Raw genomic sequence first — 56,144 nt, 5'->3', positions numbered from 1 at the left:
CGTCCGCCCCTGGCGCGCGGAGGGTCGCCCGACGCTCCTGTCCGTTCCGGCCCCACCCGCACCCTTATGCGGGTTTTTTTCGGATCTGGGTCCCAAGCGAAGAAGGTTCTCATACGGTCTTCTTCAGTAGCTACAACCGATTTGTAGTGAAGGCCGCCTCGCCGAGGCGAAGCGGCCTTGTCAGGTACAAGGAGAGGGCAGAGAGCTCTGATGTCCAACTACCTTCGCAACAACAATGACGCCGCCCGCCGGTCCATCTCCCCGCTGCGGCGTCGCCGGCTCTGGCTCGCCACCGGCGTTCTGGGCCTGACCGGAGCGGTCAGCCTCGCCGGGGTCGCCTACGCCACCACCGGGGTCACCGGCCCGCACCGGCTCGCCGACGTGAAGTGGTCGACGACGCAGCAGCTCGGTGACGAGGACCGGGCCGACAAGGGCGCCGGTGACGAGCACGACAAGAGCGGCGAGTGGGCCCCCGGCAAGGACGGCAAGGACCGTGGCCAGGAGGGCCGTGACCGCGGCGAGTGGGGGCCGGACAAGGGCGAGTGGGGTCCGGAGCGGGGCCCCGACGGCAAGGACGGCCACGGCAAGGCCCACGAGGTGGCCTGCGACGACGATGCCCTGGTCGACGCCCTCGAACTGGCCAACCGTGACCACGGCGGCGTCCTGAAGCTGGCGGAGAACTGCACCTACGAACTCGGCGTCAAGGACCGCAGGTTCGGTGCCGCCCTTCCCGTGATCAAGCAGGACGTCACGGTCAAGGGCAACGGCTCCACCATCAAGCGCGACGCCGAGGACACCTTCCGCATCTTCCGGGTCGCCGACGGCGGCGACCTCACCCTCAAGGACCTCACCGTCTCCGGGGGCAACGCCAACGAGTTCAAGTACCCCGGCGGCGGCAACCCGCCGGCAGCCGCACCGGCTGCCGCGGCGCCGGCCGCCGCCACCGCGGCAGCGACCGCCACGACGGTCGCCGGCGGCATGAACGGCGGCAGCGGGGCCGACAAGCGGGCCGAGGGCGACGGCGGAGCGCTGCTGGTCGAGCGCGGCGGCAGCGCCTACCTGTCGAACGTGAAGCTCACCGACAACAACGCCGAGGGCGACGGCGGGGCGCTGGCCAACTACGGCCGGACCTGGCTCGATGACAGCAAGGTCGTCCACAACCACGCCCAGGGCGACGGCGGCGGCGTCTACAACGAGGGCATCCTCAAGGTCGAGGAGACCCACGTCGACGACAACACCGCCGGTGGCAGCGGTGGCGGGATCGCCAACGGCAGCGGCTTCTCCGGCGCCCACGGCGCCGGGGCCGCCACCGCCCCGGGAGGTCACGACCCGAAGGCCCGGCACGACGACGCCGGCACGGTCGACATCATCGGATCCGACCACGGCAAGGACGGCGGCAGGTCCAGCCTGGCGGACAACCGCGCCGGCAAGAACGGTGGCGGCCTGTTCAGCAGCGGCGGCACCGTCACCGTCTCCTTCACCGCCATCGTCGGCAACACCGCCTGCGAGAACGGTGGCGGCAGCTACGTCGAGAACACCGACCTCGACGTCGACAAGCTCCACGTCGCGAAGAACCACGCCGACGGCGACGGCGGCGGGCTCGTGGTCACCGGCGGCAAGCACTGGGGCTACCCGGACGCCAACGATCACGCCAGCGCCACCATCTCCGACAGCCTGATCGTCGACAACACCGCCAACCGCTTCGGCGGCGGCATCTTCAGCGGCGAATGGCTCGTCAAGATCCAGGACGGCTTCGCCCCCCGCGACCGCGAGCAGGACGACAACGCCACGCTCACCATCCGCGACACCGCCGTCAAGGCGAACACGGCCCTCAACGGCGGCGGCATCTTCAACAACAAGGCGAAGATCACCCTGACCAAGACCCACGTCACCAAGAACACCGCCACCGACTCCAGCAAGCTGCACCGGGTCGCCGGTGGCGTCCTGAACAACGAGGGCCGCGTCAAGCTCGACGACGAATCCCTGATCAGCGACAACGACCCGACCAACTGCGCCAACACCGTCGAGGACTGCTTCAACTGACCTCACGGCCACCCGCGCCGCGTCGACCGGTCCCCTGCCGCACGGGCAGGGGGCCGGTCGACGCGTCGGCCTCAGCTCTGTACGAACACCGCCACGCTGCGCGCCGGCACGGTGAACGTGCCGGCCGCCCGGTCGAACGAGGCGGTCCGCAACGTCGGGTCGGCCGAGTCGCGCAGCACCGGGTGCAGCGCCACGTTCGCGCCCCGCAGACCCGTGACCGTCTGCGTCGCCTTCCCCGGCGTGGCGTTGAAGACGACGGTCACCGACTTCCACGTACCGTCCAGCCCGCGCGCGTCGAGGGTCATGGTGAGCACGCCCGGGGTCTCCTCCACCCCGGACAGCGGGAAGGACACCCGCTGCTGCACCTGCGCGGCCGTGTCCAGGCCGAACACCGGCGAGGAGCGGCGGATCCGCAGCAACTCCGCGTACCGGGCGTCGGCCAGCTCGATAGCCGCGCAGTCCGGCACCAGCTTCACGTCGGCCAGCAACGGCTTGGCGTACGGCCACTTGTCCCGGTTGTCCGCCTCCGGCGGCAGCCCGGCCCCGAACCCGTTGCCCTGCGCGCAGTCCCAGCGGATCTGGTTGAACCAGTCACCTGAGTCGTACGAGTTGCGGTCCAGCGACTTCGACCGCAGCCGCTCCGATCCGGTGGTCACGAAACCGGCGCCCTGCCCCAGCGCGGTGGTCGCCAGCGCGAGCACCTGCATCCGGGCCCGGTCCGCCGCCGAGGTGCCCTGCGGCAGCTTGTACGCCAGCGCGTCGTACAGGATCTCGTTGTCGTGCGCGTCGACGTAGGTGACCGCCTCGCCCGGCGCGGCGGTGTACCCGGCCCGCGCGCCGTTGTAGTCGACCTGGGCCCCGGTGACCCGCCGGCCGGCGGAGTCGGTGAACGTGTAGTCGCGCAGGTTGCCGGTCAGCCCCACCTTGATCAGGTCGTGCTGGTGCAGCAGCCGCGCGCGCTGCTCGGCCGCCGAGCCGTTGACCTCGTCGCCGTTCGGGTCGGTGAACAGCCCGGAGGCGAAGCCCTGCACCCGGGGGTTGGCGTCGAACGGGCCGCCGCCGCGTACCGCGTCGCGGAGCCGGTCGTTGAACGTGCCGATCCCGGTGCCGGCCATGTTGGCCTGGGTGGCCTGCACGAACCGGGCGTCGTCGGCGACCTCGCCGAAGTTCCAGCCCTCGCCGTAGAGCAGGATCTTCCGGCCGTCCACCCCGTCGCGGGCGAGCGTGAGCCTGTCCAGCGCGGCCCGCACCGCCAGGATGTTCGCCTTCGGGTGGTGGCCCATCAGGTCGAACCGGAAACCGTCCACCTTGTACGCCCTGGCCCAGGTGACCACCGAGTCGACCACGAGCTTGCCCATCATGGCGTGCTCGGGCGCGGTGTTGGCGCAGCAGGTCGAGTCGGCGACGCTGCCGTCGGCCAGCAGCCTGTGGTAGTAGCCGGGCACCACCTGGTCGAGCACCGACTTCGGGTCGGTGCCGGCGGCCGCGGTGTGGTTGTAGACCACGTCCATGACCACCCGCAGGCCGGCCCGGTTCACCCCGGCGACCATCTGCCGGAACTCGGTGGTGCGCTTCGCGCCGGTCGGGTCGACGGCGTACCCGCCCTCCGGCACGGTGTAGTGCAGCGGGTCGTACCCCCAGTTGTAGCCGTCGGTGGCGGCGACCGCCGCGACGCACTTCTGCTGCTGGTCGGAGTCCGGCGGCAGCTTCGCCAGGTCGCAGGCGGGACGGCGCTGGTCGGCGCGCTTTTCGGGGATGGTGGCGAAGTCGAACGCCGGCAGCAGGTGCAGGTGGTTGACGCCGGCCGCGCCGAGGGCCCGCAGGTGCTTCATGCCTGCGGTGTCGGGGTCGGTGAACGCCAGGTAGGTGCCGCGCCGTTCGGCCGGCACGGTGGTGTCGGCGATGGAGAAGTCCCGCACCGACAGCTCGGAGATCTGCGCCTTCGACGGCGGCGGGGCCGCCGGCTTGCGCAGGTTCGCCCAGCCGGGCGGGGCGAGCGCCGGATCACCCAGGTCGAGGATCTGGCTGTGCGTGGAGTCGGGCGCGAGCGCCACCGAGTACGGGTCGGTCACCACGGCGGTGACCACCTTCTGCGCCGCCGGCTGCCACGCCTGCACCCGGTACCGGTAGTACTTCCCGGTCCACGCCTTCGTGCCGCGCACCGACCAGACGCCGGTGCGGTCGTCGCGGCGCATCGCCACGGTGGTGGGCCGCGCGGTCGGCGAGTCGGACAGTTGCAGCGACACGGTGCGCGCGGTCGGCGCCCACACGGCCAGGGTAGGCACCCGCCCGGCGAACGTCGGCCCCAGCTTCGCGCCGGTCGCGGCCGCGTACACGTCGTCGAGCACGCCGGGGATCTGCACGCCGGTGGCGGCGAGCAGAGCGCCCCCGGCGTCCCGTTCGGTCACCACGAGCTGTCCGCGCAGCGCCGCCGGCACCTTGGCCAGGTCGGCACGCGCGAGCGAGAACGCGTGCTGGGCCCACAGATGGGGGTACGCCTGCCGCTGCGCCTCGGTCAGCCCGTTGCGCTGCGCGCGCAACGGCAGCGTGGTGTACGTGCCGGTCAGCTCGCCGTCGGCGATGCCGATCCCACCGGCCGGGGCGGTGACGAGCGCGTACCGCCGGCCGTCGGTCGGTTCGGTCTCCCAGGCGATCGTGGACCTGTCGATCCACTGTGCCTTCCGCCTGCCGAGGTCGAGGTCGAGGGCCGGGCCGGAGGTGGTGGCCGGCAGCAGCCGGCCCTTGACTCCGGCCAGCAGCCACACCTGGTGCCCGGCGGTGGTGAGGTCGAGGCGCTGGTCGTCCGGCTGGTCCTTCTGGTCACCGGCGTGGACGATGTAGCTCAGCCCGGTCGCCCCGGCCGCGAGCGGCACCCGGAACACCGCGCCGTACGCGTCGATCCGCTCCGGCTTCAACGGGGTGGCCCAGTCGGTCGGGTCGGCCGCGCCGTCCCACACGTGCAGGCCCCAGCCGGCGTAGTTCCCGTCGGCCTTGCGCCAGTGGATCAGTGCCGTGTCCCGGTCCACCGGCGGGTCGGGCTCGCCGGTGGCGGCCTGCCGCGTCGGGTACAGCTGCGGATCACCCTGCTTCACCCAGACCTCGCCGGTCCGGGTCACGTCGATGGTGCGGTCGTTCGCGACGTCCTTGTTCCCGTCGGCGTCGATCACGAGGAAGCCCACCGACTTCGCGCCCGGCTTGAGCTTCACCCAGGCGAACCGGCCGTAGGAGTCCTCACCGGCGAACGGCTGCCCGGCGGGCCATTCGGTGACGTACGCCGGGTCGATGTCGCCCCAGGCGTAGAGCCGCCAGTCGTCGTACCCGCCGGCCGGGCGCTGGTAGTGCACGATCGCCCAGTCCCGTGACTCGTCGGCGGCCGGGGTGCCGACGGTGCCGGTGGCGCGGGCGGTGGCGGTCCGGCCCCTGCCGTCGCGGACCACCGCCCGGTACTCCACGCGGGTGCCGCCGGGCAGGCCGGTCAGGTCGTGGTGCACGGTGTAGGGGGCGCGGTGTGCGCTGCCCAGCAGCGTCCACCTGCCGCCGGCGACCCGGGCGGCGAACGTGACGGTGGCGAGCGGGTCGCCGGTGGCCTGGGCGGTGACGGCGGTCCGGGTGGCGACCGGAGCGTCCGAGGGCTGGGTGAGTGTGATCCGGGGAGCCGTGCCGGGCCGCGGGATCGCCCGGTCGGCGGTCAGCGCGACGGCGGACATCGCCGGCACGGTGAGGGTCAGTTTCCCGTCCGCGCCGGCGGTCGCGGCGGCGGCGTCGCCGTACACGGGGGTGAATCGGGCGCCGGCCGACCAGGTGTCCACGGTGACAGTCTGCGCGGTGGCGGCGTTGTTCACCGCCGCGAGGTACTCGACCCGGTCGGTGGGCAGCGCCCGGGAGAAGGCGAAGACGCCGGGCCCGTCGGACGCGTGCCTGGTGACCTGGACGCCGTCGCGCAGCGTCGGGTGCGCCGCCCGCAGCCGGCCCAGCTCGGCGATGGTCCGGTAGAGCGGGTGGCGGGTGTCGTACTGGTCGACGGCGTGGGTGCGGGTGGTGCCGATCAGGTCGTCGTCCAGGTAGTCCGGGGTCCGGGAGGCGAACATGTCCTGCCTGGCGTCCTTGTCCCCGCCGGGGCCGGTGAAGCCCTGCTCGTCGCCGGAGTAGACGACCGGCTGGCCGCGGGTGAGGAACATCAGCTGGTGGGCGAGCCGGGCACGGCGCAGCTGTTCGGCGTCGTCGCCGCCGGCCGCGGCGACGAACGAGCCGATCCGGCCCATGTCGTGGTTGCCGAGGAAGGTGGGCAGCCGGTTGGCGTCGGTGTTCCGCGCGGCGTACAGGTCGTCCTTGGCGTAGACGTCAGCGAGCGACCGGGCCGAACCGCCGGCGGTGGCGTAGCCGCGCGCGGCCTCCTGGAAGGAGAAGTCGAGTGTGGCCGGCAGGCCGCCCTGCCGCACGTAGGTCGACTGGATCTCCTGTTCGGCACTGTAGACCTCACCGAACATGAAGAAGTCCTTCTTGCCGGCGCGGGCCGCGGCGGTCTCGACGCCCCGGGCGAAGCGGGGCCAGAAGTCGAGGTTCGTGTGCTTGACGGTGTCCAGGCGGAAGCCGTCGACGCCGGCCCGGCCGATCCACTCGGCGTAGATGTCGGTCATGCCGCGTACCACCTCGGGCCGCTCGGTCCACAGGTCGTCGAGGCCGAAGAAGTCGCCGTACTCGCTGTTCTCACCGGCGAAGGTGGAGTCACCGCGGTTGTGGTACATCGTCGGGTCGTTGAGCCACGCCGGGACCTTGACCTTCGCGTCGGCCGGGGTGGCGAACGTCGGGGTGTACGGGAACGACTTCTCGTCGACCCGGGGGAACGCGCGGGTGCCGTCGGCGTAGTTGCGGTCCTCGAAGGCGCGCCCCTGCGCGTCCCGGTAGGGCGCGGTCTTCTTGTCGACGTAGCCGTAGCGGTCCTCGGCGTACCGGATGACGTCGGCGGTGTGGTTGACGATGATGTCGAGGTAGACCTTGATGCCACGCCGGTGCGCGAGGTCGACCAGCCGCTTCAGCTCCGCGTTGGTGCCGAAGTGCGGGTCCACCTGGGTGAAGTCGGTGATCCAGTAGCCGTGGTAGCCGGCCGAGACGTCCGCGCCGGTGCCCTGCACCGGGCGGTTCTTGAAGATCGGCGCGAGCCAGATGGCGGTGGTGCCGAGTCCTTGGATGTAGTCCATCCGGTCGATGACGCCCTTGAGGTCGCCGCCGTGGTAGAAGCCCTTGTCCTTCGGGTCGAGGCCGGTGGCGAGCCGGTCACCGGTCAGGCCGCCGGTGTCGTTGCGCCGGTCGCCGTTGGCGAACCGGTCCGGCAGGACGAAGTAGAACTGCTCGGCCCGGGCCGGCTTCGTACCGGCCGCGAGCAGCGCCTCGGCGGAGGGTTCCCGGTCCCACTGGGCGGCGTTGCCGGCCGCGTACGCGTCGGGCGTGGCGGCGCGGGCGGCACCGGCGGTGTCGACCTGGTGGACGATCACCGGCACGCCGACGAGCGTGAGCACGAGTGAGGTGACCAGGGCGAGCAGCGCCTTGGGAGATGTCGGCGGCGAATTCATCGACGGGCCTTTCTCTGGTCCTGATTCGCCCGCACGCTAGCCCTCGCCGAAACATTCTGCAATACCTTGCAAACCGTGTCGCAACATGGCAGTAATCTTGCGAAACACGGGTGCAGGACGACAGCACTCGCGGCTCACAAGCCGGCGCAGGCGAACCCGCCGACGGTGCAACTCGCCCGACGGGGACCGACCCGTTCGATGTGGAACCGCACCGGCACCGACGCGCCGCCGGCCACGTCCACCCCACTGCGGTACGTGACGACCCTCCGACGAGGGTGAACGTCCCCTGCTCCGCACCCTCCACCCAGGCGGTCACCAGCCGGCCGCCCGGGAATGCCACGCGCACCGTCCAGCCCCGCGCCGCCCGGCCGGTGTTGACCAGCAGAACCTCACCGATGAAGCCACCGTCGAACGTGCTCACCACGCCGTACCGGCCGGTCACCGCCGACGGGGACGGCGGGGGCGTGGAAGCGGGCCGGTCCGCGCCCCGCGGGCCGGAGGTCCGCGCCGCCGGGGTGGGCCGCGCCGGCAGGACCGTCGACCGGGGTGACAACCCCGGCGCCACCGGGCCCGTGGCGGCGATCGGCGAACGGCCGGTCGGGGCGGGCGTGGCGGGCGTGGTCGCCGGCACACCCGACAGGGGCGCCGCCGGATCCGGCGGCGCGCCCGCCGGGAACGTCCGCCGCAGGCCGGATCGGCCCTGTCACCCGGTGTGTGCACCTGATACGTTGCACGCCGATCAACGACCACAATGGCTCGTGCAGCCGGTAGGACGGATGGCCAGTGACTGAGTGGCAGGGCAACATCCGGCGGGCGTCCTCCGTGGACGCCGCCGTCGTGACCGGAATATTCGCCGAGGCGTTCATGCGCGACCCGGTGAGCAGCTGGATCTTCCCCGACGACGACCACCGCGCGAAGGTCCACCCGGGTTTCTTCGGACCGTTCGTCGCCCTCACCATGCGGACCGGCGAGGTGCGGATGGCCGGTGACGGGCTGGGCGCCACGCTGTGGCTGCCCACCGGCGACGGTCACGAGGCCGACGACGGCGAGGAACTCGCCGCCCTGGAGGCCACGATCGGCGCCGAGTCGATGAAGCGGTTCGCCGTCCTGGACGAGATGATGGCCGCAAACCACCCGAGCGAACCGCACTGGTACCTGCCGTTCATCGGGGTCCGCCCGGACCAGCACGGCCACGGCATCGGGGCGGCGCTGCTGCGCGACAAGCTTGCCGAGCTGGACCGGTCCGGCTCCGCGGCCTACCTGGAGGCAAGCTCGCTGCGCAACGCGGCGCTCTACGAGCGGCTGGGGTTCCGGCGACGTCCGGTCACGCTGGACCTGCCCGGCGGTCCCAGCCTCTACCCGATGTGGCGCGACCCGGCCTGACCCGGGCGATCCCGTCCCGTCTCGTTCCGTCCCGCCTCGCGTGCGAGGCGGGACGCGGCGTCACCGCCGTACGGTCGTGGTGCTGACGTCGAGCGCACCGACGACCGCGGTGAGAAGCCCGTCGAGCTGCGCCGGGAGGAACCGGCGGCAGTCCCGCATCCGGTTGACGACCTGCGGGTCGAAGATGTTCGCCGCCAGCCCGACCGCCTCGCCGAGGCTCGCCAGCAGCAGCGTCCCCGGGTCCAGCTCGGCCGGCGACGAGTGCATCAGCATCGCCGTCAACCGCACCCGCGGCGACGCCGCCTGGTTCGGGTCGACAGCCGGCCAGCGCACCGCCCGGCCGATCAGCTTGCCCTGCTCGCGTCGCAGGACCCGGGCGGTCACCAGCCGGGTGCCGACCCGCTCGTTGATGTTCAGGTGGGTGCGCAGGTAGCGGATCCACAGCCGGGCCGGATGCGCGCCCTCCCGCCGCAGGATCTCGGTGATCAGCAGGTCGGTCAGCGGCTCCTGCCACAGGCGCGGGTCGACCGCGGCGATGCCGCCGCCGTCGAGGGCGATCCGGCCCTCGAACATCAGCTCGGCCAGCGCCGCGCCGGCCAGTCCGCACTCCAGTCTGTCGACAGCGACGTGTGGCTTACCGCTGAACTCGTCGTGTCCGATAAGGAACAGCGCATCCGCAAGCCGATAGGTGGCCTGCGCTCCGGGGTAGGTCATGGTCCATCCTCGAACGGTGGCCGTGATCGTCGCCACGTGACGGTACGGCACGAACACGCACAGCTCAATTCCGGCGAGGCAGGCGCTGCCCAATCGATACCGAAGTGGGCTTGTGACGATGGGTGGTCGCCAATACCCTGCTTCACGTTGTTCCGAAGTAGACATCTCAACCCCCATCCCCTCCCCCTGGAGTTCCCTTGTCCTCCGACCCCTTCTTTTCCGACGGCGGGCTGCGTCGCGGTCGCCTCGGCACCGCCCACCTAGTCTTCTTCACCGTCGCCGCGTCGGCCCCGCTGACCGTTCTGGGCGGTGGCGTCACCACCATGTACGCGGTGAGCGGCAACATCGGCGCCGCGCTCGGCTACGTGCTGCTGGCGGCCGTGCTGGGCATCTTCGCCACCGGCTACGCCGCGATGAGCCGGTACGTCGCCAACGCGGGCGCGTTCTACGCGTACATCGCCAACGGCCTCGGTCGAGCCGGCGGGGTGGCCGGCTCGGCGGTGGCTCTGGCCGCGTACAACGCCATCCAGATCGGCCTGTACGGCCTGCTCGGCTCGATCGTCGCCGACTTCATGTCGGTCAAGGCCGGGATCACCCTGGACTGGTGGGTCTGGGCGCTGCTGGCCTGGATCTTCGTCGGCCTGCTCGGTGTCCTGCGCATCGACCTGAACGCCACCGTGCTGGCCGTGCTGCTGATCCTCGAGTGCGTGGCGGTGCTGATCTTCGACCTGATCGCCTTCGCCAACCCGGCCGACGGCGTGGTCACCACCGCCGGCATCAGCCCCGGTCACCTGTTCGGGGCAGGCTTCGGCGCCGTGCTGGCGTTCACCATCGCCTCCTTCACCGGCTTCGAGAGCGGCGCCATCTACAGCGAGGAGGTCAAGGACCCGCGGCGCACCGTGGCCCGGGCCACCTACATCGCGGTCGCGTTCACCGGCCTGTTCTACGCCTTCTCCGCCTGGGCGCTGACGGTGCTGACCGGCCCGGAGAACGCGCCGCAGGCCAGCGGCGAGGCCGGGCCGGGTGTCATCTTCGGCGCGCTCGACCAGTACGCCGGCACCGTGATCGCGGACATCGCCAACGTCCTGTTCATCACGAGCGTGCTCGCGGCCCTGCTGTCGTTCCACAACGGCGTGGCCCGTTACCTGTTCGCGCTGGGTCGGGAGCAGGTCCTGCCGCGCATGCTCGGGGCGACCTCCAGCCGCACCGGCGCCCCGATCGCGGGCTCCCTGGTGCAGAGCGTCCTGGCCGTGGTCGTCTTCCTGGCGTTCGCGACGACCGGCCGGGACCCGGTCATCGACCTGTTCACCTGGCTGTCCGGCGCGGCCGCGGTGGGTGTCGTGCTGCTGATGACGCTCACCTCCGCGTCCGTGGTCGGCTTCTTCCGCAACCGTCCCGGCCCGGAGAGCGCCTGGCAGCGACTGATCGCCCCGATGCTCGGCACTATCCTGCTCGCCGTCGTGCTGCTGGTGCTCCTGTTCAACTTCGACGCGTTGCTCGCGCCAGACACCGCCGGCTACCTCAAGTGGCTGCTCCCGGCGATCCCGGTGGTCGCCGGCGTGCTCGGCCTGATCTGGGGCCTGGTGCTGCGGTCCAGCCGGCCGGACACCTACCGCCGGATCGGTCAGGTCACGGAGGAGGGCCTGCACGAGCCGGGCCTGCACCCGGCCCCCGAGGCCGACCGCTGGGCTGGCGCCCAGCACCGCTGAGGCACTGTGCGGTACGGCGGTGGGGCCGCGGGGGGGCGCCGCCCGGGCCCGCCGCGGCGCGCGGGGGGGGGCCGCCCCGACCCGCTGCGCCACGGGGCGCTCCGGGGGGGGGCCGGGGGGGGCCCCCCGCCGTACCGCACCGGTCAGGCGGTGCGGATGACGGTGCAGATCACCGGGCCGTCCTCAGTGGTGCGCAGCAGGTAGCGGTAACGCTCCCCCGGCACGGCGCCGCCCTGGCTGTCGAGGAACTCCCAACGCACCGCCACCTCGGTGAGCAGTGCGGAGATCTGGTGCACGTCCTCGATCTGCGCGTTCGCGGCGACGAGTTTCCGCTCCTGGTAGTCGGGGGCGGCGCCGACGAAGCTGAGCGCGACCGCCGTCGGCGAGGTGAACGAGAAGCTGTAGGTGTCGGCGACCACGAGTCCGGGCAGCGCGTAGCACCCCGCGATGGCCGGCACGTCGGCGGTGGTCAGCGCCACGCCGTACCTGTCGAAGAAGTCGGTGAGTGTGTCGAGGTCGGTGGAGGCCGTCACGACGCTCCTGATTACCGGCGCGCAGGGACGGCAAACCTGTTCAGCGGGGCGGGACGTACACCTCGATCTCCGCGCCGAGCGTGCCCCCGCTGAGGGCGAGGTCGTCGCCGCTCCAGAACCGCCCCGGGTCGTACCAGTTGGGTCGCCGGCCGGCCGGCAGCAGGCCCATCGCCTCGTAGGTCACCGCCACCACCTCCGCGCAGTACGCGGTCTCCAACGCCCGATCCCGCGCCGACGCGCCATGGTCCTCGGTGCGCCCGTCGCCGGGAAGGGCGGTGCTGGCGTCGCCGTCGGGGCGGGCGGCGGCCCGTCGGCGCACGTGCGGCAGCCGGCCCCGGGCCCACCGCCAGGCGAGTTGGGTGGTGGACGGGAACGGGGTGCCGTCGAGGCGGGCCACGGTGCGCAGCACCGCCTCCTCCATCGCGGCGTCGGCCGGCGGTTCGAGCTGGCGCAGCCAGCCCCGCTGGCCGTACCGGTTGGCCCAGACGCACACCGCGTTCCGCAGATCGTGCAGTTGCACGCCACGCTGGTGGGTGCCGGTCCACATGTCGGGCAACGAACGGCCCAGCTCGGCGTGCCACATCAACGGCGGCATGTCGTCGAGCACGACCGCCATGCCCACGTGGTTGACCGGGCTGTTGGTGGTGAGCTGGATGGCCCGGTCGGGCATGCTGCGGCCGCGGAACACCCACAGGTCGCCGGTGCGGGTCAGCTCCACGGCCTCGTCCAGGCTGATGCTCATAGGGGTCTACCCTAAGCCGATGCGGCAACGGATGCGGTGGTGGAAGGTGCTCGGTCTCGCGGGTCTCGCCGGGGTCGCGGCGACCGGGGTGGTGGTGGCGCGGGCGGAACGGCGACGCCGCGCGTACACGCCGGAGGAGATCCGGGACCGCCTGCGCGAGCGGCACGCCAAGGCGTCGTCGTCCTGATCGGACGGCGCCTCGCGTGCCACGGTCCGCCCGGGTCGGTCAGCAGTCGACTGCCGTCAGCGGCTCGGCCTCGTCGGGCGCCTGCGGCGGGTTCAACCGCTTGGCGCGGCGGCGCAGCCACGCGGTGCTGGCCACCCCGGCCAGCACGGCGAGCACGAGCCCGACCCAGGAGATGTCCTTGAGCCAGTGTTCGGCGGCCTGCCCGAGGTAGAACAGCAGGTAGGTGGTGCCGAACGCCCAGACCAGCCCGCCTGCGGCGTTGGCGATCAGGAACCGGCGGTATGGCACGTGCAGGGCTCCGGCCAGCGGGCCGGCGAGGATGCGCAGCAGCGCGACGAACCGCCCGAAGAACACCGCCCAGACGCCGTGCCGGGCGAAGCTCAGCTCGGCGCGGGCCAGGTGCGCCGGGCCGAGGTGTTTCGGGAAGCGGCGACCGAGCCGCTCCAACAGGGGACGGCCACCACGGCGGCCCACGGCGTAGCCGACCGAGTCGCCGAGGATCGCGCCGGTCGCCGCGGCGGCGGCCACCCACTCGGGCCCGACCGCGCCGGTGGCGGCGAGCAGCGCGGCGCTGACCAGCACGATCTCGCCGGGCAGCGGGACGCCCATGCTCTCCACGCCGATCACCGCGCCGACGATCAGGCAGATCAGGCCCGGCGGGAGGGCGGCGAGCCACTGCTGTACGTCAATCACCCGCCGACCCTACCCGTGGCCGGTCACCCAGCGGGGGCGAGGAACTCCAACCGGTTGCCGTGCGGATCGTGGGTGTGGAACCGCCGCATGCCGGGAATCTCCTCGTCGCCCCAGGTCACCGCGTGGCCGGCGGCGTCCAGGCGGGCGGCCAGCTCGTCGAGGTCGGGGCGAACGAGCGCCGGGTGCGCCTTGCGGGCGGGCCGGAAGTCGTCCTCGACGCCCAGGTGCAGTTCGGCGCCGTACCCGATGAACCAGCAACCACCGCGGGCGGCGAGGGCCGGCGGTTTCGGCTTCTCGGTGAGGCCGAGCAGGCCGGCGTAGAAGGAGCGGGAGACATCCTCGGAGCCACGGGGACAGGCCAACAGGACGTGATGGATCATGGTGGCACCTCCTCGTCCCGGAGCGTGGCACGAGGTTGCGTGAATAGCAAGACGGACGTACGGTTTTGTACAGACGGTGCGGGTAAGTGTTGCCTAAGCGCGGCAGCGACCCGCCCGGTGCGACAAACTGCTCAGGACTACTCATGGTCGCTGGTGTGAAGGAGTACGACGTGGCGAGCCTCGACACCTTCGGTGCGAAGACCCAGCTACGCGTCGGAGACGCGAGCTACGAGATTTTCAGGATCGACAAGGTGGAGGGCCACGAGCGGCTGCCCTACAGCTTGAAGATCCTGCTGGAGAACCTGCTGCGGACCGAGGACGGCGCGAACATCACCGCCGACCACATCCAGCAGCTCGGCGCGTGGGACCCCACCGCCGACCCGAGCGTGGAGATCCAGTTCACCCCGGCGCGGGTGCTGATGCAGGACTTCACCGGCGTGCCCTGCGTGGTCGACCTGGCCACCATGCGCGAGGCCGTCCGCGACCTCGGCGGCGACGCCACCAAGGTCAACCCGCTGGCCCCGGCCGAGCTGGTCATCGACCACTCCGTCATCGCCGACCTGTTCGGCCGCGAGGACGCCTTCGAGCGCAACGTCGAGCTGGAGTACCAGCGCAACAAGGAGCGCTACCAGTTCCTGCGCTGGGGCCAGACCGCATTCAACGAGTTCAAGGTCGTCCCGCCGGGCACCGGCATCGTGCACCAGGTCAACATCGAGTACCTGGCCCGCACCATCATGGAGCGCGGCGGCCAGGCGTACCCGGACACCGTCGTCGGCACCGACTCGCACACCACCATGGTCAACGGCCTGGGCGTGCTGGGCTGGGGCGTCGGCGGCATCGAGGCCGAGGCCGCGATGCTCGGCCAGCCGGTCAGCATGCTCATCCCCCGCGTGGTCGGCTTCAAGCTGCACGGCGAGATGCCGGCCGGGACCACCGCCACCGACCTGGTGCTGACCATCACCGAGATGCTGCGCAAGCACGGCGTGGTCGGCAAGTTCGTCGAGTTCTACGGCCCCGGCGTGAGCGCGGTGCCACTCGCCAACCGCGCCACCATCGGCAACATGTCCCCGGAGTACGGCTCCACCGTGGCGATCTTCCCGATCGACGCCGAGACGATCCGCTACCTGGAGCTGACCGGCCGCGACGCGTCCCAGGTGGCGCTTGTCGAGGCGTACGCCAAGGAGCAGGGCCTCTGGCACGACCCGTCGCACGAGCCGGAGTACTCCGAGCGCCTGGAGCTGGACCTCGGCACCATCGAACCGTCGCTGGCCGGCCCGAAGCGCCCGCAGGACCGGGTGCCGCTGGGCAGCGCCAAGACGCTGTTCCGGGCCGCGCTCGGCGACTACGTGGCCGCCGACGAGACCGGTGGTGACCCGGGCCGCAAGCCGGGCGTGCCGCAGCAGGAAAAGCCATTCGGTGCCGACGGGCCGGCCGACGAGGCGTCCGCCGAGTCCTTCCCGGCCAGCGACTCCCCCGCCAACGGCGTCAACGACCCGGCGGACGCGCCGCGTGACCTGGAGACCGCCGCGGTCGGTGCCGGCGGCCGGGCCAGCAACCCGGTACGGGTGACCGGCGCCGACGGCGCCGAGTACGAGCTGGACCACGGCGCCGTGGTGATCGCCGCGATCACCTCCTGCACCAACACCTCGAACCCGCAGGTGATGATCGGGGCGGCGCTGCTGGCCCGCAACGCGGTGGAGAAGGGCCTGGCCCGCAAGCCGTGGGTGAAGACCACCCTGGCGCCGGGCTCGAAGGTCGTCATGGACTACTACGACCGCGCCGGCCTCACGCCCTACCTGGAGAAGCTCGGCTTCAACCTGGTCGGCTACGGCTGCACCACCTGCATCGGCAACTCCGGCCCGCTGCCGGAGGAGGTCTCCGCCGCCGTCAACGACGGCGACCTGGCCGTGGTGTCGGTGCTGTCCGGCAACCGCAACTTCGAGGGCCGGATCAACCCGGACGTCAAGATGAACTACCTGGCGTCCCCGCCGCTGGTGGTCGCGTACGCGCTCGCCGGCACCATGGACATCGACCTGGCCAACGAGCCGATCGGTGAGGACGCCCAGGGCAACCCGGTGTTCCTCCGGGAGATCTGGCCGAACAGCGCCGAGATCCAGGACGTCATCGCCTCCGCGATCGGCGCGACCGGCTTCAGCGCCGCGTACGCCGACGTGTTCGCCGGTGACGAGCGCTGGCAGTCGCTGCCGACCCCGACCGGTGACACGTTCTCCTGGGACGGCGAGTCGACCTACGTGCGCAAGCCCCCGTACTTCGAGGGCATGGCGAAGGACCCGCAGCCGGTGCAGGACATCGCCGACGCGCGGGTGCTGGCAAAGCTGGGCGACTCGGTGACCACCGACCACATCTCCCCGGCCGGCTCGATCAAGGCGGACTCCCCCGCCGGCAAGTACCTGGCCGAGCACGGCGTGGCCCGGCACGAGTTCAACTCGTACGGCTCCCGCCGGGGCAACCACGAGGTGATGATCCGGGGCACGTTCGCCAACATCCGGCTGCGCAACCAGCTCGTCCCGGGTGTCGAGGGCGGCTTCACGGTCAACCACCTGACCGGCGAGCAGACCTCGATCTACGACGCCTCGATGGCGTACCAGGAGGCGGGCATCCCGCTCGTCATCCTGGCCGGCAAGGAGTACGGCTCGGGTTCGTCGCGTGACTGGGCGGCCAAGGGCACCATGCTGCTCGGGGTGAAGGCGGTCATCGCCGAGTCGTACGAGCGGATCCACCGCTCGAACCTGATCGGCATGGGCGTGCTGCCGTTGCAGTTCCCGGGCGGCGAGACCGCCGAGTCGCTGGGCCTGACCGGCACGGAGACGTTCTCGTTCAGCGGGGTCACCGCGCTTAACGACGGCGACACCCCGCGCACGGTGAAGGTCACCACCGACACCGGCGTGGAGTTCGACGCCGTGGTCCGCATCGACACCCCGGGTGAGGCGGACTACTACCGCCACGGCGGCATCCTCCAGTACGTGCTGCGCCGGATGATCGCCAACTAAGGCCCGCATGTAAGGAAGGGCCCCTTCTTAACAGACGTCTGTTAAGAAGGGGCCCTTCCTTACATCTCAGCGGAGGCGGAGGGCGACGGCCCGCGCCTCGGCGTCGGTGAGCGGCAGGAACCACAGGAAGCGCCGCACGATCGCGATCGGGTCCGGGCCGTCGGGTTGGCCGCGCAGGTCGCGGATGGCCTGCCGGGTGATCCGGGAGAACTCCGGGATCATCGTGGCGCGGCGCGCCGCGTCGGTGGGCGCGGCCCGCAGCGTCGGGCACGGCCAGGGCTCGCCGCAGCGGTCGCAGCGCCAGGCCGGACCGCACGCCCGGTGGCCGGTCAGCGGCAGCACCACCCGGGGGTACGCCGATGTCGGTGTCGGTTCGGTCATGCCCCCACCCTGCCGAGGGTGCCCGCACAATCACACAGCGTTGTGAAATCTCCTTCGGACGGTTCTTTTGCTCCGGGGAGGAACGGGCATGAACCATGCCTTCGTGACCGCGCTGGCCGGCTCCGGCCTCACCGTCGACAGCCTGGCGGAACGGCTCAGCCTGCACCCGAAGACGGTGGCCCGCTGGGCCAATCCCGGCCACATTCCGCAGAGCCGGCACCGCGCGACAGTCGCGAACCTGCTGGGCCAGCCGGTCGAGGCGCTCTGGCCGGACGTGACCCGCCGCCGCGAGCCGGTGTGGTTCCGTCCCTGGGTCGACATCGAGCGCGAGGCGGTCGCGCTGCGGACGTTCGAGCTGGCCTGGGTGCCGGGGCTGTTGCAGACCGAGGCGTACGCCCGCGCCACGTTCATCGGTCAGCCGCTGACCGGCGACGAGGTCACCGACCTGGTCACCGCCCGGCTGGACCGGCAGGGCGTCCTCACCCGGCCCCGCGGGCCGCTGTACGTCGTGGTGCTCGACGAGCAGGTGCTGCGCCGCGCCGCAGCCGGCGACCGGGCGCTGATGGCCGCGCAGCTGACCCACCTGCTCGCCTGCGCGGCACTGCCGAACGTGCAGCTCCACGTGGTGCCGCTGGACACGCCCACCTATCCCGGGCTGGACGGGCCGTTCGTCATCGCCGAACTGCGCGACGGCACCCGGGTGGCACATGTGGACAGCCAGGCCCGCGCGCAGATCATCGAGCAACCCTCGGAGATTGCTACCCTGGAGCGTCGGTGGGAACGCATCCGGGGCGAGGCACTGCCCCGCACGCGGACCCTGGAACTGCTGAGGGAAGTGGCGACGGCATGGACCTGAGCGGCGCCCGGTGGCGCAAGAGCACCCGCAGCGGTGGCAACGGCGGCAACTGCGTCGAGGTCGCCGGCAACCTGCCCGGCGTGGTCGGCGTCCGGGACTCGAAGGACCCGACCGGGCCGGTGCTCACCTTCGGCCCGGCCCCGTGGGCCCGGTTCCTGACGTCGACACGCCGCTGAGCCCGGCGGTGGTCACCCCGGTGCACGGGACAGACGTTCGTCTCGAACCCTGGTCAGAATCCGCGCTCGACCTCCTGTGCCGGATCAACACCCCACAGATGCGTCGACACGTCGGCGGTCCCGAACCGGAGGAGCAACTGCTCGCCCGGCACCGCCGATACCTGGCTATGCCGGCAACCGGCCAGGGTTGCATGTTCGCCGTGCTGCTCGGTGACGAGATGGTCGGCAGCATCGCCTACCACCAGCGCGACTGGCAGGGCGAGCAGATCTACGAGACCGGCTGGAACGTCCTACCGCCCCACCAGGGCCGGGGCATTGCCACCGCAGCCGGCACGGCTCTGATCAGCACCGTCCGCGAGGCCGCCCGGCGCCCCGGCGCACCCCGCCGCCTGCACGCCTTCCCCTCGGTCGGCAACGCTCCGTCCAACGCGCTGTGCCAGCGCCTCGGTTTCACCCTCGTCGGCCCGTGCGATTTCGAGTACCCACCGGGCAGCGGCCGCGTGATGCGCAGCAACGACTGGCGCATCGACCTCGCAGAGCCCGACCCACCGGCCGCCACACACCTGTGACTCGACCAGTTCCCGGCCGGGCGTGTTCCGTAGGTGCTCGTGGAGTCGACCGGCGCCGCACAGGAACGGGGAAGCGGCTCACTGTTTCTTCATGTGCCACACCGCCAGCACAATCAGGAAAGCCCAAAAGAGTACGAGAGCGACAAGAAGCACGCTCGCGCGGGCCGAAGAGGAGAGCGACCGGGTCAGCAGGGACCAAATGGCCATAGCGACCAATCCCGATGCTATTGAGATGAAGTACCCTCTAGCCTTCACAGATCACTGACCTCCAGCGAGTCGATCACCAACTAGGCAGTCAGGCGTCGGTCGACTCCAGCACGGTCCGGAGCCGGGCCAGGTCGGCCTCCACCAGCGCGGTGTCCCGATCGAAGTCCGCGTCGCTCATCCCCGGCATCCGCCGCAGGCTGAACACCACCTCGGTGGCGTCGCCGTCGACGATGGCGCGCAACGGCACGTACACCGTCTCACCGGACGGGGTCCGCACCTCGTGGTCGAGCACGCCGAAGTCGTTTGCCGGCGCGAACGTCAGCCGCGCCCGCCCCTGCGGCGTGTCGACGAACCAGTGGCCGTCTTCCCGGACCACCGGGCCGCCCAGGCCCGGCGCCCAGCGGGGCAGGTTCGCCGGGTCGGCGACGAAGGCGTAGACCTCCACGACCGGGCGGTCGATGTGGACGCTGAGGTGCCGGGACTCGGTAGCCACCCGCCGATGATGGCACGGTTGTCCGACGCTCACGCCACGGTGGTGGATGCGCCGACACGCCGGCGGCCCCGGGGGTAGTTCAGCCGCGCTCCCGCCGGCGGGCGACGGATGGGCACGCAACCGCGCCCGGCGCCTGTCGGGACGCCGGGCGCGGTCGGTCGATCAGGTCCGGCGAAGTTTGAGGATCGCCACGCGGGCCTCGTGGATGTCGATGCCCAGCGGGATTTCGGACGTTGTGACCCGCTCGATCTCGACGCCGCTACTGCCCTCGATCCAGCGAATCTGGTCGAGGCCGTTGGCGAAGGCCCGCTCTTCGTCGTCGTGCAGCTTCTCCATGTTCGGATTGTTGGTGTCGCCAGTCCAGATCACCGGGTAGCCCTGCTCCAACCGGCGGTTGATCCGACTCCGAAGCGTCCTGAAGTGCTCGCGCCATAGGCGTAGACGATCATCCTCGAAAGAATCGACTTCGCCGTTAAAGGCTTTGGCGATGAAGTGGGTGTTGAGGAAGGCGAACTTGAGCTCCGGGTCATTCTTGGCGGACAGGATGACCTCGGAGATGTAGCGGGGCGGCGTAATCCAATCGGCGCGGGGCCCCTCCGGGAACGCACCATGGACTTTTACGATTTTTCTACGATCCACGTTGTAGGCCGTCGGCACGGAGATCGGGACCCGAAATGCCTCGTCGAACATATGGACGTTGCGATAGCCCTCGTCGAATTGAGAAGCGATGGCCTTCCTTTCGGCTTTGTCCCCGTCGCCCTCACCGATCTCCTGCCAGCCGACGAGCGGTCGCCGGTCGAGCGCGTGCCGGACGCGCCGGATCGCCCTCGTGCGGACGTCGCGAGGCACGTCACGGCCGATGTTGGCGGTGATGACGGGGAGTCTGCGCCAGTCGCCCGCCGCGCTGGCTGCCGCGGGGAGGGTGAGAGCGCCGGCGGCACCGGCGAGGGCGACGCCGCCGGCAAGGCCGAGGGCCTGCCGTCTGCTAATCGAATTCATCGGATCCTCTCTGGTCGGTAGGTGTGGCTGCCCGCTCGGTCACAGCCCGAGCGGGTGGGGTCGGCGGCTACGAAACGACGAAGCCACCGGTAGGGCGGGTCAGCACGCCGGTCATGGGGAACCGCTGGGTTCCGCCGTCCCACCAGTGCCAGACCACGCGAGGGCTGCCGTCCGCGGCGCGGAAGACGTCCATCCCGCCGGGGCCCTGGTGGTCGCCGGGCAGGCCCCGGAAGGGGTTGAGCCCGGTGTCCCCGGTGAAGCCGAAGTAGGGGCGGGCGACGCCCTTACGAATGGGGTTGCAGCGGGAACTGGGCAACGGGGTGGTGCCGCAGACCGCGATACCTGTCGCGTACCGAGGGCTGTTCCAGTTGTTGCCCGAGTACATCAGGTACCACTTGCCGTTGGACTTCCACATCGACGGGTTTTCGATCACGTGGGTACCACCACTGATCTTCTTGGTGTCCCAGGTGATGTCGGTGCTCTTGAGCATGGTCCGCCGGGTGCCCCAGATCGCACGGCCCTCGCCATCGGTCCGGACCGTGGAGATGCCGGTTTCCAGGCCCGACGTGATGCTGTCGTCCCGGTAGGTCACGTACAGTTTCCCGCCCGCGACGAAGGGATTGGCGTCGATCACCCAGCCCCTGGCCGGGCAGGCCCAAATGCCCTGGTTGCGGAACGGGCCCGTGGCGCGGCGGGAGGTGGCCCGCCCGATGCACTTCTGGCCGGTGCCCTTCCGGGAGGCCGTGTAGAACATGAAGAACCGCTTGCCGAAGCGCGCGACCCCCGGCGCCCAGACCGGGTCGTCGGGGTCGGCCCAGCTGCCCGGACCGGACGGAAGTGCGTCGTGGGAGGCGCAGTTCGCCATGCCCACGTCGTTGCCGGAGCCGTGGACGAGGACGGGCACGTGCAGCTTTCCGGTCGCGCCGCAGCGATCACCCTTCCCGTCGGGGACGGTGGTGCCATACGTGACGTACGAGCCGTTCCTCGCCCGGAGGGTGTCCGGGTCGCCCAGCGGGAAGCTGGAGGAACTCGCCTGGGCGGAGAGGTCGCCGGCGGGCGCCGCCGCGGCAGGTGCCACTATCAGCGTGGTCGCGGCCAGAGCGGTGGCTGCGACGGTGACGAGCGTCCCGCGCATGCGGAAGGATCTCATCGAATTCCTTTCATCTACATGGGGTTCGGTGCGGTCCGCGGAGGGCTGTGGTCAGCACCAGCCGTTGATGGGCCCGTTGACGCCGGTGGAGGGGTAGGTGCCGGGCGTGGTGAACACGACCTTCTCGTTTCCGCTCACCAGTGGTGAGGCGGCGGCAGGTCATCGAACGACGCCGCACCGTCGAAGGCGACGTCAGCCCGTGGCTCCGGGGCGGGCGAGGAACGCCGAGCCGGTGGGATGCGCGTCCGCAGTCCGGCCGGCCAGCAGTTGAAGGAGTTTCGCGGTCAGTGCGGTGCGGTGCGGTGTGCGGCCGGTGCCGGCGTGAGGGCCGTGGCACCGATCGCCGCCAGTGCGCAGCTAAGCATGAGCTGGTGCCGGGTGTGCCGCATGAAGCCTCCCCGATAGGCAACCATCATTGCCGGAGATTATCGAAGGGCATGAAATTTGTCTACAGTAGATGATCGTGGCGTGAAATTTTCCGACCAGTTTCCCGAGCCGTCGGATTCTGGCCGAGGAGTCGCTCGTCCCGTGCGGCCTGTCCGCGTTGGCAGTTCGCCGCCGGCCTTCTACCGTGAGGGTGAAACGGGAGGTGCGCGTGGTCGACGCGGGTGAGGTGTCGCGCTGGCTCCAGCTCAACGCACCCCGGGGCGGGCCGGACGAGCTGTCCCTGCTCGTGATGCGTGCAGCGCCGTCGGTCGGCGCCTCCGAGATGGTGATCTACCTGGCCGACTACACACAGTCCTGCCTGGTGCCACTGCTCGGCGCGGGCCTCGCCCGCGACCAGCAGACTATCGAGACGACGCTGGCCGGGCGGGCGTTCACCAGCCTCGACGTGCAGCGCGCCGCCGACAACCCGGACCGTCTCTGGGTGCCCCTGCTGCTGGGATGTGAACGGCTGGGGGTGCTGGAGATCGTGTCGCCGGCCGCCGGTGACGCCGCGATCGACGCGCCCGCCTGGGAGCTGGCGGTCACCATCGCCCAGCTCCTGGTCAACCGCCGGCTCTACGGCGACGTCGTGGAGCGGATGCGGCGGCGGCTGCCGATGCAGGTCGCCGCCGAGATCGTCTGGGGTCTGCTGCCGCCGCTGACCTTCGCGACCGACGAACTGGTGGTCACCGCCATCCTCGAACCGTGCTACGACGTCGGCGGGGACGTCTTCGACTACGCCCTGAACGGTGACGTGCTCAGCGTCGGGCTCTTCGACACCTGCGGGCACGGCATCAAGGCCAGCGCCCTGGCCTCGCTGGCGGTCAGCGCGTACCGCAACGCGCGCCGGTCCGGCCTCGATCTGACCGACACGGCGAAGAGCATCGACAAGTGGTTACGCTCCGAGCACCCCGGCTACTTCGCGACGGCACTGCTCGCCGAGCTGGACCGGCGCACCGGCCGGCTCAAGACGATCAATGCCGGGCACCCGAGGGCCCTGCTGCTGCGCGACGGCAAGGCCATCCGGGAGCTGCCGGGTCCGACCGCCCTGCCGCTCGGCCTGGGCAACCTGAGGAGCGCCGGCCCCACCGTGCACGAGGAGGAGTTGCATCCGGGTGACCGCATCCTGGCCTACACCGACGGCATCACCGATGCGCGTGGGGGCGACGGGGAGCGGTTCGGGGTGGACCGGCTCGTCGACTTCGTCGGCCGTGCCCTCAACGACGCCCTGCCCAGCCCGGAGACGATGCGTCGCCTGGTGCGCGCCGTGCTGACGTACCAGGACGAGCAGCTCGACGACGACGCCACGGCCATGTTCCTGGAGTGGCGACCGCCGCACCTGCCGCTCGCGCACCTGCGCGACCTCGCCGGGGGTCGAAACGGTGCGTACACCGTCTCGCCGGACGGGGTCCGCACCTCGTGGTCGAACCCGCTGTAGTCGTTCGACCGGCGCGAACGTCAGCCGCGCTGCCACCCGCGGTGATCACGTCGGTCTCAACCGGCGAGACCGCCACGCCCGGCCTACTCGTGCGGATGTCCAGGAAGCGGGCTGATCAACAGCAGGAGCAGACCCGTCAGACCGAGCCCCACGAGTGCCCAAAGGAGCGGATCGGCTGCACGAACTGCTATGCCGACCATCACGGATGCGCCAAGAAGGACCCCCAGCGTTCGAACCACTCCGCGCTTCTTCATGCCGCTCTCACTAACAGTTGTCGTGGGTGCGCCGACAGATCGCATAGACGTTTATCGACCCGCACGCTACCGCCGCGTGCACAGACCCAGCAGCCACGCCATGCCGTGCTGGTCGTCTGACCGGAACGCCGGGCCGCCGAGGCCCGGCGCCCAGCGGGCAGGTTCGCCGGGTCGGCGACGAAGGCGTCGACACCGGCCACCGGGCATTCTGTGTGGACGGCCCGATGCCGGGACTCCCTCGTCATCGGTCGATGATGGCTGCCTGTCGCACGACCACGCTACGCTTCCGCCGATTCAGGCACACACTCTGAGGAGCGACAACGTGGGCATGATCTTCTCGGGGCGCCGGCTGTCCGGCGAGGAACTGGCGGCGGTGCAGGCCGACCCGGACACGGTCATCGCGGTGCTCGACACCGAACCGACGGGGCCCGAGCCCGCCGGCAGCGTCGACCTCGACAAGGCGTGGCACGGGTTGCACTACCTGCTGACCGGCAGCGCCCACGAGATCCCCGAGGGCCCCGGAGAGGCGATCCTCGGGGGTGACCCGATCGGCCCCGACCTCGGGATGGGCCCGGCCCGCCTGCTCGAACCGAAGCTCGTCGCGCGGGTGGCCGCCGCGCTCGACTCGATGGACGAGACGACGCTGCGTGCCCGCTACGACCCGGCCGCCCTGGGGGAGGCCGAGGTCTACCCGCATGTCTGGGAGGACGGTGACGTCGAGTTCGACGACTACCTCCTGCCGCACTACCACGAGCTGCGCACCTTCTACCGCAACGCGGCGGCGCGTGGCGAGGCGGTGCTGCTGACCGTCAACTGAGCCGCCGAAAACCGCTGCGCGCCGCCGGCCGGGCGCCGGTAGCGTGCCGGCGTGGGCCTCGACGCGTTCGTGTACTGCCGGTGCTGGCAGGACCGCCTCGCCACGCCGTGCCCGGTCGGCCCGGTCGGCTACGACGAGGACGGCTGGCTCGCGTTGTTGCAGCCCTGGGAGGGCAACCGGGCGGCACACAAGGCCTTCGACGTCTGGCTCGCCCGGTCCTGCCCGCACGAACGCATGGAACAGGTGAGCGAGCACGTGTCCAACTGGGCCGGCGTACGGCTGTTCCAGCAGGCACTGCGCACGGCCGGCGCGGAGCGGTTCCCGACGCTCGCCGCCGCGCTGCCGAACGTCAACGGCGGGTGGCTGACGGCCGAGCGGGCGGCCGTCGCACTCGCCGAGCTGGACAGGTTCCGGCACACCAGCCGGATCGCGGACGAGGTGGAGCTGATCGACGAGGCGACCGGCCGGGTGCTGATGCAATACGTCGAGGTCTATGACGGGGTGTTCATCTTCGGCCCCGACGTGCAGGCCGGTGTCGACCCGGACGGCTTCTTCGTCCTCGACCGCGCCGACCCGCCGGTCACGCTGTTCCGGGCCGTCCGGTTCACCCAACGGCCGCTGCCCGATCACCGGGTGGAGTTCACCACCGGCGGGACGCGGACGGTGCTGGCGATGCGGCCGGTGGGCGAGCACGGCGAGCCGCCGCCCGAACGGCTCGCCGTGCGGACCCGCAGCCGGTCGGGCGACGACTTCGCCTACGTCGTGGAGCCGCTGCGCCGGCTGTGCGAGGCCGCGGTGTCCACCGGAAACCCGATCATCTGGTGCTGACGAGCCGCCTCACCAGGGGATGACGCCCGCGTCCTCGAAGTAGCCGCCGGTCGGCCCGCCATCCGGCAGCGTGGCCAGTCGGATCGCGATCGCCGCGCCCTGCTGCGGGGTCCGCACGCCCCGGAAACCGTTCAGGTCGGTCGCGGTGAAGCCCGGGCAGGCGGCGTTGATCAGGATGTTCGTGTCGGCGAGCGCGCGGGCGTACTGGATGGTCACCGCGTTGAGCATCGTCTTGGACGGCGAGTACGCCACGGCCAGCGGCCCGGTCTCGTGCTCGCCGGCCGAGGCGCTCTGCCGGGCGAGCGAGCCGACACCGCTTGACATGTTGACGATCCGCGGCGACGCCGAGCGGCGCAGCAACGGCAGCATCGCCTCGGTGACCCGCACGACGCCGATCACGTTGACCTCCACGGCCGTCCGCACGGTCGCCAGATCGACGTCACCGGGGCGCTGTTGTCCGCCGCCGGTCACGCCCGCGTTGTTCACCAGCACGTCCAGGCCGCCGGCCTCCGCCTCCAGCAGCCGGGCGGCGGCGCTCACGCTCGCGTCGTCGGTCACGTCAAGCGGTACGCCGAACGCGTCCACGCCGCCCGTACGCAGCTTCGCCACCGCCTCCTCACGGCGCCGCCCGTCCCGCGCGCCCACCCCCACCCGCCAGCCCAGCGCACCCAGGCCGGCCGCGATCTCGTACCCGATTCCCTTGTTCGCGCCGGTCACCAGCGCGACGGTTCGTTCGCTCATGCCCCGATCCTGTCCGCGCGGCGTACCGGCCTCCAACACCGCTTCGGTAGCGTGCGATACCCGGGCGGTATCGCCGGGGGTACGGTGGCCGGGTGGAGACCCGCGAGTTGCGTTACTTCGTGGCGGTGGCCGAGGAACTGCACTTCGGCCACGCCGCGCAGCGCCTCGGCATCGCCCAGCCGCCGCTGTCGCGGGCGATCCGGCAGCTCGAACGACGTCTCGGCGTGACCCTGCTGGAACGGAACAGCCGCCGCGTCTCGCTGACCCCGGCCGGGTCGGTGCTGCTTCGGGAGGGCAGGGCCGCCCTGGACGCCGTGGACGCCGCCGACCGCCGTACCCGCCGTGCCGGCCGGGCCGCGAACGGCGGCGCGGGGCTGGTGCTGGCGACGAAGGCGGGTGCGTCGAGCGAGCTGCTGCCGAAGCTGCTGGACGCGTACGCCGCCGAGCCGGACGCGGTCGCCGTCGAGGTGCTGCTGTGCGGCATCGGCGAGCAGGAACGGCTGCTGCGCGACGGGCGGGCCGACGTGGCGCTGCTGCACCTGCCGTTCGACTCGACGACCGGGTTGGACATCGAGGAACTGGTCACCGAGCAGCAGGTGGCGATCCTGCCGGCCGGGCATCCGCTGACCCAGCGGCCGCACCTGCGGATGTCCGAGGTGGAGACGCTGCCCGACCTGCCGATGCCACGCTGGCCCCGGGCCGACGGGTCGTATCCGCCCGGTCCCGGCCCCGAGGTCCGGGACCATGCCCAGTTGCTCCAACTGGTCGCACTCGGGCGTACCGCGGTGGTGCTCCCGGAGTCCGCCCGGTCCCTCCTGCGGCCGGACGTGGCCACCGTGCCCGTGCCGGACGCGCCCTCGGTGACCACGGTGATCGCGTGGCCGCCGCACAGCCGGTCCCGGGCGGTCGCCGGCCTGGTCCGGACCGCCACCCGCCTCTGAGCCCGGCCCTTAGGCCAGCAGGTCCTTGCGCATCTGCTGGGTGACCACCCGGTAGCCGGACGTCCGGTAGAGCCGCGCCGCCGTCTCGTTGGCGCCGAACACGTTCAGCTCAAGAGCGTGGGCGCCCCGCTCCCGGGCCACCCGCTCCCCCGCCGCGAGCAACGCCCGGCCCAGGCCCTGGCCGCGGCGGTCGGCGACCACCGCGATGTCCTGCAGGTGGGCGCAGTTGGCGAGACCCCGCGGATGCGTCAGGCTGATCCACAGACGGCCGATCGGCGACCCGTCGGGCAGCACGCCGACCAGGAGGAGCTCGCCCGGGGTGGCCGTGCCGTCCGGCAGTTGGACGGCGATGGCCCGCCGGGCCCGGGCGAGCGCCTCGTCGGCCGGCCAGTTGCCGGCCGTGACGTGCTCCTGGGCGTAGCCGGCGGCCAGCTCGGCCTGCCAGCCGTCGAACTCCTCCGGGGTCATGGCCCGGACATCCAGCTCGGTCATGACGCACAGACTGTCATGGTGATCCGGTTCCCACCGCCCCGCCGACGGTGCCGCGGATCAGTCCTCGGCAGCCCGCCGACGTGCCTCGCGCAGCTTCATGGCGTGCTCCAACAGGGTGATCAGCACCTCCTTGGCCGACTCCCGCTGCCGCGCGTCACACAGCACCACCGGCACGCCCGGGTCCAGGTCGAGCGCCGCCTGCACCTCGTCCAGCCGGAACTTCTTGGCGCCCTCGAAGCAGTTGACCGCCACCACGAACGGCGTGCCCCGCCCCTCGAAGTAGTCGATCGACGGGAAGCAGTCGGCCAGCCGGCGGGTGTCGGCCAGCACCACCGCGCCGAGCGCGCCCAGCGCCAACTCGTCCCAGACGAACCAGAACCGGTCCTGCCCAGGGGTGCCGAACAGATAGAGCACCAGGTCGTCGCTGATGGTGATGCGGCCGAAGTCCATCGCCACGGTGGTGGTGGACTTCTCCTCCACACCGGACAGATCGTCGATGCCGATCCCGGTCTCTGTCAGCACCTCCTCGGTGCGCAGCGGCTTTGTCTCACTGACCGCGCCCACCATGGTGGTCTTGCCCACGCCGAACCCACCGGCGATCAGAATCTTGATCGCGGTGGGCAGCGGCGCCGCATCCGCCGGCCGCTCAGAGCGCCCGTAGTCCATTGATTACCGCCTCGAAAACGTGCTCGTCGGGAAGGCCGGCGGCGGTTGCGCGCGGCTCGCGTACCTGAACCAGGCTGCGGGCTGCCAGGTCTCCCAGGAGAACCCGGACCGTGCCCACCGGCAGGTCGAGATGGGCGGCGATCTCGGCGACGGAGAGGATCCGCTGACAGAGGCCGACGATCGCCACGTGCTCCGGGCCGAGCCCGGATTCCGACCCCACATCCGGCCGGGTCGCCATGACCAGGGAGATCAGGTCGAACGTGCCGGTCACCGGTCGGGCCCGGCCGCCGGTCACCGCGTACGGGCGGACCACCGGGCCGGCGTGGTCGTCCACCCACTCCTGCTCCGCGGACTCCCCCCGGCCGGTCATCGCGCTGCGTTCTCGCCGAGGGGCTGTTCCCGGGTCGGTGACGCGACGAACCGGCCGACCCGGGTGACGAGCATCGCCATCTCGTACGCGATCAGGCCGACATCCGCGTCCTCTGAGGCGAGCACCGCCAGGCAGGCGTTTCGGCCCGCCGCGGTGACGAACAGGAAGGAGGACTGCATCTCGATGATGGTCTGCTGCACATGACCACCGCCGAACCGCTTGCCCGCGCCCCGGGCGAGGCTCTGAATGCCCGCCGCCATGGCCGCCAGGTGCTCGCCGTCGTCGCGGCTCAATCCGCGCGACGAGGCCATCAGCAGTCCGTCGGTGGAGAGCGCCACGGCGTGCTCCGCCTGCTTGACCCGGCCGACCAGGTCATCCAGCAGCCACGCCAGATCCGCACTCGAAGCCGTCTTCTGCGCCACTCGTCGTCCTCTTCTTCCCGGCTGGTGTGCCGTTCTCGTCCCGGATCCGCCGCACGGGCGGCCCGGTCAGGTAGCCTGCTCGTCCGCGTCGACCGGCTCGTCGCCGGCCCCGCGCGCCCCGCCCAGCAACCGCGCGGCGTCGGTACGGCCGCGGCGGGTGCCGCTCTGGTAGGAGCTCATCATCCGGCGCACCTGCTCCGGTGCGCGCGTGGTCCCGTCGGTGTCCTCCTCGTCCACGGCGGACGGATCGTTGCGCAGGCCGGGCGCGATGCTGGCCTGGCGCACCCGCACGGGCAGCCCGGCGTCCGTCACCGGCTCGGCCTCAGGCTCCCCCGGAGCCGGAGCCGGAGCCGGAGCCGGAGCCGGAGTCGAAGTCGAAGTCGAAGTCGGGGCCGGAGTCGGAGTCGGGGCCGCCTGCTCGGGTGCCGACGGCGTCTCCGGGTCGGCCGTGGTCGCCGCCGAGCGGCGCTCCACCACGGCCAGTTCCGTGGTCGGTCCGCCCACCGCGGGTTGCCGCCTGCGGGTGCGCGCCGGCAACCCGGACGGGGTCAGCCGGGGTGCCCGCGTCACCGGCTCCGGCAGGGCCGGCTCGTCCGGCTCGTCCGACCCGGCCCGCCGGTCCACACCGGCCGGCACGGTGGCGGCCTCGGGCTGCGCGTCGACCGGCGCGCTGTCCGGCTCGGGCGCCGGTGGCATGCTCGGGACGGCCGGGACGGCCGCGGGACGCGGGTCGTCGCCGGTGGTGCTGATCAGTTCCCGGGGAATCAGCACCACCGCGGTCGTCCCGCCGTACGCGGACTCCCGGAGCTGCACCTTCACACCGTGCCGCTCGGTGAGCCGGCTGACCACGAACAGGCCGAGCCGGGCGGCGTCGGCCAGGTTCAACTCGGACCGGTCGACGATGCGCGCGTTCGCGGCGGCCATCTCGTCGGCACTCATGCCGAGGCCCCGGTCCTCGATCTCGATCGCGAACCCGTTGGCCACGAGCTGACCGCGGACCTCCACCGTGGTCTGCGGCGGCGAGAAGGAGAGTCCGTTCTCGATCAGCTCGGCCAGCAGGTGGATCACGTCACCGACGGACCGGCCGGTCAGCGACACCGGGCCGAGCGGGCGCACGGTGACCCGGGTGTAGTCCTCCACCTCGGCGACCGCGCCGCGCACCACGTCGACCATCGGCACGCTGCGCCGCCAGGCCCGGCCCGGGGTCGAACCGGAGAGCACGATGAGGTTCTCCGCGTTACGCCGCATCCGGGTGGCCAGGTGGTCGACCCGGAACAGGTCCTCCAGCTCCTCGGCGTCGTGCTCCCGACGTTCCATCGCGTCGAGCAGGGTCAACTGGCGGTGCACGAGCGCCTGGGTGCGCCGGGCCAGGCTGAGGAAGACGTCCCGTACGCTGCGGCGCAGTTCGGCCTGCTCGACGGCGGTGCGGACGGCGGTCTCCTGCACGACGTTGAACGCCTTGCCCACCTGACCGATCTCGTCGTCGCCGAACTGCAACGGCGGCGCCTCCCGGGCGACGTCCACCTCCTCGCCCCGACCCAGCCGCTCCACCACGCTGGGCAGCCGCTCGTGAGCCAGTTGGAAGGCCGCCTCGCGCAGCCGTTCGAGCTGGCGGACCAGCGCCCGCGCCGTGGTGATCGAGACGACCACCGAGGCGATGACGGCGAGCAGTCCGAGACCGGCGGCCAGCACCAGCCGCACGATGACACCCACCGCGACCGGGGTGGCCCGGGTCACGATGTCCTCGCCACCGGCCAGGATCGCCCCCCGCAGGTCGGCCATCGCGCGGTCGGCGGCGGCCCGCCAGGCCTCGGCGGTGACCGGCGGGCGCACGTCGGAACCCTTGGCCACGAGTACCCGGTCCTGCAGGGCACGCAGTTGCCCGAACGCCTCGCCGTCGACCATCCGCTGGTAGCGGGCCCGGTCGGCGGCGGAGAGTTCCCGGACGGTGCGGTCGGCGAGGAACCACTGCGCGCCGACCAGCCGGGCGAACGTGGTCTGCTCGGCGACGGTGATCCGGTTGGCCGCGATCGCACCGGTCAGCAGGGCGTCCTGTTGGGACAGCAGTTCCCGGGAGCGGTTGAGGTCGATGAGCGCGGCGGTGTCCCGGGCGATCTCCTCGTCGTCGAGGCCGCTGAGCGAGTCGAAGACGGCGAAGATCGCGTCGACCGCCTCGTCGTAGGCGGTGAGGGTGGCGGTCCGGTCGATGGTCTTGCGGCCCACCTCGGCCCGTACCTCGCGGAGCTGGTCCAACTCAGCCTTCAGCTCACCGAGCCGCCCCATCAACTCGCGGCTGGCCGGAACCTCGGTGCGCCAGTCGTCGACCGAGCGCCACAGCGCGCCGGCCTTGGCGTCGGTGCGACCACGCTGGGCCTCCAGTTCCTGCAGCCGTCCCGGTTCCGAGTCGCCCAGATAGCGCAGCGACAGCCGCCGCTCGGCCTGCAACTCCTGCAACAGCGGATCGCTGGGTTCGAAGACCCGCGCGTTGAGCGCCTGCACGCCGAGCAGGTTGAACCCGTCCCGTACGGTCACCCAGGCCGCGAACGCCCAGAGCGCGGTCAGCGACGCCAGAAGCGCGATGATCTTCGTACGGAGATTCGTACTGCGGGAACCCATCACACCGTCCTGGCCCGGTCTTCGGTCGGTCCGACATCCGATCGACTCCGGCGCACGCTAGCAGCCGTCACGAGCCTCATTCAAGCGATCCTGATCATGCCCGGTACGGCCCGCCCCGCACCGACGGCGGCGCGACCGGACGCCGCCAGCAACGCGGCGCGCACGATCCGCGTCGGCCGATAGAGATCCTTGTCGTGCCACAGCTCCGGCCCGTCGTCGCTTTCGTCCAGCTCGGACAGTCGGCGGCGCGCCCGGGCCAACGCCGCCGCGACCCGCGCGTCCCCCGGGCGGCCCGCGCCGGTCAGCGCCAGCACGGCGTACCCGGTCTCCTCCGCGGTGCCGCGCCACCGCCCCCAGTCGCCGTCCGGGCGCTGGGTGTCCAGCAGCCACGCGACCCCCCGCTCCACCGCGGCCCGGGCCGTGCCGTCCGGCGCGTGGTCGGCCAGGGCCAGCAGCACCGCGTACGTCGCGTAGTACGCCGAGGCGTGCCAGCGGTCGTCCCACCGCCCGTCCGGCTCCTGCCGCCCCACCAGCCACTCGGCGACCCGCCGCCGCACGCCGGTCACCCCCGGTCGGCTCGGGTGCTCGCCGAGGGCGTCGAGCACGTGCGCGTTCGTGGTCAGCGACGCCCCGTCCTCCCCCGGCCAGGTGCAGAAGTGCCCGCCGGTGTCGAACACGGACAGCGACGCGACGCCGGGTGAGCGGCCCAGCCGGGCCAGCGCGTAGAGCGCCACCGAGGTGGTGTCGGCGTCGGCCGGCAGGCCGGGAGCGGTGGCCGCGCCGGACGGACCCACGGCCCCGGCCAACTCGGCCAGCACCGGCGCCGGCACGTCGAGCGGAAAACCGGCCCGCACCAGGATCGCGAGCACCCAGGCCCGCTCGAAGACGGTGATCGGACTGGCACAGGGCACCGGACCGGAGCGGCCCACCGCGCGCAGGTAGTCCAGGGCCGGCCCGGGCTCCGGGCGACCCAACCACGCCGCCGTCGCGGCCGGGGAGGCACCCACCGCGCCGCTGGCCGAGGGACGCACACCCGCCGCGCGGTACGCCAGGTCACCGGCCACCTCAAGGGCGTGCGCCAGCTTCTCCGGCACCGGCCCACCGGTGGCCAGCAGTCCGCGTACCCGGGTCAGCCGGGTCGGGTCCAGACCGGCCGGCAGCGGCAGGCGGGGCCGGCCCGCCCACCCGGCCAGCCCGGGCGGCGGCCCGGCCGGGCCGTCCAGGTGCCGGTCCACCGCCGCACGCAGCGCCGGCACGATCAGGTCGGTGGCCGGCAGGTCCGGCGCGGCCTCGTCGCGCAGCGCGGCGGTCAGGAACCTCAGGCCCCGGTCGGCGGCGGCGACGCACCCGGCGGACGGCCCCTCCCGGCGCAGCACGCCGAGCAGCGCCTCGACCGCGCTCAGCGTCGGCACCAGGGCGTACCCGCCGGGGCCGCCCCAGCCGCCGTCCGGGCGCTGCCGGTCGAGCAGCCAGGCCACACGCAGGTCGTGGCCGACGAGCCAGGGGGCCAGGGCCACCAGCCGGGCGGTCTCGTAGACCGACGGCGACGTCTGGCCCGCCGGCTCACCCGCCAGCGACCCGACGAGGTCACGCACGGGCCCGGTCCGGGTGGCCGGCGCCGATCGGGCGGTGAGGGTCACCGCACCCCCCAGAAGTCGGTGTGCCGGTAGAAGCCGGAGGTGAAGCCGAGCTGCCGGGACAGGAAGTCGGCCTCCCGGGGCACCTCGCCGGCCAGTTTCGCCAGCAGCACCCGGCAGTGCTCGACCTGCTCGGCGAACCGCCGCTCCACCTCGGCCGGGTCGTCCACGAGCAGCAACGCGTTCAGGTCGCCCGACTCGGCGTCGCGGCGGTGCGTGCCGAGATCGTTGACCAGCCGCAGCGCCCGCTGCACCTCGTCGCTGACCTGGATCAGCCGGTCCAGCTCGTCACCTGTGGACACCGAGCCGGTGTGGATCCAGTGGGCCACGTTGACCACCGTGGCGGCGAGGTTGTCGGCGTTGGCCAGATAGTCGGTGAGGGTGGGACGGCCGGTGTGCCGCCAGGTCCACTCCCGGGTCATCGCGTCGAGCATGCGTTCCGTCGCGGCCCGCCACCGGCCACCCAGCGCGGCGTAGCCGGGGGCGGCGGCGACGTCGTCGCGCAGCTCGGCGAGGAACCGGCCCAGCGGGTCGCCGGGGTCCGCGCCGTCGAGCACGTCCAGGCAGGTCCGGGTGACCCGGTCCACCTCCGCCCGGCTGTCCGCCTGGTGGTCGACGAGCCAGTCCACGGCGAACCCCCACAGCACCGCCCGGTTGGTCACGGCCAGCTCGGCGGCGGTGTGCCAGGGCGCGCTGAACGCCATCGCCAGCGCGATGCTGCTGAACAGCGTGGCGTCGAACGGATCACCGGGAAACAGGTCGGGGTGCGCGGCGGCGGCCCTGCGCAGGCCACGCTGGCCCTGCGCGGCGAGCGCGCACACCCGGCCCTGTTCGGCGGCGGCGGCCAGCGGGTCCGGGGTCAGCCCGCCGGTCATGCCGACTCCGCCCGCCCGGCGGCGACGAGTGTCAACTCCACCCGTTCGCGGGGTCGCAGCGCCGCGGCCAGCCGCAGCCCCGGCACCCCGGGGCGGTGCAGCCGGAACCGGTAGCGGCTGAGCATGGTGGCGAGGATGAGCTGTGCCTCCAGATAGAACAGGTACATGCCGAGGCACTGGTGCGGGCCGCCGCCGAACGGGAAGTGGGCGTACCGGTGCCGGGTGCGGACCTGCTCCGGCCGGAACCGCTCCGGGTCGAACTCGTCCGGGCGGTCCCAGAACTGCCGCATCCGTTGGGTGATCAGCGGGCTGACCGCCATGGTGGCGCCCGCCTCGATCGGCACACCGTCGATGACGTCCTCGGCGACCGCGCGGCGCGGGATGATCCAGCCGATCGGATAGAGCCGCAGCAGCTCGTCCAGCACCATCCGGGTGTACGTGAGCCGGTTGAGGTGCTCCCGGCGTACCGGCCCGCCGCCGACCACCTCGTCGATCTCGGCGTAGAGCCGCTCGGCCACCTCCGGGTGCTGCTCCAGGTGCGGCCAGGCCCAGGTGAGCACGTTGATCGTCGTCTCGGTGGTGGCGGCGAACATGGCCACGGTGTCGTTGCGGACCTGCCGTTCGTCGAGCTGCCGCCCGTCGTCGGTGCGGGCCCGCCAGAGGGTGGAGATGACGTCGTCGCCCTCGTCGGCGGCGTCGCGGGTCTGCCGGACGACCGGCACCAGCACGTCGTCGACGACCTGCACCGCACGCCGGAACGTGCGGTCGCCCGGCATCGGCAGGGACAGCGGCGCGAACGGCACGATGATCCGGGGGATGACGGCGGTGGCGATGCGGTCCTGCGCGTCGATCACCCGCATCGCGTCGGGCACCGAGATGCGGTCGGCGAAGAGCACCTTCATGATCGCCCGGCTGACGATGCGGGACTGCTCCACCCCGATGTCGACGGTCCGGCCGGTGCGGGCCGGCTCGTCCAGTTCGTCGACCGCGTCACGGATCGCGTCGGCCATGCCGTCGATCAGCGCATCGACCCGCTTGGCGGTGAACATGGGCTGGAGCATCCGCCGGCTCGCCGACCAGACCTGTCCCTCGCCGAGGATCCCCTCCCCGAACAGCCGCTTGACCGGGCGCCAGAACAGCCCGTCGCCGGCCCGTTCGTAGTTGTCCGCCCGGTCGCGCAGGACGTGCTGCACGTGCCGCGGATGGGTGACCAGGTACGGACGGAACGAGCCGAGGTTGAGGCGGACCAGCTCCCCCTCGGTGCGGTTACCCACGTCGATCAGCGCCTGGGCGGGGTCGCGGAGCACGGCAGGCAGGATCTGCCGCAGCGGCACCGTACGGAGGCCGCCGGTGGGCCTCGGTGTGACCGTGGGTTCCTGCTGCACCTGAACGCTCCCTCGGGTTGCTCAGGGTCGCGACTCCGCCTCGACCCGTGACCGTTGCCCGCGAGCATGCCATCATGAGCCGCAGATCAAAAGGCGTCTGGGAATACATTTCACGTAACAACAATCTCTTTGTCGAGAATGGAGTTGCTGGGATATGTGTCACGCCCGTACACAGTGGGGCGGCGCGCGGCCATGATCGACACGTCGGGCCGACGGGCGGCCCGCGCTGGCAGAACGGGGGCGCGGAGGCGTCCGCTGTGCCAAGCTTCGGGAATGGACGACAAGACCATCCTGAGCCGGATCTCCGAACTCGTCGACGAGGAGCACCGGTTGCGCGGCGACGCGCAGCAGCACGAGGCCGGCACCGACGACGAGGCCCGGGAGCGACTGCGCGCGCTGGAGGAGTCGCTGGACCAGTGCTGGGACCTGCTGCGCCGCCGACGGGCGGCCCGCCAGGCGAACGGCGACCCGGACGCCCAGGGTGAGCGCCCGCGGCCGGAGGTCGAGCGCTACCTTCAGTGACCCGGGCCGTGTCCCGGGCGGATCGGCTCCGCCCGGGACACGGTTGATCAGCGGATTCCCGCCTCCCGCAGCAGCGACTCGGTCAACGCCTGCGGATCGGCCTCGGCGGCGGGCAACCCCCGGGCGGTGAACCACGCCGCCACCACCCGCACGTCGCGGGCCAGGAACTCGGCCCCCTGCGGGTTGGCCACCACGTCGACCACCTGCGGCAGGTCGATCACCACCAGCCGGCCCGCATGCACCAACAGGTTGTACGGGGACAGGTCGCCGTGGGCGTACCCGGCCCGGGCCAGCACGACCAGGGCGTCGACCGCCTGCTGCCACAGGTCGCGCAACTCGGCGGCGGCGGGCCGGACCTGGGCCAGCCGCGGCGCGGCCTCCCCCGCCCCGGCGTCGCCGACGAACTCCAGCATCAGCTCGGTGCCGAGCAGCTGCACCGGGTAGGGCACGGCGATCCGGCCGGAGGCCGCCCCCATCTCCCACAGCCGTGACAGCGCGTCGAACTCGGCCGCCGCCCACTGCCCGGCGATCATCTGCCGGCCGAACGCGGTGCGGCCGGCCATCGCCCGCATCTCCCGCGACCGGCGCACCCGCCGCCCTTCGAGATAGCCGGCATCACGGTGGAACAGCCGGTGCTGGGCGTCCCGGTAGCGTTTGGCCGCCAGCAGGCAGCCCTGGTCGGTGCCCGGCACGGCCCGGCGGACCAGGTGGACGTCCGCCTCCTTGCCGGTCTTGAGCACGCCGAGCTCGGTGTCCCGGGCGGCCAGCTCGGTGACCAGCCAGGGCGGATGCGGCTGCGGGCCGTGCACCGCCCCGTCCCAGGAGGACCAGCTGTCCTCGGCGTCGGGGTCGGCGTCGGGTTCGGCGAGGGTCGGCCGGATGGGCCGCCCCCGCTTCAGGAAGTCGGGCTCGTCGTCGTCGAAGCGGCTCCTGCCGCGGCCACGGCGCTGCGGCGCCGGGAGGTCCTGTTCGCGCACGGGTGGATCTGTCCTTTGATCGAGGCTGATGGGGGCAGGTGGTACGACCCTGCGAAAACGGCCATGACCGACCTCCCCTCCTCGACCGGGCCAACCCGGCTGCGCCCTCGCGCGGCACCATGCTCGTGCGTCGCCACCGGGTGCGTCAACGGATTTTCCGCCACCGCGCCACCGCCGCGGTGCACCGCCGCAGCGCCGGTCAGCCGGCCAGCACCGCCGCCACGGCGGCGATCAGCCCGTCCTCCACCCGGGTCGGCGCGAACCGCGGGTCCGACCAGCGCCGCCCCCGGTGCAGCCAGACGCTGGGCAGACCCACCGCCGTCGCGCCGCCGATGTCCGCCTCCGGGCTGTCGCCGACCACCCACGCGCCACGCAACGGCATCCGGACCCGCTGGGCGGCGAGCGCGAAGATCCGCGGGTTCGGCTTGCTGACGCCGGCCTCCTCGGAGATCACCCAGTCGGCCACGTACCGGTCCAGGCCGGTCCTGCGGATCTTGGCTTCCTGCTGGCGTGCCGCGCCGTTGGTCACCACCACCGGCACCCGGCCCGCGTCGGCGGCGATCCGCAACGCGCACGCCACCAGCGGGTCCAGTCGGATGTGCGCCAGCAGGCCGTCGTGCAGCGCGTCGACCAGGTCGATCGAGGGAATCCGCAGCCCGTAGCGAGCACGGATCGCATCCGCCACGTCCCACCTGTTGGTCAGCCCGTCCGCGTCGACGGACACCAGCCAGTCCAGGTCGGCGGGCGGCGCACCGATGCCCTCCAGGAAGCGTGCTCCCCAGGCGCGGAACGGCCCGTCGCGGTCCAGCAGGGTGTTGTCCAGATCCAGCAGGAGCAACGACACTTGGGCACCCTACGGTAACGGCGGGAACACCGACAGAGGGCGGACCCCTCGGCGTACGGTCAGGCGGCGAGTGTGGCGCGGGACGTTCCGGAGTGCGACGGCCGGTCGCGCAGCATGGTGTGCGCCGCGCGGGTGGCGGCCAGCGCCGCCGGGTCGAGCGTGGCCACCAGCACGTCCTCACCGGTGTCGGCGCCCCGCACCAGCGGCCGGCCCTCCGGATCGTAGATCGCCGCGCCACCGTTGAACCGCCAGGGGTCCGCGCCGTCGACCGCGTTGGCGAACACCACGTACATGGTGTTGTCCAACGCGCGGGCGGCGTAGTAGAGGTCACGGCGGTGCGCCGAGCCGGTAAGGTAGCCGCTCGGGCAGAGGTAGCCGTGGACGCCGTCGGCCGCCGCGGCGCGGGCGTGCTCGGGGAAGCAACCGTCGTAGCAGATGCCGAGGCCGAACCGCCACTCGTCGACAAGCAGCGTGGCACCCCGCCGGCCGGCGTCGAACAGGTCGCGCTCGCCGCTCCAGAGCTGCTGCTTGTCGTACCCGACGGTGACCGTGCCGGACGGGTCGACGACAAGCGCGGAGATGGTGCGCCGCCGGTCGGGGTGGCGGACCGCCGCGCCGACCAGCACGGCCGCGCCGGTGTCGGCGGCGGCGGCGCGCAGCGGGTCCAGCCGGGGATCGGCCACAAGGCCGTCGGGGTCGGCGGCGACGTCCGTGCCGGCCGGGTCCGCGCGCAGCGCCGGCAGATGGTACGCGGGCAGGAACAGCTCGGGCAGCACGACGAGGCGCGCGCCGCCGGCCCGGCCCACGAGGCGGGCGGCGGCACGGGCGTTGCCGGCCACGTCGCCGGGGGCCGGGTCGGCCTGGACGGTGGCCACGGTGAGCGAGTGGGCGGGGAGGGGCGCGTCCGGGGTCACCGCCCGATCCTAACCATCGCGTCGGGGTCGGACGATCATGCGGAACCGCATCCCAAGCCGTACGTACGGTTTGCGTCGACCGGGTCCACCTGCAACGATCGAACCCGTGCCCAGAGTAAGCCAGGACCAGCTCGACGCGCGGCGGCAGGAAATCCTCACCGCCGCCCGGGCGTGTTTCGCCCGACACGGCTACGAGGGCGCCACGGTCCGCCGGCTGGAAGAAGCCACCGGCCTGTCCCGGGGCGCGATCTTCCACCACTTCCGCGACAAGGACTCCCTCTTCCTCGCCGTCGCCGAGGACGACGCCGCCACGATGGTGGAAACCGTGGCGCGCAACGGCCTCGTCCAGGTGATGCGGGACCTGCTCGCCCGGGCCGTCTCCCCGGACACCACGGGCTGGCTCGGCAGCCAGCTGGAGGTGTCCCGCCGGCTGCGCACCGACCCGGCCTTCGCCAAGCGCTGGGCCGAACGCTCCGCGGCCATCGCCGAGGCGACCCGGGAGCGTCTGCTGCGCCAGCGCGAGGCCGGCGTGCTCCGCGACGACGTACCGATCGACGTACTGGCCCAGTTCCTGGAACTGGCGTACGACGGGCTCGTGCTGCACCTGGCGATGGGCCGCCCGGCGGGCGACCTGGGCCGGGTGCTCGACCTGGTCGAGGAGGCCGTGCGCCGGCACTGACCGCGGCGCCGGTTTCGGTCCGGTAACTGGCCGGCGGCCCGGGACCGGCACTGGCGTACCTGCTCCACAATGAGCGCGCGACCCCTCGCGACAGGAGCAGACCATGCTGACGAGCGTCCTCGCGGCCGACACCTGGGGCGTCCCCGGCCCCACCTTCCTGCGCTGGTACCTGCTGACCGCCGTCGTCCTGGTCGTCGGCACGACGATCCACCGGCACCGCGTGCTGGCCGGCACGCCGGTGTCCCGTCAGGACGACCTGGGGCCGCAGCAGGTGGCGTACCTCAACGGCGGGGACCAGCTCGCGGTCTGGACCGCGCTCGGCGGCCTGCGCCGGGCCGGCCTGGTCGGGGTGCGCCCCGACCGGCGGCTCAGCGGCACCGACCCGCTGCCGGTCGGGCTGACCCCGCTGGACCAGGCCGTCCACCAGGCCGCCCGTCGCCATCTGCGCACCCGGGACCTGGTCCACGACGAGTGGGTCCGGCGCGCCCTCGACGAACTGCGCGACGGACTGGTGCGCCGAGGGCTGGCACTGGACGAGGAGCGGCGCCGCACGCTGCGACGCGCGGCGCTGCTGGTCGGCGCCCTGCTGGTGCTCGGCATCGCGCGCAGCGTCGCCGGGCTCGTCAACGGCCGTCCCACCGGCTGGCTGCTGCTCAGCATCGTCCCCATCGGCCTCGCGTTCGCGTGGCTCAACCGGGTTCCCCGGCACACCCGGGCGGCCACCGCCGCGCTCGCCGCCATGCGCCGCCGGCACAACTGGCTGCGCCCGGCCGCCACGCCCGCCTACACCACGTACGGTCCGAGCGAGGTGGCGCTGGGCGTGGCCCTGTTCGGCACCGCCACGCTCTGGACCATGGACCCGGGATTCGCCGAGCAGGCCGAGATCCAACGGCAGGCGATGAACTCCGCCAGCGGCTCCAGCTCCGGCGGCAGTGGCTGCGGTGGAGGTGCCACGGCCGGCAGCAGCGGCTCCTGCGGCGGGGGCAGTTCCTGCGGCGGCGGTGGAGGCTGCGGAGGTGGCGGTGGGTGCGGCGGATGAGCGGGCCGAGCGGCGTCGGCATCGGCTGGCGGCCCGAGATCGCCGGTTTCGTGGCCGGGCTGCCCGGGCTGCGCTTCGTCGAGGTGGTCGCCGAGGCGGTCAGCCCGACCGGGCCGCTGCCGGACGGCCTGACCGAGCTGCGCGACCGCGGCGTCGAGGTCGTACCCCACGGGGTGCGGTTGTCCCTCGGCGGCGCGGAGCCGGTCGACGCGGCCCGGGTCACGCACCTGGCCGGCGTGGCCGCGGCGCTGGACGCGCCACTGGTCAGCGAGCACATCGCGTTCGTGCGGGCCGGCGGTCTGGAGGCCGGGCACCTGCTGCCGTTGCCGCGCAGCCGGGAGGCGGTCGCCGCGGTGGTGGCGAACGTGCGGCGCACCCGGGCGGAGCTGCCCGTGCCGCTGGCGTTGGAACCGATCGCCGCGCTCTTCGACTGGCCCGACGACGAACTGGACGAGGCGGACTTCCTCACCGAGATCCTCGACGCCACCGACGCGCTGCTGCTGCTCGACGTCGCCAACGTGCACGCCAACGCCCGCAACCAGGGCGGCGACCCGACCGCGCTGCTGGACCGGCTGCCGCTGGAGCGGATCGCCTACGTGCACGTGGCCGGCGGCGCCGAACACGGCGGCTTCTACCACGACACGCACACCGACCCGGTGCCCGCCGCCGTCCTCGACCTGGTGCGGGACCTGTGCCGTCGGCGCCGGCCGCCGGCGCTGCTGCTGGAACGCGACGGGCACTACCCGCCCGCCGCCGAGCTGCGCGCGGAGCTGGACGCGCTCGCCACCGCCGCCGGCCACCCGGTGGTCACGTGAGCGGGGACCTCGCGGCGCGGCAGGCCGCGCTCGTCACCGCCCTCGTCGCCGGTGGACCGCTGCCGCCCGGCTTCGCGCCGGCGCCGGTCGAGGCGGCCCGCCGCGCGCTGCTGCGCAAACGGGCCGGCGACGTGGCCCGGCACTGGCCGCTGCTCGCCGTCGGCCTCGGCAACGACTGGCCGGCCGCGTTCCTCAGCTGGGCCGACGGCCGGCCCACGAACGGTTCGCTGCGAGACGGCTGGGACCTGGCGCGGGAGCTGCGCGACCGGGGCGCGCTGCCGCCGCTGGGCGCGGAGGAGCTGGCCGTCCGCGAGGCCGCGAACCGCTACGACGGTCGCCGCCCGCCCCGGCCACGCCGCCTGCCGGCCGTCGCCCGGACCGGCGGCGCCGTCGCGGCCCAGGTCGCCGGCCGGGTACGCCTGCTGCGCCCCGCCCCGCGCTGACACACGCCCGCCCGTACGGCAGGATCGGTCCTATGGATCTCGGACTCGCCGAGCGGGTGTACGTGTTGACCGGTGCCTCCGCCGGCCTCGGTTTCGCCACCGCCGAACAACTCGTCGCCGGCGGCGCCCGGGTGGTCGTCTCGGCCCGCGCCCCGGAGCGGGTGGCCGCCGCCGTCGAGGCGCTCGGTGGGCCGCAGCGGGCGATCGGGCTGACCGCCGACCTCGCCGACCCGGGCACGCCGGAGCGGCTCGTCGCCGCCGCCCGGGAACACTTCGGCCGGCTCGACGGCGCGCTGATCTCGGTCGGCGGCCCGCCACCCGGCACCGCCGCCTCGGTCACCGACGAGCAGTGGCGCGAGTCGTTCGAGACGGTCTTCCTGGGCAGCGTCCGGCTCGCCCGCACGGTTGCCGGCGCGCTCACCGACGGGGGCGCGATCGGGCTGGTGCTGTCCTCCTCGGTACGCGGGCCGCTGCCCGGCCTCGGGATCTCCAACGGACTGCGGCCGGGTCTGGCCGGCGTGGCGAAGGACCTGGCCGACGAGTACGGCCCGCGCGGCGTACGCGTGGTCAGCCTGCTGCCGGGGCGGATCCTGACCGATCGCAACCGGCAGTTGCTGGCCGCCTCCGGCGACGCCGACCGGGCCCGCGCCCAGGTCGAGGCGACGATCCCGCTGCGCCGCATCGGTGAGGCGGCGGAGTTCGGCCGGGTGGCCGCGTTCCTGCTCTCCCCCGCCGCCAGCTACGTCACCGGGGTCACCGTCCCGGTCGACGGCGGCGCGCTACGCGGGCTGTGAACGGCGAACCGACGAGGCGGCGCCGCCCGGCCGGCGGCCGACCCGAACCGGCGCCCGGTGCCGGCACACCGGCCCGCCGGCATCCCCGGCCCAGCCGGGAACAGCTCGCCGCGGCGGCCGACCGGCTGCTGCCGGACGTGATCGCGCCCGGCCTGGACGTGCTCTTCGTCGGCATCAACCCGGGCCTGTGGTCGGCCGCGACCGGCTGGCACTTCGCCCGACCGGGTAACCGGTTCTGGCCGGCCCTGCACCGGGGCGGTTTCACGCCGCGCCTGCTGCACCCCAGCGAACAGGACGCGCTGCCGGCGCTCGGCCTCGGCATCACCAACATGGTGGCCCGCGCCAGCGCCCGCGCGGACGAGCTGACCGCCGGGGAACTGGTCGACGGCGCGGCGACGCTCACCGCGAAGGTCGAGCGCTACCGGCCGCGCTGGGTGGCGGTGGTCGGGGTGACCGCGTACCGGATCGGGTTCGCCCGGCCGAAGGCCGGCTTCGGGCCGCAGCCGGAGACGCTCGCGGCGGCCCGGCTCTGGGTGCTGCCCAACCCGAGCGGCCTCAACGCCCACTTCACCCCGGAGACACTCGGCCTCGCGTTCGCCGAGCTGCGCGCCGCGGTCACCGGCGGATGACCCACCGCACGCGCCCGGCCGGCCCGGCAGTGCCCGGCTAGTTGGCCGTCGCCGGGGGCATGGCCTCCTGGGCGACGTAGGTGCCCATCGGCACGGTCGTCACCACCGGCTCGGGTTGTTCCGCCTCGGCGTAGGGGGCGGGCGAGTCGGCGACCGCGAACTGGGTGCGGTACAGCTCGGCGTACAGCCCGCCGACCGCGACCAGTTCCTCGTGCCGACCGCGCTCCACGATCCGCCCCTCGTCGAGCACGAGGATCTGGTCGGCGTCACGCACGGTGGACAGCCGGTGCGCGATCACCAACGCGGTACGCCCGGTCAGCGCCACCGCCAACGCCCGCTGCACCGCCGCCTCGCTCTCCGAGTCCAGGTGCGCGGTGGCCTCGTCGAGGATCACGATCGACGGGGCCTTGAGCAGCAGCCGGGCGATGGCGATGCGCTGCTTCTCGCCGCCGGAGAAGCGGTAGCCGCGCTCGCCGACGGTCGTGTCCAGCCCGTCCGGCAGCGCCCGGACCAGGTCGGCCACCTGCGCGCCGGCCAGCGCCGCCCAGATCTCGTCGTCGGTGGCGTCCGGCTTGGCGTAGCGCAGGTTCTCCCGGATCGTCTCGTGGAACAGGTGCGAATCCTGCGTGACCACACCGATCTCGTCGCGCAGCGAGGCGAGCGTCGCGTCCCGCACGTCGACGCCGCCGACAAGCACCTGACCGTCGCTGACGTCGTAGATCCGGGAGATCAGCATGGACAGCGTCGACTTGCCCGCGCCGGAGGGGCCGACCAGCGCCACCATCTGGCCCGGCTCGACGGCGAACGTGACACCTCTGAGCACCGGTTCGTTGACCGTCCGGTCGAGCGTGGCCACCTCCTCCAGCGACGCCAACGACACCTCGGCGGCGCTCGGGTAGCGGAAGCGCACGTCGCGGAACTCGACCCGGCCGTTGCCGCGCGGCACCGGCACCGCTTCGGGCTTCTCGGTGATCCCCGGACGCAGGTCGAGCACCTCGAAGACCCGGTCGAACGAGACGAGCGCGCTCATCACGTCGACCCGGACGTTCGACAGCGCGGTGAGCGGACCGTAGAGGCGGGTCAGCAGCAGCGCCAGCTTGACGACCGTGCCGGCGCTGACCGCGCCGGTGACCGCGAGCCACCCGCCCACCCCGTAGGTGAGCGCCTGCGCCAGCGACGCGACGAGCAGCATCGCCACGAAGAAGGTCCGCGAGTACATGGCGGACTGGATGCCGATGTCGCGGACCCGCTCGGCGCGGCGGGCGAACCGGTCGGCCTCCACCTCCGGCGCGCCGAACAGCTTGACCAGCAGCGCCCCCGCGACGCCGAACCGCTCGGTCATGGTCGCGTTCATCTTGGCGTCGAGGTTGTAGGACTCGCGGGTGATCTCGGCCAGTCGCCGGCCGACCCGGCGGGCCGGGATGATGAAGATCGGCAGGAGCACCAGTGCCAGCACGGTGATCTGCCAGGACAGCAGGAGCATCGCCCCGGCGGTGAGCACGAGCTGGATGACGTTGCTGACCACCCCGGACAGCGTCGAGGTGAACGCCCGCTGGGCGCCGAGCACGTCGTTGTTGAGCCGGCTGACAAGCGCGCCGGTCTGGGTGCGGGTGAAGAACTGCAACGGCATCCGCTGCACGTGGTCGTAGACCCGGGTGCGCAGGTCGAGGATGATACCCTCGCCGATGCGGGCCGAATACCACCGCTGGATCAGGGAGAAGACCGCGTCGGCCACGGCCAGCGCGGCGATGATCAGGGCGAGCCGGACCACCGTGGCGCGGGCCTCGGAACCACCACCGGCGATCGCGTCGATGACGTCGCCGGCCAGCAGCGGGGTGGCCACGCCGAACACCGCGGCGATGACCACGGTGATCAGGAAGATGACGATGTCGCGCCGGTAGGGGCCGGCGAACGCGACGATCCGCCGGGCGGTGCCGCGCTTGAACTCGTGGGCGGAGACCTCGTCGCGGTTGCGCAGCGAGCGGAGCATGCTCCAACCGCCCATGCCGCCGCCGGCCATCGGGTGGGACATCGTCACCTCCGGGTCGTCGGGCAGCAGGGGACCGTCGGGGTCCATTCTCCCGACGCCTGTGACAACCTCGTGGGTAACCTACTTCTTCCCAAACGGTCCTTACCGTCGGCCCTCGTCGGCCGGGTGCCCGTCGGGCTACTCGCCCCGCCCGGCAAGATCCCGGATGCGACGGGTCTGCGCCTCCCGCTCGGCGCGCTGCTGCTCGGCGTGCGAGCGTCCGGCCGCGCTGGCGAGCAGCGCCTTGATCTCGACGATCGCGTCCCGGCTGTTGGCCAGCAACCCGGCCGACAGATCACGCACCGCGCCGTCCAACTCGTCGTTGGGCACCACGAGCGTGGCCAGGCCGATCCGGTCCGCCTCGGCGGCGTCCATCCGCCGGCCGGTCACACAGATCTCCAACGCGCGGGAGTAGCCGACCAACTCGACCAGACGGCGCGTGCCGGCCAGGTCGGGGACCAGGCCGAGCGTCACCTCGGCCATCGAGAGCTTCGCGTCCGCGGCGAGCACGCGCAGGTCGCAGGCGAGGGCGAGCTGGAAACCGGCACCGATGGCGTGCCCCTGCACGGCGGCGACCGACACCACGTCCGGCCGGTGCAGCCAGGTGAAACCGCCCTGGTAACCGGCGATCCGGTCGACGCACTCCGCCTCCGGCAGCCCGGCCAGCTCGGCGAAGGAACCCGGCCCGGAACCGCCGGCCACCGCCAGGTCCAGGCCGGCGGAGAAGGCGCGGCCCTCACCGCGTACGACAACCACGCGAACGTCACCGGGCAGGTCGCGGGAGAAGTCACTCATCGCGCGCCACATCGCCGGCGTCTGGGCGTTGAGCACGTCGGGCCGGCACAACGTCACTGTCGCGACCGGCCCGTCGCAGTCGAAGCGCACTCCGGTCGTCTCGGCGGTCACCGGACCACCCGGAGGACAGCGCTGATGGACGACGCTGGGGGGCGGGTCACGCCTTCTTCCTGCGCCGGGCGCCGCCGCGCTGCCGCAGCTGCACCCCGGACTCGGTGAGCACCCGGTGGATGAATCCGTAGGAACGGCCGGTCGAGGCCGCCAGCGCACGGATGCTCTCACCCCCGGTGTACCGCTTTACCAGGTCTTTGGCGAGCGTCTGACGCTCGGCCCCGACGATCCGGCGACCCTTCTCAGTGCTGGTGGCTGTGCCGGTGGCTGCCATGCTGATTCCTCACGTCGCAGACTGTGCGGTTCGGATACGGTCCCACCTATTAGACCGCCTCGGACGATCATGCGCCAGATATCAACTATTCGCCAACCGACACGCTACGCATTGTCAACTTCCCGATAGAGTGATCCTTTCGACCGGCTGATCCGTACCGGCGTCCGGTGGCTCGGCAAACGGCCGATCACCCCCGGCGGAAATGGCGCGCCGGGGCCGTATCGTGCCCGGGGTGACCGACGTGATCACGGCCGTGGCGGGCGCGGCAGGTGTCTTCGCCGCCACCAATCTCGACGACGTCGTCGTCCTCACGGTGCTCTTCGTGGCCGCCCGGCGTACCGGACGCCCCCGGCCCTGGCAGATCGTCGCCGGGCAGTACGCGGGCATCGGCGCGCTCGCTGCGGTCGCGGTGGTGGCCGCCGCCGGACTGCTCGTGGTGCCCGACCCGTGGCCCGGCCTGCTCGGGCTGCTGCCGATCGCGCTCGGCGTACGGGCGTTGCTGGCCCGCACCGACGACGACGAACCGCCGCCGGTGGTCGGTGGCCTGGTCGGCGTCGCGGGGGTCACGATCGCCAACGGGGCCGACAACATCGCCGTCTACGTGCCTGTCTTCCGCGCCCTCGACCCGGTCGCCGGCCTGATCTGGCTGCTGGTGTTCGCGCTGCTGGTGGCCGTCTGGTGCGCCGTGGCCGCCGCGCTCGGCGCGCACCCCCGGGTGGTGGCCCTGGTCGGCCGTGCCGGTCACTGGCTGGTGCCGGCGATCTTCATCCTCATCGGCGTGGTCATCCTGCTCACCTCCGGCGTCCTGCCCCGCCTGGCCGCCCTGCTCACCTGACCGCCCCCCCACGCCGGCCCGAGGCGGCAGCGACGGGGCGGTCAGGCGAGCTCGACCAGTTCCAGCAGGTCGTCGGACCAGGCGTCCTCGTCGCCGTCGGGCAGCAGGATCGCGCGGTCCGGCTTGAGCGCGCTGACCGCCCCCGGGTCGTGGGTGACAAGCACGATCGCGCCGGGGTAGCGGGCGATCGCGTCGAGCACCTGCTCCCGGCTGACCGGGTCGAGGTTGTTCGTCGGCTCGTCCAGCAGCAGGACGTTGGCGCCGGAGCAGACCAGGGTGGCCAGCGCCAGCCGGGTCTTCTCGCCGCCGGAGAGGACACCGGCCGGCTTGTCCACGTCCTCGCCGGAGAACAGGAACGCGCCGAGGATCTTGCGCAGGTCGGTGTCGTTCTGGTCCGACGCGGCGCTGCGCATGTGCTCCAGGATCGTGCGGTCCACGTCAAGCGTCTCGTGCTCCTGGGCGTAGTAGCCCAGCCGCAGGCCGTGCCCGGGGCGCACCTCGCCGGTGTCCGGTTCGAGCAGGCCGCCGAGCATCCGCAACAGGGTGGTCTTGCCGGCGCCGTTGAGGCCGAGGATGGCCACCCGGGAGCCGCGGTCCACCGCCACGTCGACGTCGGTGAAGATCTCCAACGACCCGTACGACTTGGACAGGCCGGTGGCGGTCAGCGGAGTCTTGCCGCACGGCGCCGGGCTGGGGAACCGCACCTTGGCGACCTTGTCCGCGACGCGGACCTCGTCCAGGCCGGAGAGCAGCCGCTCGGCCCGCCGGGCCATGTTCTGCGCGGCGACGGTCTTCGTCGCCTTGGCGCGCATCTTGTCCGCCTGCGCCATCAGCGCGCCGGCCTTCTTCTCGGCGTTGGCCCGTTCCCGGCGGCGGCGCCGCTCGTCGGTCTCCCGCGCCTCCAGGTATGCCTTCCAGCCCAGGTTGTAGGTGTCGACCACGGACCGGGTGGCGTCCAGGAACCAGACCTTGTTGACCACGGCCTCCAGCAGCGAGGCGTCGTGGGAGATCACGATCAGGCCGCCCTTGTGGTTGCCCAGGAAGCCGCGCAGCCAGGTGATCGAGTCGGCGTCGAGGTGGTTGGTGGGCTCGTCGAGCAGCAGGATGCCGCCGCCGTTCTCACCGGCGTCGCGGAACAGGATGCGGGCCAGCTCGATGCGGCGGCGCTGGCCGCCGGAGAGGGTGCCGATCGTCTGGGCCAGGGCGCGGTCGGGCAGGCCGAGGTTGGCGCAGATCCGGGCCGCCTCGGCCTCGGCCGCGTAGCCGCCGAGGGAGGCGAACTGGTCCTCCAGCGTGCCGTAGCGGCGGACCAGCCGCTCGTCGTCGGCGCCCTCGGCGAGCTTGTTCTCCACCTCCTGCATCTGTGCCATCAGCACGTCCAGCCCGCGGGCGGACAGCACCCGGTCCCGGCCGGTGACGTCCAGGTCACCGGTACGCGGGTCCTGCGGCAGGTAGCCGATGGCGCTACGCCTGTCGATCTGCCCGCCGTACGGCTGGCCCTCCCCGGCGAGCACCTTGAGGGTGGTGGTCTTGCCGGCGCCGTTGCGCCCGACCAGGCCGATCCGGTCCCCCGGCTGCACCCGCAGCGTGGTGTCGGACAGCAGGATGCGGGAACCGGCGCGCAGTTCGAGGCCGGTGGCAGTGATCATTTCGCAGTACTCGCTCTCGGATCCGGAAGGGCTGACTCAGGGCACGCGAAAGCGCCGGCGGGTGGTGTTTCTCCCGTCGGCGCGGGGCCGTTCAGCCTTCGCAGCGCAGCACGGGGCCAAGTGTACCGGGCGCGCGGCGGGCGCCACCCCGGATTACCACGCAAGATCATCGGGTACGAAAACCGCCGTCCGGACCCGGTCCGGCAGAAACGACGCAGTGCTGGACATCAGGCGATCGGGGTCACCATGGAGCTGAACGACCGAGCGGAACTTGACAGCTCCCAGGTCAACGACCTGGGAGGAAGCAGAGCCGGTCGGGGAGGCGGATTCGCCCTTCCCCTTCCCGGCGGAGGCGGCCGGGGAGGACTGATCGGGCTTGTGGTCGCCGTCGTAATCGCCCTCGTCGGAGGTGGTTTCGGCCTCAACGCCGCCACCAACGGCGACGACTCGGGTGGGGAAGATCTGGCGACGTCCTGCGCGCGGGACAACGCGCAGCGCTTCGAGAACGTCAAGTGCCGCAACCTGCTGTACGTCAACAGCATTCAGTCCTACTGGGAGCAGGAGTTCCCGAAGGTCAGCGGCAGCCGCTACCAACCGACCGACACGAACTACTTCGGTGGCGCCGTGGACACCGCCTGCGGTCAGGCCGACTCGGGGGTGGGGCCCTTCTACTGCCCGGCCGACAAGCAGATCTACATCGATCTGACGTTCTACAACGAGCTGGCCTCCCGGTTCGGCGCCGACGGCGAGTTCGCCGCGCCGTACGTGCTGGCACACGAGTACGGACACCACATTCAGAACCTGCTCGGCACCTCCGCCAAGGCCCAGCGTGGGGACCAGAGTGGACCACAGTCCGCGTCGGTGCGCCTGGAGTTGCAGGCCGACTGTTATGCCGGCACCTGGGCGCGGCACGCGACCGAGAGCCGGGACAAGACCGGCGAGCAGCCGCTGTTCACGTCGATCTCGGAGACTGACATCAGTCAGGCGATCGACGCCGCCGAGGCTATCGGCGACGACACGATTCAGGAACGCTCTGGCGGTCGGGTCAACCCTGACCAGTTCACCCACGGCACCTCGGCGCAGCGCAAGGAGTGGTTCCTGCGTGGCCGGGAGACCGGAGACCCGCGGCAGTGTGACACGTTCTCCGGGCGCGTCTGACACCGAGTCGGGGCCGGTCCGGGAGCATCCCGGACCGGCCCACCTGCTTTCCGGCACGTGGATCCCGTCACGAAACGTCTGTGCGCGGGGCAGGAGGGGGCGCGCGCCCGGTCCACCCGCGCCGCAGCCGCAGCACCTTCTCCGAGCCGGGCTTCACCTCCGTCGCCTCGGCGGCATCGTTGCGCCCACCCCTGTGGACGTCGCCGCGCCGACCGGACAATGGGCCCCCGAATCCGGGGTCGAGAGGTCCGCAAGATTGCTCTTCAAGATTGACATCGAGCAAGGTCCACGATGTACTAGGCGCATCGAGGGTTCGGAACCGAACCGCACGACAACGCACTAGCATTTCAGGCTGGCACGGGGAGGTCATCCGCCTGACTGCTGTGCGCAATGCGGCATTGTCGGTTTGCAGGTCGGCGGTTCACCCTGCATTGCCTTGCGCGCGCATCCGGTACCCGATTTCCGTACCAACGTCGTCGAACGGGGAAGAGAGCAAAAATGAGTAGGCGTTTTCTCGCAACCTTAGCAATGCTTATGGGACTGTTGGGCACCCTAGTCGTCACCAACCCGGCATCTGCGGCCGACCGAGCGCCACAGCCGTCCGCGTCGCAGTCCCACTCCGGCTACGACCTCGCAAAAACGCTGGCGCTCTGCCCCGAGTCGAAGAACGCGAAGGCCCTGGCCGGGGTGCAAGTAGATGCGGGCACAATGGTCGAACTCAACCCGTGCGTGGACATCGACCTCAGTCAGGTAATCGACTGCCGGTCGGGCGTTTGTTACAAGTTCTGCTGGGACCTCATCACCCCGTGGACCTACAAATGGTGTGAGGCACAGCAGAAGGACATCCGCCACCGGAAGTGGATAACGTACAGGCAGGGCAGCACCGTCCCGAGCAGGTGCAGGGGCGGCGCAGTATCGCCAGCCTGACAAGGATCTGCTTTAGAGAAACGGCCGCACCGTAGCAGGTGCAACGAAGGTGGTAATGGCATGCGGCAAATCCCCTGGGACGAGACGCACGCCATTACCACCTCGCTTCTTTCAGGCTTGCTCTTCCCGTCGGACGTCGCCTCGACAGCTCCGCTCAGGGCCGACGTCCGCGCGGGTCAGTCCGGCAGGACCACCTGACCCGGGGTGGACCGGCCGGCGGTGGTGCCGTCGCCCAGCTGTCCCCCGCTGTTGTCACCCCAGCACCACAGGCCGCCGTCGGTGCGGACGGCACAGCCGTGGTCGGTTGCGGCGAGGCCGCCGGTCCAGGTGGTGGCGTCACCGACCCGGGTCGGGGTGGACCGGTGGCCGGTGGTGCCGTCGCCCACCTGTCCGGCCGTGTTCTTGCCCCAGCACCACAGGCTGCCGTCGGTGCGGGAGGCGCACGTCGTGTCACTGCTGCCGGCGATCCTGTTCCAGGTGGTGGCCGTGCCGACCTGGACCGGGGCGGTCTGGAAGACGCCGCTCACGCCGAGCTGCCCGTACCCGTTCTCGCCCCAGCACCACAGCGCGCCGGACCGGACCCCGCAGGTGTGCGCGTAGCCGGCGGCGACGCCGGTCCAGGTGGTGGCGGTGCCGACCTGCGCGGGCGCCGTCTGCGGCGCCAGGGTGCCGAGACCGAGCTGCCCGTCCGAGCTTGACCCCCAGCACCAGAGCGTGCCGTCGGTGCGGACGCCGCAGGTGTGCCCGAAGCCGGTCGAGACGCTCGCCCAGTTGGTCGCCGTGCCGACCTGCAGCGGGCTGGAAGCCACATAGGGCGAGGCACCGACACCCAGTTGCGCCGTGCGGTTGAATCCCCAGCACCAGAGCGTGCCGTCGGTGCGCACGGCACAGGTGTGCGTGGGGCCGGCGTCGACCCTGGCCCAGGTGGTGGCGGTGCCGACCTGCACCGGGGCGCTCCGCCTCGTGGTGGTCCCGTCGCCGAGCTGACCCCGGGAGTTCGACCCCCAGCACCACAGTGTGCCGTCCGTCCGGACCGCGCAGGTGTGCCCGGAGCCGGCGTCCACGCCGGTCCAGGTGGCGGTGCCGACCCGTGCCGGGGTGCTCCGGTTGGTGGTCGTGCCGTCGCCGAGCTGGCCGCTGTAGTTGGCACCCCAGCACCACAGTCCCCCGTCGACACGGATCGCACACGTGTGCGCGCCGCCGGTGGTGGTGCTGGTGACCACAGGGGCGGCGAGCGCGCCGCGCTCGACCTGGCCGACGCCCGCGTTCGCGGCGCCTGCCGTCAGCGTGGCGGTGAGCACGACGCTTCCGGCGCACATCGCCGCCGCGGCGGCGAGGAGTCGGGCCGTCCGGCGCCACCGGGTTCGCAGCCGGCCGTCCTGGTATCCGCTCATGAAATTGTTCTCTCCCAACGGTGTCGACGCGTGATGGCGGAGGCGAAGCTGCCCCGGTGGGTCGCCCGGAGACCCACCACTTCGTGACACCGACCTTATGCATCGGCTCAGCTCGATGCACTAGGGGCGAAGCGGATTGACCGTCTTGATGTGATCTTTCCCGTTCAGCGGACCAGGATGTGGACCGCCCGAGCGGCGGAAACGGCGGCGACAAGCACGGCGTGCCGGGGTTCGGGCACATCGAGCAGGCGCTCCGCCCGCAACGCGGCCAGCGGGGCCAGCCGCCGGTCGGCCAGCACGGTGTCCACCGCCCGCCGGTCGCCGCCGCAGACCAGCGCGGCCAGGGTCGACACCTCCGGCAACAGCAGGCGTACGGCCAGGTCGGCCGCGTCGCCCAGGGCCGCCTTGGCCTGGTTGTCGCGCCGTCGGGCGAACCGCTGCTGCGACCAGCCGCCCGCGGCGGTGCGCCCCTGCACGTAGCGCGTGTCCACCTTGGAGACCACCAGGTCGACGCCGTCGGCGACACCGACGGCGACGCCGCCCTTGCGGGCCAACAGCAGAGCGAGCCGGCGGGTCGAGCCGGCGGCGGCCACGAATCCGGGCACGTCCGCGGAGGCGTCCGCGCCGGGCGGGGTGTGCAGTTCGGCGGTGGCGCCGTCCAGGGCGGTGAGCAGCAGGCCGTACCCCTGGACGGTCGTCGCGGGCTGACCGTGCCGCTCGGCGAAGCCCTCGACCCAGCGGGCGACGCGGCCGGGGTCGACGTCGACCCACCGGCCGCCGCCGGCTGCGGGTCGGCTGCTCATGGCACCGAGCCTACCGAGGGCGCGGCCCGTCCGGCGACGCCCGCCCGCGGTGTCACCGCGCCCCGGTCGGGCACCGGAAATCGGCGTCGCCACCGCCCGGCGGGTGGACATAGGCGACGGGCGATCAGATGGTTGACTCGTCAAATTCTGGCTGATAGCGTCGTCGATCAATCAGATATTTCATCTTGGAAAGGTGCCCTGTGCTGCTGAAATCGATTGCTCTCGCCGCCACCGTGGCAGGACTGCTGGCCACCGCCCCCGCCGCCGCGTCCGCCCAGGCGGCCTCGGACGAGGCGTGGCCGCCCGGGAACTGTCAGCCCGGCACGTTCTGCGTCTGGCCCAACTGGGCCACCCCGGGGACCGCCCCCGTGGAAACGCCGTCCCTGGTGACCCGCACCCAGTGGTCCGGCAGCGTCCCGGCGCTCACCTACTACAACTACACGACCCGAAACGTCGACATGGAATTCGTCTACACCTGGCCCGACGGGTCGAAGACCACCCGCACCACATGCGTCCCCCGCGGCGGGAACATCTTCTACCTGCCGATGGCCGTCACGAAGCTGACCTGGCACCAGGGGGCCTGCCCGGCCTGAGACGAGTCGTCACCCGTCCACCCGGGAACCCTCGGCGGTGGTTCGCGACCAGGCGAATCAACCTGCCGAGGGCTCCTGGTCCGCCGGGCGTCGACGGCCACTCACCCGCCGCCGGGTTCGCCAAGGCCCCGGCCGTCACCCCCGGGTGAGTTCGCGGGTGACCTCGCGCAGTCGCCGCCGCGCCACCGGGTCGTACGCCTGCTCGTGGGCGTGGGCGTCGTCGAACCGGTCGAAGTACCGCCCGGTGACATCCGCGAGCGCGTGGTCGATGATCAACCGGAGGGTGGGCAGCGCGCCGTCGTGCACGGTGGCCACGGGCATGAGGCCACTGCCGCGGACCATGGGCGTGTCCATCAGGTGGGCCGGATGCACCGCGTTGACCGTGATCCGGTCGGGGCGCAACTCCTCGGCAAGGTCGAAGCTTCCCATGATCATTGCCAGCTTGGAGCGACAGTAGGCGCGGACACCGTCGTAGTCCCGCGACAGCATCAGGTCGTCGAAGTCGATCCGCTCCTGGCCCATCGACGCGACGTTGACCACCCGCGCGGGGGCCGAGGCCCTGAGCAGCGGGGCCAGTCGCCAGGCCAGCAGGTGCGACGCCAGGTGGTTGACCGTCAGCCGCAGCTCGTGGCCCTGGCGTCCGACCATACGATCGCCGCCGCCGACGGCGGCGTTGTTGACCAGCACGTCGAGGCGCGGCTCGTCCCGGCGGACGGCGGCGGCCAGGCGGCCCACCTGATCGAGGTCGGCGAAGTCGGCCACATAGGTGCGGACGGCGGGCGTCCAGGCCCGCACCTCCTCGGCGATGGCGTCCAGCCGGCTCCGCTCCCGGCCGTGCAGCAACAGCGTGGCCCCGCGGAGCGCGAGATCACGCGCGAGCTGCCGACCCAGGCCCGACGTGGCACCGGTGACGAGGACGACCCTACCTTCCACAGCAGCTCCCGACGTCGCCCAACTATAAAGGCCTTGATGGTACTACCATTCTTGATTGATGTGCCACCGGTTATGGTCGTGCCATGGGCATGCCCGCCGAGGAGCGCCTCGGCCTCGACATTAAGCGCGCCGAACAGGTGCTCATGGCTGCCAAGAGCGCCGCTTTGCGGCCGGGAAACCTGACCGTCCCCCAGTACGCCGCTCTCTCCGTGCTCGCCGGCCAGCCCGGCATCTCGGGAGCGGCCCTCGCCCGGGCCTGCCTGGTCACACCACAGGCCATGGCCGCCGTGCTGAAGATCCTGGAGGAACGGGGTCTGGTCGCGCGCTCGGCGCACCGCTGGCACCGACACGTCCTCGAAGCCCGGCTCACCGAGGCCGGGACGGAGGCGTTGCGCCGCGCCGACCGCGAGGCGGTACGTATCGAGCGGCGCCTAGCCGACGCGTTCTCCGAGGCGGAACGGCAGACCCTGCGGGAGCTGTTGCGGCGCTGCGTCCGGGCCATCGAAGGAAACGACGGCTGACCGGCGCGCAGATCAGGTTCCGGCCCCGGGAAGGGCCTGGATCCCGCCAAATTCCGAGCCCGGAAGTCTGTCGCGTTCGGCATCGGCGTCGGGGACCGCAAGGGGACACGATGGCGTGCATTGCACCGCTACCCCGAGTGAGGCGTCCATGACCGGCGAGCAGGTCCAGAGCAATGAGACAGTCGTCCCGATGCTGCCCTGCGTCTCGGCCGAGAAGACCCTGGCGTTCTGGCAGGCCCTCGGCTTCGCGTTGACCTACGAGCAGCGGAAGCCGTACCTGTACCTGGCGTTCCGGTGGAGCGGGTTCGAACTGCACTACGCCGGCGCACCGGACGGCGTCGACCCGTCGGCCGAGAAGACCGGAGGCTGCCTCGTGATGGTCGACGCGGTCGCCCCGTACCGCCACGTTCCGGGCTCTCACCTCCGGGCTGCGCCGACACGGTGAGACAGCACCGGCCGCCGAGCAGGCGCTGGCGCTGCCGCGCTGGTCGAACTGGCGGCCTCGCTGCAGGAGCCGGATCGCGTGCCCGAGTGGGGTGCCCGACTGCGCGCGCTCCCGCTGACCGACGAGGAGTGGGAACAGGTGCGACTCGGCGTCGCCGATCCGACTCTCCTCGCGCCGTGGTTGCCCGGAACCACGCGATAGACGCGGCGGGGGCGGGGCGCCGCCGGGGGGGGCGGCCCGGCCGGCGGGGTGGTGAGACGGTGGACCCCCGCCCCCCGGGGCGGTGGGGCCCCGCGGGGGGGGGGTGGTGGGGGGCC

At 72.2% G+C, this 56,144-nt stretch carries 54 protein-coding genes; 25 read left to right on the top strand and 29 right to left on the bottom strand.

Features of this window, described 5'->3' with window-relative positions:
* Window positions 1-210 precede the first annotated feature (210 nt).
* Entirely contained in the window at window positions 211-2,043 is a 1,833-nt protein-coding gene (locus ACLQ2X_RS20170; protein ID WP_425682607.1) for a hypothetical protein, read from the top strand.
* Between the two features lie 71 nt (window positions 2,044-2,114).
* On the opposite strand, the gene pulA is transcribed toward ACLQ2X_RS20170, so the two are convergent.
* On the bottom strand, window positions 2,115-7,613 hold the full coding sequence (pulA, locus tag ACLQ2X_RS20165; RefSeq protein ID WP_425682606.1) for a pullulanase-type alpha-1,6-glucosidase: 5,499 nt from the start codon (window positions 7,611-7,613) through the stop codon (window positions 2,115-2,117).
* 783 nt (window positions 7,614-8,396) lie between these two features.
* Between pulA and ACLQ2X_RS20160 the strand changes: the two genes are divergently transcribed.
* Complete coding sequence (locus tag ACLQ2X_RS20160) at window positions 8,397-8,996, top strand: GNAT family N-acetyltransferase (protein WP_425682605.1); 600 nt, start codon at window positions 8,397-8,399, stop codon at window positions 8,994-8,996.
* A gap of 60 nt (window positions 8,997-9,056) precedes the next feature.
* Here the strand turns inward: ACLQ2X_RS20160 and ACLQ2X_RS20155 are convergent, their stop codons facing one another.
* Window positions 9,057-9,710, bottom strand: a complete 654-nt coding sequence (locus ACLQ2X_RS20155) for a GOLPH3/VPS74 family protein (RefSeq protein ID WP_425682604.1) — start codon at window positions 9,708-9,710, stop codon at window positions 9,057-9,059.
* A 197-nt stretch (window positions 9,711-9,907) separates the two neighbouring features.
* Between ACLQ2X_RS20155 and ACLQ2X_RS20150 the strand changes: the two genes are divergently transcribed.
* Window positions 9,908-11,419 (top strand): APC family permease, encoded by a 1,512-nt coding sequence (locus tag ACLQ2X_RS20150; RefSeq protein ID WP_425682603.1) that lies wholly within the window; start codon window positions 9,908-9,910, stop codon window positions 11,417-11,419.
* 143 nt (window positions 11,420-11,562) lie between these two features.
* On the opposite strand, the gene ACLQ2X_RS20145 is transcribed toward ACLQ2X_RS20150, so the two are convergent.
* Window positions 11,563-11,952, bottom strand: a complete 390-nt coding sequence (locus tag ACLQ2X_RS20145) for a hypothetical protein (protein ID WP_425682602.1) — start codon at window positions 11,950-11,952, stop codon at window positions 11,563-11,565.
* 40 nt (window positions 11,953-11,992) lie between these two features.
* The gene (locus tag ACLQ2X_RS20140) at window positions 11,993-12,694 is read right to left on the bottom strand and encodes a hypothetical protein (protein ID WP_425682601.1); all 702 of its coding nucleotides are present in this window, start codon (window positions 12,692-12,694) and stop codon (window positions 11,993-11,995) included.
* A 19-nt stretch (window positions 12,695-12,713) separates the two neighbouring features.
* Between ACLQ2X_RS20140 and ACLQ2X_RS20135 the strand changes: the two genes are divergently transcribed.
* Window positions 12,714-12,881: a hypothetical protein gene (locus ACLQ2X_RS20135; protein ID WP_425682690.1), complete on the top strand. Its 168-nt coding sequence runs from the start codon at window positions 12,714-12,716 to the stop codon at window positions 12,879-12,881.
* A gap of 39 nt (window positions 12,882-12,920) precedes the next feature.
* Here the strand turns inward: ACLQ2X_RS20135 and ACLQ2X_RS20130 are convergent, their stop codons facing one another.
* On the bottom strand, window positions 12,921-13,574 hold the full coding sequence (locus ACLQ2X_RS20130; protein ID WP_425682600.1) for a DedA family protein: 654 nt from the start codon (window positions 13,572-13,574) through the stop codon (window positions 12,921-12,923).
* Between the two features lie 23 nt (window positions 13,575-13,597).
* Entirely contained in the window at window positions 13,598-13,954 is a 357-nt protein-coding gene (locus ACLQ2X_RS20125) for a glyoxalase (RefSeq protein ID WP_425682599.1), read from the bottom strand.
* A gap of 143 nt (window positions 13,955-14,097) precedes the next feature.
* Here ACLQ2X_RS20125 and ACLQ2X_RS20120 point away from each other — a divergent pair, with 143 nt between their 5' ends.
* A complete protein-coding gene (locus ACLQ2X_RS20120) occupies window positions 14,098-16,965 on the top strand; it encodes an aconitate hydratase (protein WP_425682598.1) in 2,868 nt (955 codons plus the stop codon).
* 66 nt (window positions 16,966-17,031) lie between these two features.
* On the opposite strand, the gene ACLQ2X_RS20115 is transcribed toward ACLQ2X_RS20120, so the two are convergent.
* Window positions 17,032-17,346: a hypothetical protein gene (locus ACLQ2X_RS20115; protein ID WP_425682597.1), complete on the bottom strand. Its 315-nt coding sequence runs from the start codon at window positions 17,344-17,346 to the stop codon at window positions 17,032-17,034.
* An 88-nt stretch (window positions 17,347-17,434) separates the two neighbouring features.
* On the opposite strand from ACLQ2X_RS20115, the gene ACLQ2X_RS20110 reads away from it, so the two are divergent.
* Genes ACLQ2X_RS20110 through ACLQ2X_RS20100 form a run of 3 tightly spaced genes read left to right on the top strand, consistent with a single transcriptional unit; the run spans window position 17,435 to window position 18,947 of the window.
* On the top strand, window positions 17,435-18,202 hold the full coding sequence (locus ACLQ2X_RS20110) for a DUF5753 domain-containing protein (RefSeq protein WP_425682596.1): 768 nt from the start codon (window positions 17,435-17,437) through the stop codon (window positions 18,200-18,202).
* Window positions 18,193-18,378, top strand: coding sequence for a DUF397 domain-containing protein (locus ACLQ2X_RS20105; protein WP_425682595.1), 186 nt, complete (start codon window positions 18,193-18,195; stop codon window positions 18,376-18,378). The genes ACLQ2X_RS20110 and ACLQ2X_RS20105 overlap by 10 nt, the downstream gene beginning before the upstream one ends.
* Window positions 18,379-18,386: 8 nt before the next feature.
* Window positions 18,387-18,947: a GNAT family N-acetyltransferase gene (locus ACLQ2X_RS20100; protein WP_425682594.1), complete on the top strand. Its 561-nt coding sequence runs from the start codon at window positions 18,387-18,389 to the stop codon at window positions 18,945-18,947.
* 295 nt (window positions 18,948-19,242) lie between these two features.
* Here the strand turns inward: ACLQ2X_RS20100 and ACLQ2X_RS20095 are convergent, their stop codons facing one another.
* From ACLQ2X_RS20095 to ACLQ2X_RS20085, 3 genes are all read right to left on the bottom strand, one after another.
* On the bottom strand, window positions 19,243-19,647 hold the full coding sequence (locus ACLQ2X_RS20095) for an SRPBCC family protein (RefSeq protein WP_425682593.1): 405 nt from the start codon (window positions 19,645-19,647) through the stop codon (window positions 19,243-19,245).
* Window positions 19,648-19,809: 162 nt separating this feature from the next.
* The gene (locus ACLQ2X_RS20090) at window positions 19,810-20,646 is read right to left on the bottom strand and encodes a hypothetical protein (protein ID WP_425682592.1); all 837 of its coding nucleotides are present in this window, start codon (window positions 20,644-20,646) and stop codon (window positions 19,810-19,812) included.
* A gap of 67 nt (window positions 20,647-20,713) precedes the next feature.
* Window positions 20,714-21,796 (bottom strand): family 43 glycosylhydrolase, encoded by a 1,083-nt coding sequence (locus ACLQ2X_RS20085; RefSeq protein ID WP_425682591.1) that lies wholly within the window; start codon window positions 21,794-21,796, stop codon window positions 20,714-20,716.
* 577 nt (window positions 21,797-22,373) lie between these two features.
* Here ACLQ2X_RS20085 and ACLQ2X_RS20080 point away from each other — a divergent pair.
* The 3 genes from ACLQ2X_RS20080 to ACLQ2X_RS20070 all read left to right on the top strand — a co-directional run bounded on the left by ACLQ2X_RS20080 (window position 22,374) and on the right by ACLQ2X_RS20070 (window position 25,559).
* Window positions 22,374-23,660, top strand: coding sequence for a PP2C family protein-serine/threonine phosphatase (locus ACLQ2X_RS20080; RefSeq protein WP_425682590.1), 1,287 nt, complete (start codon window positions 22,374-22,376; stop codon window positions 23,658-23,660).
* Between the two features lie 582 nt (window positions 23,661-24,242).
* Complete coding sequence (locus tag ACLQ2X_RS20075) at window positions 24,243-24,731, top strand: YfbM family protein (protein ID WP_425682681.1); 489 nt, start codon at window positions 24,243-24,245, stop codon at window positions 24,729-24,731.
* A 51-nt stretch (window positions 24,732-24,782) separates the two neighbouring features.
* Window positions 24,783-25,559 (top strand): hypothetical protein, encoded by a 777-nt coding sequence (locus ACLQ2X_RS20070; protein ID WP_425682589.1) that lies wholly within the window; start codon window positions 24,783-24,785, stop codon window positions 25,557-25,559.
* Between the two features lie 9 nt (window positions 25,560-25,568).
* Here the strand turns inward: ACLQ2X_RS20070 and ACLQ2X_RS20065 are convergent, their stop codons facing one another.
* Complete coding sequence (locus ACLQ2X_RS20065; RefSeq protein WP_425682588.1) at window positions 25,569-26,300, bottom strand: SDR family NAD(P)-dependent oxidoreductase; 732 nt, start codon at window positions 26,298-26,300, stop codon at window positions 25,569-25,571.
* 92 nt (window positions 26,301-26,392) lie between these two features.
* Between ACLQ2X_RS20065 and ACLQ2X_RS20060 the strand changes: the two genes are divergently transcribed.
* Complete coding sequence (locus ACLQ2X_RS20060) at window positions 26,393-27,241, top strand: LysR family transcriptional regulator (protein WP_425682587.1); 849 nt, start codon at window positions 26,393-26,395, stop codon at window positions 27,239-27,241.
* 9 nt (window positions 27,242-27,250) lie between these two features.
* Here the strand turns inward: ACLQ2X_RS20060 and ACLQ2X_RS20055 are convergent, their stop codons facing one another.
* The 8 genes from ACLQ2X_RS20055 to ACLQ2X_RS20020 form a co-directional block, all read right to left on the bottom strand.
* Window positions 27,251-27,733 (bottom strand): GNAT family N-acetyltransferase, encoded by a 483-nt coding sequence (locus ACLQ2X_RS20055; RefSeq protein WP_425682586.1) that lies wholly within the window; start codon window positions 27,731-27,733, stop codon window positions 27,251-27,253.
* Window positions 27,734-27,790: 57 nt separating this feature from the next.
* On the bottom strand, window positions 27,791-28,399 hold the full coding sequence (locus ACLQ2X_RS20050) for a GTP-binding protein (protein ID WP_425682585.1): 609 nt from the start codon (window positions 28,397-28,399) through the stop codon (window positions 27,791-27,793).
* Complete coding sequence (locus tag ACLQ2X_RS20045) at window positions 28,380-28,769, bottom strand: DUF742 domain-containing protein (protein WP_425682584.1); 390 nt, start codon at window positions 28,767-28,769, stop codon at window positions 28,380-28,382. The genes ACLQ2X_RS20050 and ACLQ2X_RS20045 overlap by 20 nt, the downstream gene beginning before the upstream one ends.
* Window positions 28,766-29,191 (bottom strand): roadblock/LC7 domain-containing protein, encoded by a 426-nt coding sequence (locus tag ACLQ2X_RS20040; protein ID WP_425682583.1) that lies wholly within the window; start codon window positions 29,189-29,191, stop codon window positions 28,766-28,768. The genes ACLQ2X_RS20045 and ACLQ2X_RS20040 overlap by 4 nt, the downstream gene beginning before the upstream one ends.
* 66 nt (window positions 29,192-29,257) lie before the next feature.
* Window positions 29,258-31,807, bottom strand: a complete 2,550-nt coding sequence (locus ACLQ2X_RS20035; RefSeq protein ID WP_425682582.1) for a sensor histidine kinase — start codon at window positions 31,805-31,807, stop codon at window positions 29,258-29,260.
* An 80-nt stretch (window positions 31,808-31,887) separates the two neighbouring features.
* Window positions 31,888-33,447 carry a prenyltransferase gene (locus ACLQ2X_RS20030; RefSeq protein ID WP_425682581.1) on the bottom strand — a complete coding sequence of 520 codons (1,560 nt, stop codon included), beginning with the start codon at window positions 33,445-33,447 and terminating at the stop codon, window positions 31,888-31,890.
* Window positions 33,444-34,319, bottom strand: coding sequence for a terpene synthase family protein (locus ACLQ2X_RS20025; protein ID WP_425682580.1), 876 nt, complete (start codon window positions 34,317-34,319; stop codon window positions 33,444-33,446). Before ACLQ2X_RS20025 ends, ACLQ2X_RS20030 begins: the two co-directional genes overlap by 4 nt.
* Window positions 34,316-35,653, bottom strand: coding sequence for a cytochrome P450 (locus ACLQ2X_RS20020; protein WP_425682680.1), 1,338 nt, complete (start codon window positions 35,651-35,653; stop codon window positions 34,316-34,318). The genes ACLQ2X_RS20025 and ACLQ2X_RS20020 overlap by 4 nt, the downstream gene beginning before the upstream one ends.
* Before the next feature lie 324 nt (window positions 35,654-35,977).
* On the opposite strand from ACLQ2X_RS20020, the gene ACLQ2X_RS20015 reads away from it, so the two are divergent.
* Window positions 35,978-36,226, top strand: coding sequence for a DUF2630 family protein (locus ACLQ2X_RS20015; protein WP_425682579.1), 249 nt, complete (start codon window positions 35,978-35,980; stop codon window positions 36,224-36,226).
* A gap of 47 nt (window positions 36,227-36,273) precedes the next feature.
* Here the strand turns inward: ACLQ2X_RS20015 and ACLQ2X_RS20010 are convergent, their stop codons facing one another.
* The 3 genes from ACLQ2X_RS20010 to ACLQ2X_RS20000 form a co-directional block, all read right to left on the bottom strand.
* Window positions 36,274-37,203, bottom strand: coding sequence for a serine protein kinase RIO (locus ACLQ2X_RS20010; RefSeq protein ID WP_425682578.1), 930 nt, complete (start codon window positions 37,201-37,203; stop codon window positions 36,274-36,276).
* 199 nt (window positions 37,204-37,402) lie between these two features.
* The gene (locus tag ACLQ2X_RS20005; protein ID WP_425682577.1) at window positions 37,403-38,047 is read right to left on the bottom strand and encodes an HAD family hydrolase; all 645 of its coding nucleotides are present in this window, start codon (window positions 38,045-38,047) and stop codon (window positions 37,403-37,405) included.
* A gap of 59 nt (window positions 38,048-38,106) precedes the next feature.
* Window positions 38,107-38,961 carry a carbon-nitrogen hydrolase family protein gene (locus ACLQ2X_RS20000; RefSeq protein ID WP_425682576.1) on the bottom strand — a complete coding sequence of 285 codons (855 nt, stop codon included), beginning with the start codon at window positions 38,959-38,961 and terminating at the stop codon, window positions 38,107-38,109.
* Between the two features lie 106 nt (window positions 38,962-39,067).
* On the opposite strand from ACLQ2X_RS20000, the gene ACLQ2X_RS19995 reads away from it, so the two are divergent.
* The 6 genes from ACLQ2X_RS19995 (at window position 39,068) to mug (ending at window position 43,360) form a co-directional block, all read left to right on the top strand.
* The gene (locus ACLQ2X_RS19995) at window positions 39,068-39,640 is read left to right on the top strand and encodes a TetR/AcrR family transcriptional regulator (protein ID WP_425682575.1); all 573 of its coding nucleotides are present in this window, start codon (window positions 39,068-39,070) and stop codon (window positions 39,638-39,640) included.
* 103 nt (window positions 39,641-39,743) lie between these two features.
* The gene (locus ACLQ2X_RS19990) at window positions 39,744-40,679 is read left to right on the top strand and encodes a TIGR04222 domain-containing membrane protein (RefSeq protein WP_425682574.1); all 936 of its coding nucleotides are present in this window, start codon (window positions 39,744-39,746) and stop codon (window positions 40,677-40,679) included.
* Window positions 40,676-41,494, top strand: coding sequence for a DUF692 domain-containing protein (locus ACLQ2X_RS19985; RefSeq protein ID WP_425682573.1), 819 nt, complete (start codon window positions 40,676-40,678; stop codon window positions 41,492-41,494). The genes ACLQ2X_RS19990 and ACLQ2X_RS19985 overlap by 4 nt, the downstream gene beginning before the upstream one ends.
* Complete coding sequence (locus ACLQ2X_RS19980; RefSeq protein WP_425682572.1) at window positions 41,491-41,937, top strand: hypothetical protein; 447 nt, start codon at window positions 41,491-41,493, stop codon at window positions 41,935-41,937. Before ACLQ2X_RS19985 ends, ACLQ2X_RS19980 begins: the two co-directional genes overlap by 4 nt.
* A gap of 32 nt (window positions 41,938-41,969) precedes the next feature.
* Entirely contained in the window at window positions 41,970-42,731 is a 762-nt protein-coding gene (locus tag ACLQ2X_RS19975; protein ID WP_425682571.1) for an SDR family oxidoreductase, read from the top strand.
* The gene (gene mug, locus ACLQ2X_RS19970) at window positions 42,728-43,360 is read left to right on the top strand and encodes a G/U mismatch-specific DNA glycosylase (RefSeq protein WP_425682570.1); all 633 of its coding nucleotides are present in this window, start codon (window positions 42,728-42,730) and stop codon (window positions 43,358-43,360) included. Before ACLQ2X_RS19975 ends, mug begins: the two co-directional genes overlap by 4 nt.
* Window positions 43,361-43,397: 37 nt before the next feature.
* On the opposite strand, the gene ACLQ2X_RS19965 is transcribed toward mug, so the two are convergent.
* The 3 genes from ACLQ2X_RS19965 to ACLQ2X_RS19955 all read right to left on the bottom strand — a co-directional run bounded on the left by ACLQ2X_RS19965 (window position 43,398) and on the right by ACLQ2X_RS19955 (window position 46,569).
* Window positions 43,398-45,380 carry an ABC transporter ATP-binding protein gene (locus ACLQ2X_RS19965; protein WP_425682679.1) on the bottom strand — a complete coding sequence of 661 codons (1,983 nt, stop codon included), beginning with the start codon at window positions 45,378-45,380 and terminating at the stop codon, window positions 43,398-43,400.
* A 147-nt stretch (window positions 45,381-45,527) separates the two neighbouring features.
* Window positions 45,528-46,295 carry an enoyl-CoA hydratase/isomerase family protein gene (locus ACLQ2X_RS19960; RefSeq protein WP_425682569.1) on the bottom strand — a complete coding sequence of 256 codons (768 nt, stop codon included), beginning with the start codon at window positions 46,293-46,295 and terminating at the stop codon, window positions 45,528-45,530.
* Between the two features lie 46 nt (window positions 46,296-46,341).
* A complete protein-coding gene (locus ACLQ2X_RS19955) occupies window positions 46,342-46,569 on the bottom strand; it encodes a helix-turn-helix domain-containing protein (protein ID WP_007072022.1) in 228 nt (75 codons plus the stop codon).
* A 232-nt stretch (window positions 46,570-46,801) separates the two neighbouring features.
* Here ACLQ2X_RS19955 and ACLQ2X_RS19950 point away from each other — a divergent pair, with 232 nt between their 5' ends.
* A complete protein-coding gene (locus ACLQ2X_RS19950; protein ID WP_425682568.1) occupies window positions 46,802-47,404 on the top strand; it encodes a cadmium resistance transporter in 603 nt (200 codons plus the stop codon).
* Window positions 47,405-47,445: 41 nt separating this feature from the next.
* Here ACLQ2X_RS19950 and ACLQ2X_RS19945 read toward each other — a convergent pair whose 3' ends face one another.
* Window positions 47,446-49,053, bottom strand: coding sequence for an ABC-F family ATP-binding cassette domain-containing protein (locus tag ACLQ2X_RS19945; RefSeq protein ID WP_425682567.1), 1,608 nt, complete (start codon window positions 49,051-49,053; stop codon window positions 47,446-47,448).
* 246 nt (window positions 49,054-49,299) lie between these two features.
* Between ACLQ2X_RS19945 and ypfJ the strand changes: the two genes are divergently transcribed.
* Together ypfJ and ACLQ2X_RS19935 are read left to right on the top strand one after the other, a co-directional pair.
* A complete protein-coding gene (gene ypfJ / locus ACLQ2X_RS19940) occupies window positions 49,300-50,211 on the top strand; it encodes a KPN_02809 family neutral zinc metallopeptidase (protein ID WP_425682566.1) in 912 nt (303 codons plus the stop codon).
* Window positions 50,212-50,709: 498 nt separating this feature from the next.
* Entirely contained in the window at window positions 50,710-51,138 is a 429-nt protein-coding gene (locus ACLQ2X_RS19935) for a hypothetical protein (protein ID WP_425682565.1), read from the top strand.
* 176 nt (window positions 51,139-51,314) lie between these two features.
* On the opposite strand, the gene ACLQ2X_RS19930 is transcribed toward ACLQ2X_RS19935, so the two are convergent.
* Complete coding sequence (locus tag ACLQ2X_RS19930; protein ID WP_425682564.1) at window positions 51,315-52,532, bottom strand: RCC1 domain-containing protein; 1,218 nt, start codon at window positions 52,530-52,532, stop codon at window positions 51,315-51,317.
* Between the two features lie 164 nt (window positions 52,533-52,696).
* Window positions 52,697-53,335 carry an acVLRF1 family peptidyl-tRNA hydrolase gene (locus ACLQ2X_RS19925; protein ID WP_425682563.1) on the bottom strand — a complete coding sequence of 213 codons (639 nt, stop codon included), beginning with the start codon at window positions 53,333-53,335 and terminating at the stop codon, window positions 52,697-52,699.
* A 200-nt stretch (window positions 53,336-53,535) separates the two neighbouring features.
* Here ACLQ2X_RS19925 and ACLQ2X_RS19920 point away from each other — a divergent pair, with 200 nt between their 5' ends.
* Complete coding sequence (locus ACLQ2X_RS19920) at window positions 53,536-53,928, top strand: hypothetical protein (RefSeq protein WP_425682562.1); 393 nt, start codon at window positions 53,536-53,538, stop codon at window positions 53,926-53,928.
* 135 nt (window positions 53,929-54,063) lie between these two features.
* Here ACLQ2X_RS19920 and ACLQ2X_RS19915 read toward each other — a convergent pair whose 3' ends face one another.
* Entirely contained in the window at window positions 54,064-54,861 is a 798-nt protein-coding gene (locus tag ACLQ2X_RS19915; protein ID WP_425682561.1) for an SDR family NAD(P)-dependent oxidoreductase, read from the bottom strand.
* Window positions 54,862-54,944: 83 nt separating this feature from the next.
* On the opposite strand from ACLQ2X_RS19915, the gene ACLQ2X_RS19910 reads away from it, so the two are divergent.
* Window positions 54,945-55,382 (top strand): MarR family winged helix-turn-helix transcriptional regulator, encoded by a 438-nt coding sequence (locus tag ACLQ2X_RS19910; RefSeq protein WP_425682560.1) that lies wholly within the window; start codon window positions 54,945-54,947, stop codon window positions 55,380-55,382.
* Window positions 55,383-55,530: 148 nt separating this feature from the next.
* Window positions 55,531-55,827: a hypothetical protein gene (locus ACLQ2X_RS19905; protein WP_425682559.1), complete on the top strand. Its 297-nt coding sequence runs from the start codon at window positions 55,531-55,533 to the stop codon at window positions 55,825-55,827.
* Window positions 55,828-56,144 lie beyond the last annotated feature (317 nt).

It is taken from the genome of Micromonospora sp. DT31, assembly GCF_049841795.1.
In the GTDB taxonomy this organism is placed as follows: Bacteria; Actinomycetota; Actinomycetes; order Mycobacteriales; family Micromonosporaceae; genus Micromonospora.
This window is presented reverse-complemented; position numbering and strand designations above follow the sequence as displayed.

Coding starts and splice junctions, on each gene's coding strand:
- ACLQ2X_RS20170 (WP_425682607.1), top strand. CDS start 211: ATGTCCAACTACCTTCGCAACAACAATGACGCCGCCCGCCGGTCCATC.
- pulA (WP_425682606.1), bottom strand. CDS start 7,613: ATGAATTCGCCGCCGACATCTCCCAAGGCGCTGCTCGCCCTGGTCACC.
- ACLQ2X_RS20155 (WP_425682604.1), bottom strand. CDS start 9,710: ATGACCTACCCCGGAGCGCAGGCCACCTATCGGCTTGCGGATGCGCTG.
- ACLQ2X_RS20140 (WP_425682601.1), bottom strand. CDS start 12,694: ATGAGCATCAGCCTGGACGAGGCCGTGGAGCTGACCCGCACCGGCGAC.
- ACLQ2X_RS20135 (WP_425682690.1), top strand. CDS start 12,714: ATGCGGCAACGGATGCGGTGGTGGAAGGTGCTCGGTCTCGCGGGTCTC.
- ACLQ2X_RS20125 (WP_425682599.1), bottom strand. CDS start 13,954: ATGATCCATCACGTCCTGTTGGCCTGTCCCCGTGGCTCCGAGGATGTC.
- ACLQ2X_RS20120 (WP_425682598.1), top strand. CDS start 14,098: ATGGTCGCTGGTGTGAAGGAGTACGACGTGGCGAGCCTCGACACCTTC.
- ACLQ2X_RS20115 (WP_425682597.1), bottom strand. CDS start 17,346: ATGACCGAACCGACACCGACATCGGCGTACCCCCGGGTGGTGCTGCCG.
- ACLQ2X_RS20110 (WP_425682596.1), top strand. CDS start 17,435: ATGAACCATGCCTTCGTGACCGCGCTGGCCGGCTCCGGCCTCACCGTC.
- ACLQ2X_RS20105 (WP_425682595.1), top strand. CDS start 18,193: ATGGACCTGAGCGGCGCCCGGTGGCGCAAGAGCACCCGCAGCGGTGGC.
- ACLQ2X_RS20090 (WP_425682592.1), bottom strand. CDS start 20,646: ATGAATTCGATTAGCAGACGGCAGGCCCTCGGCCTTGCCGGCGGCGTC.
- ACLQ2X_RS20085 (WP_425682591.1), bottom strand. CDS start 21,796: ATGAGATCCTTCCGCATGCGCGGGACGCTCGTCACCGTCGCAGCCACC.
- ACLQ2X_RS20075 (WP_425682681.1), top strand. CDS start 24,243: ATGATCTTCTCGGGGCGCCGGCTGTCCGGCGAGGAACTGGCGGCGGTG.
- ACLQ2X_RS20065 (WP_425682588.1), bottom strand. CDS start 26,300: ATGAGCGAACGAACCGTCGCGCTGGTGACCGGCGCGAACAAGGGAATC.
- ACLQ2X_RS20055 (WP_425682586.1), bottom strand. CDS start 27,733: ATGACCGAGCTGGATGTCCGGGCCATGACCCCGGAGGAGTTCGACGGC.
- ACLQ2X_RS20050 (WP_425682585.1), bottom strand. CDS start 28,399: ATGGACTACGGGCGCTCTGAGCGGCCGGCGGATGCGGCGCCGCTGCCC.
- ACLQ2X_RS20045 (WP_425682584.1), bottom strand. CDS start 28,769: ATGACCGGCCGGGGGGAGTCCGCGGAGCAGGAGTGGGTGGACGACCAC.
- ACLQ2X_RS20035 (WP_425682582.1), bottom strand. CDS start 31,807: ATGGGTTCCCGCAGTACGAATCTCCGTACGAAGATCATCGCGCTTCTG.
- ACLQ2X_RS20025 (WP_425682580.1), bottom strand. CDS start 34,319: ATGACCGGCGGGCTGACCCCGGACCCGCTGGCCGCCGCCGCCGAACAG.
- ACLQ2X_RS20015 (WP_425682579.1), top strand. CDS start 35,978: ATGGACGACAAGACCATCCTGAGCCGGATCTCCGAACTCGTCGACGAG.
- ACLQ2X_RS19990 (WP_425682574.1), top strand. CDS start 39,744: ATGCTGACGAGCGTCCTCGCGGCCGACACCTGGGGCGTCCCCGGCCCC.
- ACLQ2X_RS19985 (WP_425682573.1), top strand. CDS start 40,676: ATGAGCGGGCCGAGCGGCGTCGGCATCGGCTGGCGGCCCGAGATCGCC.
- ACLQ2X_RS19975 (WP_425682571.1), top strand. CDS start 41,970: ATGGATCTCGGACTCGCCGAGCGGGTGTACGTGTTGACCGGTGCCTCC.
- ACLQ2X_RS19965 (WP_425682679.1), bottom strand. CDS start 45,380: ATGGCCGGCGGCGGCATGGGCGGTTGGAGCATGCTCCGCTCGCTGCGC.
- ACLQ2X_RS19955 (WP_007072022.1), bottom strand. CDS start 46,569: ATGGCAGCCACCGGCACAGCCACCAGCACTGAGAAGGGTCGCCGGATC.
- ACLQ2X_RS19945 (WP_425682567.1), bottom strand. CDS start 49,053: ATGATCACTGCCACCGGCCTCGAACTGCGCGCCGGTTCCCGCATCCTG.
- ypfJ (WP_425682566.1), top strand. CDS start 49,300: ATGGAGCTGAACGACCGAGCGGAACTTGACAGCTCCCAGGTCAACGAC.
- ACLQ2X_RS19935 (WP_425682565.1), top strand. CDS start 50,710: ATGAGTAGGCGTTTTCTCGCAACCTTAGCAATGCTTATGGGACTGTTG.
- ACLQ2X_RS19930 (WP_425682564.1), bottom strand. CDS start 52,532: ATGAGCGGATACCAGGACGGCCGGCTGCGAACCCGGTGGCGCCGGACG.
- ACLQ2X_RS19925 (WP_425682563.1), bottom strand. CDS start 53,335: ATGAGCAGCCGACCCGCAGCCGGCGGCGGCCGGTGGGTCGACGTCGAC.
- ACLQ2X_RS19910 (WP_425682560.1), top strand. CDS start 54,945: ATGGGCATGCCCGCCGAGGAGCGCCTCGGCCTCGACATTAAGCGCGCC.
- ACLQ2X_RS19905 (WP_425682559.1), top strand. CDS start 55,531: ATGACCGGCGAGCAGGTCCAGAGCAATGAGACAGTCGTCCCGATGCTG.